We start from the raw sequence: 54,245 nt of genomic DNA, 5'->3' as shown, positions 1-54,245 counted from the left end.
TCATCACGGACGACCCGAAGGGGCAGCTGGGCGAGGCCGTGCTCGAGGCGTTCGGCCCGCGCCTGCCCTTCCTGCTCAAGGTGCTGGCGGCCGGGGCCCCGCTCTCGCTGCAGGCCCACCCCGACCTCGAGTACGCGAAGCAGGCGTACGCCCGGCAGGAGGCCGACCCCAGCCTGCCCAAGAACTACACCGACGCCAACCACAAGCCCGAGATGCTGGTGGCGCTGACGCCGTTCGAGGCGCTGTGCGGCTTCCGCGCGCCCGGCGTCGCGGCCGACGAGATCGAGGCGTTCGGGGTGGCCTCGCTCGCGCCCGTGGTCGCGGCGCTGCGTGGGGGAGACCTGCGCGCCGCCGTGCAGACCCTGCTCACCTGGCCCGCCGGCGACCGGGACGCGCTGATCACGGCGGTGGTGGCCGCCGCACCGGCCGAGGGGCTGGTGGCCGACTTGGCGGCGCACTACCCGGGCGATCCCGGTGTGCTGGTGGCGCTGCTGCTCAACCACGTGCGCCTGGCGCCGGGCGAGGCGATCTGGATGCCCGCGGGCAACCTGCACGCCTATCTCAAGGGGGCCGGCGTCGAGTTGATGGCGGCCAGCGACAACGTGCTGCGCGGCGGCCTGACCCCCAAGCGGGTCGACGTCGACGAGCTGCTCAAGGTGCTGCGCTTCGAGGTGCTGGACGACCCGATCCTGCGCAGCGAGCAGGTGGCCCCGGGCGTCTCGACGTGGGCGGTGCCGATTCCCGACTTCCGCCTGCTGCGGGTCGAACTGGACGGCACCCGCCCGCCGGTCGAGGTGCCCGCCACCGGCCCGCGCATCATCCTGGCCACCGCGGGCGACGTCTTCGTGGGCGAGAGCGTCGATGGCACCCCGGTCGAGCTGACCCCGGGTACGGCCGCCTACGCCTCGGCCGATGCCGGCGCGATCAAGGTTGCGGGCACCGGCGCGGTCTTCGTGGCCGCCGTCCCGGCCTGACTCGTTCACGCTCAGCGTGACGTTGACAACCCCTCAAAATAGGAAATTTCCGGATTTGCTTGACACGGCGTGTGCGGAGTGTGAATCTATAAACACGCAGCGTCATTGGTGATCGGGGGGTCCCACGGACGCGCGCGGTACCAAACCGGGGGGATGAACGGGGCGGTGGGTCCAGGCCCGCCGTCCCGTTCGCTATGTCCGGACGGTTTGGTCGGACATGGGCCGGGGCCCGTCCGCAGAGGTGCGGACGGGCCCCGTCTTCCGGGTCGCCGGTGTTTGCCGCCACCGACCGGCCCGTGGTCCATTTCCATTACGGCATGACCTCTGACCTGCATGCAAGTGCACAGGGTGGGGTGCAAGTTGCAGACAGCGACGGGTGCAACGTTATGGTGTTCCCGTGGCAAGGGCGACCTCAACCGCACGGCACGAGCTCGGTAACGAGTTGCGCCGTCTTCGTGCCGACCGCCGGGCGGCCGATGTAGCCACCGCGCTGGGCTGGTCCGAGTCCAAGCTGAGCCGCATCGAGACCGCGCACACCGGAATCACCGAGCCCGACCTCGACCGTCTTCTCACTTCCTACGGCGTACGGGTGGAAGACCGCGACCGCCTCCGTGAGCTGGCCCGTCGCGGCCGCGCCCGGGCCTGGTGGACGCCGTACCGGTCCTCGGTCCCCGACCCGTACGACGAATACGTCGCCCTCGAGGCCGAGGCCGTGCTCATCAGCGAGTGGGAACCCCAGGTCGTCCCCGGTCTGCTGCAGACCGACGAGTACGCCCGGGCCGTGATCGAGGTCGGGGCCGACGTCGGCGCGGCCGAGACCATCCAGCGCCGCCTCGCCCTGCGCATGGCCCGCCAGGCCGTTCTGACCCGCGATCCCACCCCGGTGCTGCGCATCGTCCTCGACGAGGCCGTGCTCCACCGCGAGGTCGGCGGGCCCGACGTGCTGCGCCGTCAGTTGGGCCGGCTGCGCGAGGCCAGCGAACGCCCCGGGGTCGAGCTTCTCGTGCTCCCGTTCACCGCCGGCGCCCACGCGGGCATGACCGAGCCGTTCATGGTTCTCGAGTTCGAGGCGGGCACCCGGGCCTCTGTCGTGCACAGCGAGGGCCTCACCGGTGGTCTCTTCCGGGTGACGCCGGCCGACGTCGACGTCTACCGCGACGCCCTCTCCGACCTGCGGGAACGCTCAATGTCGCCAGAGTTGAGCCGAACGGCCATCGCTGAAAGGGAGGAAGCACTCCGCCTTCTGACCGCATCGTGAGCTGAAATGGAGGCGCTTGTACCTCCTGGAAGGGGACCCACGATGCAGGACGCCACTCTCACCTGGCGTAAGAGCACTCGAAGCGGAGCCGCGGGCCACTGCGTCGAGATCGCGAACGTTCCGGCAGCCGTGCTGATGCGCGACTCGAAGGACGTCACCGGTCCGGTGCTCGCGTTCGGCGGCACGGACTGGGCCGGTTTCATCGCCGGCGTACGGGACGGGGAGTTCGACCGCCCCCGGGCCTGATCCTCGAAGGGCGGTCCGCTGCCGGGCCGCCCTTTTTCGTCCCTCCGAGCCCCCCGTTTTACGCAAGATCGCCCCCGGGGTACGTGGTGTTCGGGAGGACAGTGCAATATTGGACCGCATGAGAGCCCGGGTACTCGTCGTCGATGACGATCCAGCGCTGGCCGAGATGCTCGGCATCGTCCTGCGGAGCGAGGGTTTCCTGCCCTCGTTCGTGGCCGACGGGGAACGCGCTCTGGCCGCCTTCCGGGAAAGTCGTCCCGACATCGTGCTGCTCGACCTGATGCTGCCCGGCATGAGCGGCATCGACGTGGCCCGGGCGATCCGGGCCGAGTCGGGCATCCCGATCGTCATGCTGACGGCCAAGAGCGACACGGTCGACGTGGTGCTCGGCCTCGAGTCCGGCGCCGACGACTACGTGGTCAAGCCGTTCAAGCCCAAGGAACTGGTGGCCCGCATGCGGGCCCGCCTGCGCCGGGGCGAGGACGCGGCGCCCGAGATGCTGACCATCGGCCCGCCCGGCAACCAGATCACCATCGACGTGCCGGCCCACACCGTGTCCCGCGACGGTGAGGAAGTGAAGCTCACCCCGCTCGAGTTCGACCTGCTGGTGGCCCTGGCCCGCAAGCCGCGCCAGGTCTTCACCCGCGAGGTGCTGCTCGAGCAGGTGTGGGGTTACCGCCACGCCGCCGACACCCGGTTGGTCAACGTCCACGTGCAGCGGCTGCGCGCCAAGATCGAGCCCGACCCGGAACGGCCCGAGATCATCCTGACCGTCCGGGGGGTCGGGTACAAGGCCGGCACCGGATAGGCCCGGTGAGCGGCTAACCTTGCCGCGTGCGCGCTCCGGCCTGGCTCCCGCTTCCGGTCCGCCGCATCCTGCGAGTGGTGCGGCGGTACTGGCGTGTCCTCGTGCGCCGGTTCGCGGTGTGGGCGTCGCCGGCCCACCGCGCCTGGCGCCGCTCGCTGCAGCTGCGCGTCGTCACGCTCACCCTGGTCGCGTCCAGCCTGCTGGTGGCCGCGTTCGGCTGGTTCATCGCCGACCGCAGCGCCAAGATCCTGCTGAGCCGGGCCCAGGACGAGGTCCAGGTCTCGATGCGTAACAAGGTGGGCTACGCCGAGCAGCAGCTCACCGTCCACCCGCAGGCGCGTGATCCGCTGCTGCCGCGCACCTTCGCCACGATCGTCGGTCAGCTGGCCGACGGCGACCCGGCCGAGTCCGGCGGCTCGGTGGTGTCGATCCGGGCCGGGCAGTCCGCCGAGCTCGCCCCGGTCACCTCGCCCAACGTCGACACCGCCGAGCTGATCACCGCCGAGCTGGTCCACCGGGTCTCCGACGACGCCAAGGTGGCCAACCAGATCGTCACCGCCCGGGTCAACGGGCACACCACGAAATACCTGGTCACCGGCTCGCCCGTGCCGACCAGCTTCGGCCACGTCGAGCTCTACTACATGGTGCCGCTGACCACTGAGGACAGCGCGGCCAACCAGATCCGCACCACCGTGCTGGCCACCGGGCTGGCCCTGGTCATCATGCTCGGCGTGATCGCGGGCCTGGTCACCCGGCTGGTCGTGACCCCGGTCCGGGTCGCCGCCCGCACCGCCCAGCGGCTCAGCGCGGGTCTGCTCGACCAGCGCATGAAGGTCGACGGCGAGGACGACCTGGCCCTGCTCGCGGCGTCGTTCAACCAGATGGCGGCCAACCTGCAGCGCCAGATCGTGCGGCTCGAAGAGCTGTCGCGCCTGCAGCGCCGGTTCACTTCCGACGTCTCCCACGAATTGCGTACGCCGCTGACCACCGTCCGCATGGCGGCCGACCTCATCTTCGCCGAGCGCGACGAGTTCGACCCCGCCGTCGCCCGCAGCGCCGAACTGCTCCAGGCCGAGCTCGACCGGTTCGAGAGCCTGCTGACCGACCTGCTCGAGATCAGCCGCTTCGACGCCGGTTTCGCCGCCCTCGACGCCGAGCACACCGACCTGGTGCCGATCGTCGAGCGGGTCGCCGACCGGCTCACCGGCCTGGCCGAGCGGGTCGGGGTCGAGATCGAGCTGCGCCTGCCCGACACTCCGGTGATCGCCGAGGTCGATCCGCGCCGGGTCGAGCGGGTGCTGCGCAACCTGGTCGGCAACGCCGTCGAGCACGGCGAGGCCAAGCCGGTGCAGGTCACCCTGGCCAGCGACGACGCGGCGGTGGCGATCACCGTGCGCGACCACGGCATCGGCCTCAAGCCGGGCGAGGAACGCCTGGTCTTCAACCGGTTCTGGCGGGCCGACCCGTCCCGGGCCCGGCAGACCGGCGGCACCGGCCTCGGCCTGTCGATCAGCGCCGAGGACGCGCGCCTGCACGGCGGCTGGCTCGAGGCGTGGGGCGCGCCCGGCGAGGGCGCCCAGTTCCGGCTCACCCTGCCGGTGCGCTCGGGCGACCGGCTGCTGGCGGCGCCCCTGCCGTTGATCCCGCGCGACCGGGCCCCGGCGCTGCCGGCCCCCGGCCCGGCCCCGGCCGGCGACAAGGCAGAGGTGGTCTGATGCGACGCTTGCTCTGTACGGCCGTCGTGCTGGGCGCGATGCTGGCCGGCGGCTGCGGCATCCCGGCCGAGAGCGACGTGACGATCCTCGGCGAGGGCCCGCCCAGCGGCGTGTCGGTCGACGACGACGGCAGCCCGCCGGTGCAGTACGCCCGCACCGACACCAACGATCTGGAAGAGTTCGCCGACAACTACCTCGAGGCCGCGGCCGGCGACGCCGAGACGGCCCTCAACCGGGTCAAGGCGTTCCAGGCGCCCGATCTGGCCGCGCGCTTCCCGACCGGCAACGACATCAAGGTCATCCGCGAGACCGAACGCCCGCTCTACTCGCCGGGCGACTCCGAGATCACGTTCATCGTGCAGGTGGTCGGCACGCTGAAGGCCAACGGCGTGCTCCAGCCGGCCGACGGCGCGTCCTCGGGCACCCGCTACAAGCTGCGCATCGGCTCCGTGTCCGGGCAAGAGGGGCTGTTCGTGCTCGACGCCCCGCAGGCCATGCTGATGACCGATCAGACGCTCAACTCGTTCTATCAGCGCCGCACGATCTACTGGTGGAACAACGAGAACACCGGCCTCGTGCCCGACCTGCGCTACATGCCCCGCAGCGTGCCCACCGTGCAGCAGCCGACGACGATCCTGGGCTGGCTCACCGGCGCGCCCGCGCCCTGGCTCAGCGACGCCGTCAACAGCCTGCCCACGGGCACCCAGGCCGCCGACAACGTGCCCGCCATCACCAACGACACACTCGAGATCAGGCTCAACGACAAGGCCGTCCCGCCGGGCGCCGACCCGGGTGTGCTCGACCGGCTGCGCCGCCAGTTGCAGTGGTCCATGCAGCCGGTGCCGCGCGTGATCTCGATCGCCGTCGGCCACAACGAGCCGGTGCGGGTCGAGAACGGTGAGTTCTTCGACAGCAATCTGGCCTACAACCTCACCGACGACCCGGAACGGTTCGCGATCCTCGGCGGCGGCATCCGGCGGCTGAAGGGTTCGCCCCGGGCCGACGACGAGCTGCCGGTGATCAAACCGGCGGCCAACCGGAACATCGCCTCGGCGGCGATCAGCGCGTCCGCGACCCGGGCCTACGCCGCGGTGGTGACCGGCCCGGCCGGCCAGCGTCGGCTGCGGGTGGCCGACGCGCCGCTGGGCGAGCAGGCCGACCTGACCGAGGTCGTCGGTCTGGGCGGCTCGCTCGGCACCCCGGTCTGGGCCCAGCTGCCCAGCGGCGGTGAGGACACCCAGGCGATCGGGCTGATCACCCAGGGCGGCCAGGTCTACTCGTTCGCCGGGGCCGGCTCGCGGGCCCAGCGGGTGGAGTGGCAGGGCAATCCCGGCCCGGTCAGCGCGCTCGCGGTGGCGCCCGACGGGCACCGGGTGGCGGTGGTCAGCGAGGGCCGGCTCTACCGGGCCGCGCTCAGCACCAGCGGCGACGGCATCACCCTGGGCGTGCCCGAGCAGGTGCTGCCGCCCAGCCTGCAGGCCGTGACCGCGGTCGCCTGGAGCAGCGAGGACTACCTGGTGGTGGCGGGCGCCCGCCGCGACGGTCGCTACGCGGTGCTCGACGTGACGGTCGACGGCGGGTTGTCCACGGTTCGCCTCGACGACATCGGCGCCGAACGGGTGACTTTCCTGTCGGCCTACCCGTCCAACCCGGTGACCGGCACCGAGCGGTCGTCGTCGGAGTCGTACATGGCGGGTGGCGAAGCCTTTGACGTGCTCAGCGCGCCCGACAAGATCACCACGGAGCATCTGGCCGGCCCGCCGGTGCCGCCCGGCTCCGACGCCAAGCCCACCGCCCCGTTCTTCCTCGACTGAGCCGGAGCTCGCGCATGGCCGGCCTGCTGGGTGATCTCGCCGATCTGGTGCTGCCGGCCCCGTGCGCCGGCTGCGGGGCCGAGCGGGTGCCGCTGCGGTACGGCGTGTGCGCGGCCTGTGCCGCCGGTCTCGAGGCGTTGCGGCCGTTCCGGCGGCCACCCGAGCCGGTGTCGTTCGGGCTGCCCACTTGTGTGGCGGTGGGGGCGTACGAGGGCGCGTTGCGTGGCGCCCTGCTGGCCTACAAAGAAAAGGGCCGTCACCGGCTCGCCCGCCCGCTCGGCAGCCTGCTGGCCGTGGCGGTGGCCCGGATCGCCCCCCGCAGCGTGCCGGTGACCCTCGTGCCGGTGCCGTCGACGGCCGCCGCCTCTCGGGAGAGGCATGGCGATCACATGCTGCGTCTGGCCGCACACACCGTGCGGCGGTTACGCGGCGCCGGTTGGCAGGCTGAAATCAGCCCTCAGCTCGAAGCGTTACCACGTCCCGACTCTACGTCACTGAGCGTGGCCGGGCGGCGCGCCGCAGCTGAGGATTCGCTGCGAATTCGGCGGGCCCGAATCGGCGTTCGGCGGCGCGCCGAGCCCCGGAAAGGCACGCTGGTGGTAGTCGACGACATCGTCACCACCGGAGCCACGCTGGCCGCGGTGACCCGCCGGCTCGAGGAGGCAAAGATGCAGGTCGATGGGGTTGCGGTGTTGGCTGCGACACAGCTCCGCGGAACGTCTGGATCCGGTTTCGCCGGTTTCCCGCCTGACGGCACAGAAAAGGTGAACGTCGGACTTTCGGTATCCCGAACGAGGGGTGACGCGGGAGCATCGGCACGTTAGCGTCTTGGTGACGAGGGTATGAGTTCCGACTCGTCCCGCTCCATCCTTCAGGCGCAGCGCGTCCGCGAGCCGCCGCACCGGAAAGGAGTCGTCTCCTTCGCGATCGGTCACGCTCGGTGAGTTGACCCAGGGTCGATCACGGCGTCACCGCGCCAATCAGTGAGCAAGGACAAAACGGTGCCCCCGGCAACCCGGAAGCTCAGCCTTCAGTCCTTTTCGGGGCGGCGGGCGGGGCGGTTGGAGGGGCCCGTAAGCAGAAACGTTGGGGGAGGTCACGAGTGGACATTGTCGTCAAGGGCCGCAACGTAGAGGTTCCCGACCACTATCGGGAACACGTCGCCGACAAACTGAGCAAGGTCGAGCGTTACGACCAGAAGCTGATCCGGGCCGACGTCGAACTTTTCCACGAGCGCAATCCGCGCCAGTCCGACAACTGCCAGCGAGTCGAGATCACCGTCGTGACGAAGGGCCCGGTCATCCGGGCCGAGGCCTGCGCCAAAGACTTCTACGCAGCCCTGGACCTGGCCATCACCAAACTCGACGGCCGGCTACGGCGATCCGCCGACCGCCGCCGGGTGCACCGAGGGCGTCACGCGCCTCTCTCGGTGGCAGCGGCCACCGCCGGTCTGCCCACCGATCTGAGCCTGGCCCAAACGGCCGAACAGACCTCATCGGTCGCCACCGCCCTCGCGGAACACGACGAGGACCTGCCGTGGCGGATCGTGCGGGAGAAGGAACACCCCGCTGACCCCATGACCGTCGACGACGCACTCTTCCAGATGGAGCTCGTCGGCCACGACTTCTACCTGTTCCTCGACAAGGACAGCGGTCGGCCCAGCGTCGTCTACCGCCGGCGGGGCTACGACTACGGCATCCTGTCGCTCGGAACCACGGGCTAGCCACCCGAATCAGCCGAGGGCCTTCAGTCCAGGAGGTCCTCGGCGAGGAGGACGTACTGCACGTCGTCGACCCGCGTCCCGTCCGGGCCGGGCAGCCGCGCGCGCAGGTACGCCTCCCGGTGGAATCCCGCCTTCTCGAGCACCCGTTGCGAGCCCAGGTTGTCCGGCGCCGTGCCGGCGGCCAGCCGCACCACGTCGGTCTCGGCGAAGACCCACAACGACAGCAGCTGGGCGGCCCGGGTCGGAAAACCCCGTCCCCGGTACGCCGGCAGCATGCTGTAGCCGATCATCGCCTGCTGCGTGAACGGGTCGTCGTAGAAGAGCCCGATGTCGCCGACCGGCGCGCCGGTGGCCGCGTCCTCGATCACCAGGTCGGCCCGGGTTCCGCCCAGCCACTGCGTCTCGGCCCGCTCGCACCGCCGGCGGATCCGCTCGGCGCTCGGCCGTTCCGGCGGCACGCTGGTCGCGATCACGTCGGGCAGGATGAGCAGCTCGGTCAGGAACGCGTTGTCGCCCGGTCCGAGCGGCCGCAGGCGCACCACACCGTCGGACAGCTCGCCCCCGGGCAGGTCGGGCAGCAGCCGTGGTGCTGGCTCGTCCGGGTCGCCGGCCAGGCGGGCGAAGACCACCATGTCGTCGCGGGCGCCGTCGCGGCCGAGCTGGGCGCCGCGGCGCAACCCCTCGCGCTGGAAGGCGGCGGCCATGGCGACCCGCTGGCTGACCGGGTTGTCGAGGTGGGTGAGCAGCTCGAGGCGCTCCAGCCCGTGGCCCAGCGCGTGGGCGCTCAGGGCGCGCAGCGCCGCCGTGGCCACGCCCCGCCGGCGGGCCCACGGCCCGACCCAGTAGCCGACCTCGGCCTGGCGGCGGACCGGAACGACCTTGTCGAAGCCGATGCCGCCGAGCAGCTCGTCGGTCCCGGGGTCGGCGATGGCGTAGAGCGCGCCACCCTCGGCCGAGGTGGCCACGACGTGCTCGGCGATGTACCGCTCGGCGTGCGCGACGGTGTAGGGCGACGGCAGGGGCGGCAGGAAAGATCGGGAGATTTGATCATCGAACCCGGCGGCGAGCGCGTCGGCGTCGTCCGCGCGAAACGCCCGGAGGCGTACCCCAGTGCCGTTGATCTTTCCGATGGTCCCGCCCTCTCTCGTTGTCGCGGCCTATCCTGCCGGAACGGCTCCGCTCTGAGCGAACTTGATGCGAAGTTTCCCATCGTTTGTGCGGTTAACCCGAGGCTCGGGTCACAGCTCCGGCCGAGGGGTGCCTACGATGGTTCGGCAGACTGTCTAGGGGAGCGCTGACCCGTGTCGATTTTGGAAAAGGTCCTACGCGCCGGCGAAGGCCGCATGGTGCGCCGGCTCAAGGCGATCGCTGACGCGGTCAACTCGATCGAGGACGACTACGTCGACCTCACCGATGACGAGTTGCGCGAGTGCACCCAGCAGTTCCAGGAAAGGGTCGCCGACGGCGAATCGCTGGACTCGCTGTTGCCCGAGGCGTTCGCCGTCGCCCGCGAAGGGGCCAAGCGCGTGCTCGGCCAGCGGGCCTACAACGTGCAGCTGATGGGTGGCGCCGCCCTGCACTTCGGCAACATCCCCGAGATGAAGACCGGTGAGGGCAAGACCCTGACCGGCGTGTTCCCGGCCTACCTCAACGCGTTGAGCGGCAAGGGCGTGCACATCATCACGGTCAACGACTACCTGGCCCAGCGCGACGCCGAGTGGGTCGGCCGGGTGCACGTGTTCCTCGGGCTCACCGTCGGAGTGATCCTGCCGAACCGGCCCGCCGCCGATCACCGCGCGGCCTACATGTGCGACATCACGTACGGCACCAACAACGAGTTCGGCTTCGACTACCTGCGCGACAACATGGCGTGGTCGAAGGACGAGCTGGTGCAGCGCGGCCACAACTTCGCGATCGTCGACGAGGTCGACTCGATCCTGATCGACGAGGCCCGCACCCCGCTGATCATCTCCGGCCCGGCCGAGCACTCGGCCCGCTGGTACGGCGAGTTCGCCGCGATCGTCGGCCGCCTCCAGCGCGGCAAGGAGGGCGAGGCCGACTACGACGTCGACGAGGCCAAGCGCACCATCGCGATCACCGAGCGCGGCGTCGGCAAGGTCGAGGACAGGCTCGGCATCGACAACCTGTACGAGTCGGTGAACACCCCGCTCGTCGGTTACCTCAACAACGCGATCAAGGCCAAAGAGCTCTACAAGCGCGACAAGGACTACATCGTCGACGAGGGTGGCGAGGTTCTCATCGTCGACGAGTTCACCGGGCGCATCCTGCACGGCCGTCGCTACAACGAGGGCATGCACCAGGCCATCGAGGCCAAGGAGGGCGTCGAGGTCAAGCAGGAGAACCAGACGCTGGCCACCATCACGCTGCAGAACTACTTCCGGCTCTACGAGAAGCTCGGCGGCATGACCGGTACCGCGCAGACCGAGGCCGGCGAGTTCAACAGCGTGTACAAGGTCGGCGTCGTGTCCATCCCGACCCACCGGCCGATGGTCCGCGTCGACCACCCCGACGTCATCTACAAGACCGAGAAGGCCAAGTTCGAGGCCGTCATCGAGGACATCGCCGAGCGGCACGCCACCGGTCAGCCCGTCCTCGTCGGCACGGTCTCGGTCGAGAACTCCGAGATCCTCTCGACGCTGCTGCGCCGCCGCGGCATCCCGCACAGCGTGCTGAACGCGAAGTTCCACGCGCAGGAAGCCACGATCATCGCGCAGGCCGGCCGTAAGGGCGGCGTCACGGTGGCCACCAACATGGCCGGCCGTGGCACCGACATCCTGCTCGGCGGCAACCCCGAGTTCCTCGCGGCCAACGAGCTGCACCAACGCGGCCTCGACCCGGTCGAGAGCCCCGACGAGTACGCGAAGGCGCTCGAAGAGGTCCTCCCGGTGTGGAAGGAGGCCTGCGAGGAGGAGTCGGCCGACGTCCAGGCGGCCGGCGGTCTCTACGTGCTGGGCACCGAGCGGCACGACTCGCGGCGCATCGACAACCAGCTCCGCGGCCGTTCCGGCCGGCAGGGCGACCCGGGCGAGTCCCGGTTCTACCTGTCGCTGCAGGACGACCTGATGAAGCGGTTCCGCGCGGGCGCGGTCGAGGCCGTCATGGAGCGGTTCAACATCCCCGACGACGTGCCGATCGAGTCCAAGATGGTGACCCGGCAGATCCGGTCGGCCCAGACCCAGATCGAGGGCCAGAACGCCGAGATCCGCAAGAACGTCCTCAAGTACGACGAGGTGCTCAACAAGCAGCGCCAGGTCATCTACGCCGAGCGCAAGCGCGTGCTCGACGGCGAGGACATGCACGACCAGGTCGAGCACATGATCGACGACGTGATCGCCGACTTCGTGGTCGCCGCCACGGCCGACGGCTACGCCGAGGACTGGGACCTCGACCAGCTCTGGACCAACCTGAAGCGGCTCTACCCGGTCTCGGTGACGGTCGACGACCTGATCGAGGAGTCGGGCGGCGACCGCCAGGCCGTCGACCAGGAGTTCCTCACCGCGCAGCTGAAGGAAGACGCGCTGGCGGCCTACCGCGCCCGCGAGGAGGAGCTCGGGGCCGAGGCCCTGCGCGAGCTCGAGCGTCAGGTTCTGCTCAGCGTCATCGACCGCAAGTGGCGCGAGCACCTCTACGAGATGGACTACCTGCAGGAAGGCATCAGCCTGCGGGCGTACGCCCAGCGCGACCCGGTGGTGGAATACCAGCGCGAGGGCTTCGACATGTTCAACCAGATGATGGAGGGCATCAAGGAGGAGGCGGTCGGGTTCCTGTTCAACCTGGAGGTCCAGGTCGAGGAGCAGCCCACGGTGACCGTCGACCCGAGCAAGGCGGTGCCCCTGCCGGCCGGCGGCGTGATGACGCAGGACGGCGGCAACACGACCGAGTCCGACCGCGTCGAGGTGCGGGCCAAGGGTCTGGGCAGCGGCAACCGCCCGCAGAACCTGCAGTACACCGCGCCGGCGATCGACGGTGAGGCGGGCGAGGGCTCCCCTATCATCCAGCCCGCGCAACAGCAGCAGCAGGCGCCCGCGCTGGGCATCGGCGCCGGCGGCGCTCCGGTTCCGTCCGGCCCGGCCCCCACCGTCGGCCGCCGCCCGGGCCAGCCCGCCGCGGAGTCGAACGGGCCGTCCCGCAACGCCCCGTGCTACTGCGGCTCGGGCAAGAAGTACAAGCGCTGCCACGGAGCCCCCGGGGCAGTCTGAGCAACCCTTTCAACGGCGGCCCGCCGGCGGACACGTTCCGCCGGCGGGCCGCCGTTGTCTGTCGCCCGCCGGCCGTTGCCGCGGTCCGGCGTGGGCGGCCCGGGACGTCTGCCGCGGGCATGGTGCAGCAGGCGCCCCGGGGGTCCAGGGTCAGAGCAGGCGCAGCGCGGTTGCCTGCCATTCGGCCTCGTGCAGTTCGAGCCGCAGAGCCATGGCGCAGGTGCGCTCGGCGGTCAACAGGGCCACAGCCGCCTCCACAGCGCCCGGACGGGGCTCGCAGAGCCGGACGTGCAGCACCGCCACCGGGGTCGGCCGGTCACCGGCGCGCCGGCCGGCGGCCCGGCGTCGCGGTCGCTTCATCGTCTCGCGCAGTTCGCGCACCCGGTGGGCGGCCGCCGTGCCCTGGGCGACGACGCCGGCGGCCTGCATGGGGTGGGACAGACGGCGCAGGTGGGCGGCCGGGCGGTGACCGTCGATGACCTCGACACACGTGCGGACGAAGCGCTTGACGGCCAGCTTGGCATCGGGCGAGACGCCGGCCGCGGGGGAGTGCCGCGGTGCGTCCGCCGCCGGGCCGGGCGGCGCCGGACGCCGTGGGGACCAGTCGAGCGACAACTGGTGGGCTGTGGCCCAGAAGGACGGCTCGAGCTCGTCGTCGAAGGGTGGCTCGCAGCGCGGGGTGGGGCGCAGGCTGATCGTGGGCTGGGGCTGCTGCTCGGGCGTTCTGGGCCGGGTTGCCACCGACGTCCGTTGCATCACGGCACCACCTCATCCGGTTGACCTTGCGTTTGCTTTCGTTTGCTTGTGACAGCCAGTTTTCCGGTGACGAAAGCGAGCGTCAACGGGCGACGTGATCCAACTGAGTCAGGCGAGAAGACGGACAAATCGCGCGGCCGGCAGCGCGGTCCTACTCGTGGTCGGGCGTGACGAGCGGATTCTCGGCCACCCAGGCCGCGGTCTCGGCGTACTTCTGCTCGATGTACTGCTCGAGACGGACCCGCTCGACCCGCCACTGGCCGCGGCCGCCGATCTTGATCGCGGGCAGCTCACCGCTGCGGACCATGTGGTAGACCTGCGACTCCGAGACGTTGAGTTCGGTGGCCACGTCGGGCAGGGGCAGGAAGCGCGGTTCCGCCATGACACCTCCCGTAGGCTCGGAGTGCTTCAGTTTGCCACCGATCGGCGGCGACGGCGTCACTCGGGGGCCGAGATGGCCCGTCCGGTCAGCGGGCTCGAATAGACGACGCTGGTGGTGACCGCGCCCAGCCCGGCGATGCGCCCGGTGACCTCCTCGAGGTGGCGCATCGAGCGGGCCAGCACCTTCAGCACGAAACAGTCCTCGCCGGTCACGTGGTGGGCCTCGACGATCTCGGGCGTGCTGTCGAGCAGGGCGTGGAACGGCCGGTAGTTGCCCGTCGGGTACCGCAGCCGCACGAACGCCATCACCTGCAACCCGACCCGTTCCGGGTCGAGGCGGGCCCGGTAGCCGGCGATCACGCCCGCCTCCTCGAGCCGGCGGATGCGCTCGGCGACGGCGCTGGGCGACATCGCGACGGCGCGGGCGAGTTCGGCGAACGGCGAGCGGCCGTCCTTCTGCAGCTCGGTCAGCAGCCGCCAGTCCGTGCGGTCCAGCGCGATATCCGTGGTCATGGCGGCCAAGTAAACGCGTTTCCCCGGCCGTGCACCAGATGCGCCGGGGAACGACCATGTAACGGCTGCGTTGTCGCACCTAGCGTGGTGTGTCATGACGATCACCCCTGTGGGCCCGGACACCCGGGCCGCCGCCGCGTTCTTCTCGGCCCGCCTCGCCTTCCAGACCGATGTCGCCGACGTGCGGGCGGCGCTGTCGTCCGGCCGGCCCGGTTTTGTCCTGATCGACTCCCGCTCGGACGCGGCCTGGGCCCAGGGCCACATCCCCGGCGCTGTCCATCTGCCCACCGCTCGGATCCCAGCCCGGGCCCCCGAGCTGCTCGAGCCCGGAGTCCCCGTCGTGACCTACTGCTGGGGTCCCGGCTGCAACGGCGCCACGCGGGCGGCCCTGGCCCTGGCCGAGGCCGGCTACCCGGTCAAGGAGATGATCGGCGGCGTCGAGTACTGGATCCGCGAGGGTTTCCCGCTGCGCACCCCGGCCGGCGACGTCAGCGCCCCGGCCGACCCGCGCACCGCACCCGTGGCCGACGCCTGCGGCTGCTGACCCGGCGGGCCACGATCCGGGCACGACTGGTGGAATGGTTCTTCCCCGCGCCGCGGCGACGGTGTACTACGGGGACGGTCCAACCGCTGGAGGAGACGTGCCGATCACCGAGCTGGTCCGGGTCTACGTGCCGGCCACCGTGCCGATGCTCACGGCCCTGCGGGCCGACGGCCGCCTGGGTTCCGGCCCGCTGGAGGCGCACGCCGTGACGCCCGCGCTCCGCGAGTGGTACGCCGAGGGCGACGAGGAGGAGCTCGAGTACGTCGCCTTCACCCGGGCCGCCCAGGGCGCGCTGCACCTGCTGCGGCTCGACCCGCGGGCGCCGCGCCGCCGGGTCGTCATCTCGGCCGACGTGCCGTCCACGGCGCTGGTGCGCGAGGACGTCGAGCTCGGGTCGAGCACCGTGCGGCTGCCGCAGCCGGTGTCGCTCAAAGAGGTCGCGGCCATCCACGTCGACAGCGCCGACGCGGCCGACGCGGTGGCGGCGGCGGCCGAGGTGGTCGACGAGGCGGCCGCGGGTGACCCGGACGCCCAGTTCACCGTCGACAGCGCCGAGGACCACGAGCTCGAGTGGTACGCCGTGTCGGAGCTGGACGAGCTCCTCTAGGCCGTCGAGGCGGGAGTTTCCTCTTCCTCCTCGTCGGCCACCGGGGCGATGGTGCGGCCCACGGCCACTGTGGCCGTGATCGCGCCGACGAACAGGACGATCAGGGCGCTGTTGAGGCGGGCCCCGCTGAGCATCTGCTGCACCACGAGTTCCAGCTCGCTGACCTTACCGGCCAGGTCGAGCACGCGGCTGCCGGCCGTGCGGGCCAGGATCTCGGCGATCACGAGCAGCAGCCCGGCGCCGGCCCCGGCCAGGCCGTAGAGCGGCCACGGCACGTCCAGCCCGCCCGAGCGGCGACGGGCCCGGCGCAGCCCGAAATAGGCGACCAGGCCGGCCGCGAGGCCACTGAGGAACCCCTGGCCGTACGCGAGCCACTGCGACGCGTCAGCCCGGGACTGGGCCTCACTGGAGCTGAAGGCGTCGAGCAGGGGGCCCTGGAACAGGTTGAGCACCAGGCCGACGAGGAAGACGGCCACCGAGGCCCAGCCGACCACGGTCACCACGCGCGGGATGCGGAAGCCGGCCAGTGCGCCGCCGATGGTCGCCGCGGCCGCCACCGTGCCGCCGACCACTGCGTACAGCCAGCCCTCGGTGTTGATCGTGACGATGGTCAGCGCGCCCAGCACGCCGATGAGCAGGCCGCTGCCCGTGGCGACGGCGAACCGGGTGCTCGCGCCGAGTTCGCGGCGGCGGCTCAGCAGGCCGAGGATCGCCAGCGCCACCGTGGACCCGGTGACGAGGCTGGCCGAGATGGCGCCGGGCAGTGCGTACGCAGTGGAGGTGACCTCCATCTCGACGTCGACCCGGCCGGTGATGGTTGCGCGGGCCGACCACAACATGGCGGCCATCCACACCAGCGTGACGCCCGCCAGCACGAGCCCGTGGGACGGGGCGGCGGCCGCCGGTTGCGGGGCCGGTGCGACCTCCTGCTCTGTCATGCGGCTCAGGGTACGCGGCGTTCCTGCGGGGCCGGACGGCCGTCCACAGGGCACCGGGCGGGCCAAAACGGAGTCGATTGTCGGAATTAAGGGGAACGTTGCCGTTTCCGACTTGTGATCTGTCCGGTTTTCGGGGGGTTGATGCCCGGCATCGCCGTCTGACCGTTTGGCTAGAGCCATTTTAGCTGGTCAGGCCCGGGATTTTCGGCAGAACGCGCCGTCTCGACCCTCGTGGTCGGACAGTCTGTGCGGGACAGTCGCTTGTGGAGACGCAAACTGGACGGATCGGGCGAAATCCTGGACGTCAGCGCGACAAAGTGGCAGCTTAGAAGGCATGCCCGACTCTCAAATCAATCCCACGGCTGCCGCTCTGCTCGGCCTGCTCCACGAGGGGCCGATGACCGGCGGTCAGCTAATGGCGGCTGCCGAACGCCGCCTCGGGCCATACTGGTCGATGACGCGGAGCCAGGTCTACCGCGAATTGCCGGTTCTCGCCGAAATGGGCTACGTCCGTCTCGGCAAGCCCGGCCCCAGATCCAGCCAGCCCTACGCCATCACCGCCGCCGGCAAGCGAGCCTTCAGCCGGTGGCTAGCCGAGGCCCCGGGCCGGGACGCCTTGCGCAACCCGGTCGCGCTGCGGGTCGCCTTCGGCGATCAGCACAGCGGCAGTCAGCTGCAAACCCTCTACACAGGGGCCAGTGAGTATCACTCCGAGGCCATGGCGATGGCCAAGGAGCAGGCGAAGGAAGCGAAGAAGGCGGGCGACCAGTACGGCGCCGCGGCCCTCGAGTTCGCCGTCGCCTATCACAAGGCCGCACTGAGCTGGCTCAAGGTCGCTCCGACGAGCTGACGGACGTGCGCCCGCCCCGGCCCCACCCGGCCGGGGCGGCGTAGTCTTGAGTGTTGTGACCGCTGCCGACTATCCCGAGCAACTCAAGACCCTCGACGCCACCCTGCGCAATATCGAGAACGTCCTGGACGTCGACAAGCTGCGCCGGGACAAGGCCGATCTCGAAGAGCAGGCGTCCGCGCCCGACCTGTGGGACGACCAGGCGCGCGCCCAAGAGGTCAACAGCCGCCTCTCCTACATCTCCGGTGACATCGACCGCATCGAGCGACTGCGCTCGCGGCTCGACGACGCCGGCCTCCTGCTCGAAATGGCCGAGGCCGAGGGTGACCAGGCCTCGGTCGGCGAGGTCGGCGACGAGCTCGTCGCGCTGGCCAAGGCCGTCGAGGAGCTCGAGGTCCGCACCCTGCTCTCCGGCGAGTACGACTCCCGCGAGGCGCTGGTGGCGATCCGGGCCGGCGCCGGCGGCGTCGACGCGGCCGACTTCGCCGAGACGCTGATGCGCATGTACCTGCGCTGGGCCGAGCGCCACGGCTATCCGACCGAGGTCTACGACACCTCGTACGCGGAAGAGGCCGGGCTCAAGTCGGCCACCTTCGCGGTCAAGGTCCCGTACGCCTTCGGCACCCTCAGTGTCGAGTCGGGCACCCACCGCCTCGTGCGCATCAGCCCGTTCGACAACCAGGGCCGGCGCCAGACCAGCTTCGCCAGCGTCGAGGTGATGCCGGTGGTCGAGCAGACCGACCACATCGAGATCCCCGAGAACGAGTTGCGGGTCGACGTCTACCGTTCGTCGGGTCCTGGTGGACAGAGCGTTAACACCACCGACTCCGCTGTGCGCCTCACGCACATTCCGACCGGCATCGTCGTGACATGTCAGAACGAGAAATCGCAGCTTCAGAACAAGGCCTCGGCCATGCGCGTGCTCCAGGCGCGCCTGCTCGAGCGCAAGCGCCAGGAAGAGGAGGCCAAGCTGGCCGGCCTCAAGCAGGACACCACCGGTTCCTGGGGCGACCAGATGCGCTCGTACGTTCTGCACCCCTACCAAATGGTCAAGGATCTGCGCACTGAGCAGGAGACGGGCAACCCGTCCTCGGTCTTCGACGGCGACATCGACGAGTTCATCGAGGCCGGCATCCGCTGGCGCAAGCAGACCGAGAAGGCCGGCTGAGACCCGCTCCGCGACCGGAGCGGCACGGACGGCGACGGCGCCTGAACGTTCGGTCAGGCGCCGTCCGTACGGCCGAGATTTTCTTTACCGGTGGTGCAGATTCGCGGACCCGGCGGACTTGGCGTTTTCGTTACACCGCGTAGACTGCCTTCCCGTGATTCAGCTCGAGAACGTGACGAAGACGTACCCCAAGGCGTCTCGGCCGTCGCTGGACGATGTCAGCGTCGGTATCGAGAAGGGTGAGTTCGTCTTCTTCATCGGCCCCTCCGGTTCCGGCAAGTCGACGATCATCAAGCTTCTGCTGCATGAGGTCGCCCCGACCCAGGGCAAAGTCATGGTGAACGCCAAGGACGTGACCTCGATCCGGTCGTGGAAGATCCCCCACTTCCGTCGTTCCATCGGTTGCGTGTTCCAGGACTTCCGTCTGCTGCCCAACCGCACCGCGTACGAGAACGTGGCCTTCGCCCTGGAGGTCATCGGCAAGACCAAGGCCGTGTCCCGGCGGGTCGTGCCCGAGGTTCTCGAACTGGTCGGTCTCGGTGGCAAGGAACACCGCTACCCCCACGAGCTCTCCGGTGGTGAGCAGCAGCGTGTCGCGGTCGCCCGGGCGTTCGTGAACCGTCCGCTCATCCTGCTCGCCGACGAGCCCACCGGAAACCTCGACCCCGACACCTCCATCGAGATCATGCGACTGCTCGACCGGATCAACCGGACGGGCACGACGGTCGTGATGGTCACGCACGACTCCAACATCGTCAACCAGATGCGTCGCCGGGTCATCGAGATCGAAAGCGGCCGTATCGTTCGCGACCAGGCTCGCGGCGTCTACGGCTGAGCTCCGCCGCCCGTTTCCCCCTGAAGAAGTAATGCGCGGAGTCCCGGAAGGAACCCCCCGATGCGCTTGAAGTACGTCCTCAACGAGGTCCTGGTGGGCCTGTGGCGCAACGTCACCATGACGGTCGCCATGATCATCACCATGGCGGTCTCGCTGACCATGCTGGGCGCGAGTGTGCTGCTCTACATGCAGGTCGACCAGATGAAGAACTTCTACTACGGCGAGATCGAGGTCTCGATCTTCCTGCGTGCGGACGTCACCGACGCCCAGCGCTCGGCGATCGACTCCGCCATCAACGCCAACCCGCTGGTCGCCCAGAAGACCTACGAGACTCGTGAACAGGCCCTCGAGCGGTTCCAGCAGCTCTGGAAGGACTCGCCGGAGTTCGTCAAGTCGGTCGGCCCCAACAGCCTGCCCGAGTCGTTCCGGGTCAAGCTGAAGGACCCGGAGACCTACAAGACGTTCACCGACCAGATGACCGGGATGCAGGGCATTCAGGACATCATCGACCAGCGCGCGTTGCTCGACAAGGTGTTCAACATCTTCAACGCCATCCAGGTCGGGGCACTTGTGGTCGCGGGGGTGATGGCGTTGGCCGCGCTGCTCCTCGTGGGAAACACCATCCAGGTCGCCGCCTACAGCAAGCGCCGCGAGGTCGCGGTCATGAAGCTGGTGGGCGCGTCGAACTGGTTCATCCAGGCCCCGTTCGTGCTCGAGGCGGTGGTGGCCGGCATCATCGGCGCCGTCCTGGGCTTCATCTTCCTGTTCGTGAGCAAGATCGTGCTCCTGGACACGAAGTTGCAGGCGCTCACGAACATCCTGACGCCCATCGACAACGGCAACGTGTGGCTCATGCTGCCGCTGCTGGCCGGCGTCGGCGCCCTGGTCAGTGCGGCCACGGCGTGGATCACGCTCCGCTTCTACCTGAAGGTCTGACGCCCCTCAGCTGAATCCCCGTCCGACCTCCCCGCCCGCCGCCAAAACTCGAGCTGACGCCAATCTGATGGCCGCGCCTCCACGATCATGGGGACGCGGCCGTTGGGCGTTTTAGGAGGTAAGACGCCGAAGCTGGGGTTACGGTGCTCTTCGTGTGGTCCAAACGTCGACATCGCCGGAAATATGAGCTTCCAGCACTTTTCGCGGGTCTGTTGCTGCTCGCGCCGCACCCTGCCCAGGCCGCCCCCGGCAACGACGCCGACCGCGCCGGCAAGGCCGTCCAGCGGGCCGAGGCCGTTCTGGAACACGCCACCGACCTGGCCCGCACCGCCGCCCGCAAGCTCGAGACCGCGACCGCCGCGATGCCCGCGGCCCAGAAGAAGGTCGCCACCTCGCGCGGCACGGTGGCCGCCGCCCTCGCCGCGGCCAAGTCGGCCGGGCGCAAGGCGGCCACGGCCCGACAGGACTACCAGAAGGTCGCGGGTCGTTTCGTCGAGGCCCGGGAGCGGGTCGACGACGCCCGGGAACGGGTCGACGAGATCGCCACCGCCAGCTACATGGGCAGCAACTTCGCGCGGCTCAACGTCCTGGTCGACGCGACCGGCCCGGCCGACATGATGGCCCGGCTCAGCATCGTCGAACAGATCATGCACCGGCAGCAGGAGGACGTGGACACGCTGGTGGTGGCCCGGCGCGACGCCCGTACCGAACAAGATCGGGCGGGTTTGGCCAAGCGCGCCGCCGAACAGGCCGAGACCGAGGCCCGCGACCGCCTGACCGCCGCCCGCGCCGCGCAGGCCGCCGCCGAACGGGCCCGCCTGGCCCTCGAGAAGCTCACCCAGACCCGCTACGCCGCGCTCAAGGTGGCCAACGCCCAGCGCTCGGTGGTGCTGGCCCGCTACGAGGCGGCCAAGGCCGAGGAGGCGCGGATCGAGGCCGCGCTGCGCGGTTACTCGATCAAGTCGGGGGATGCCAAGTACGGCGGCGGGCGGCTGCTCATGCCGGTCACGGGCTGGAAGTCGAGCGACTACGGCGAGCGCTACGACCCGTACTACCGGGTGTGGCAACTGCACGCGGGCATGGACATCGCCGCCGGCGGGGGCTCACCGATCCGGGCCGCGGCGTTCGGGCGGGTGATCCGGGCCGGGTGGGCCGGCGGCTACGGCAACTACACCTGCCTCAGCCACGGCCGGATCAGCGGCGTCGGCTTCCAGACCTGCTACGGCCACCAATCGGCCATCCTGGTGCGGATCGGCGAGTACGTGCGCCGGGGCGAAGTGATCGGCCTGGTCGGCACCACGGGCGCCTCGACCGGCAACCACCTGCACTTCGAAACCCGCTTCGACGGCGCCCCGCGCGACCCGGCGAACTATCTGCCGCGCTGTCTGTGTTGAGACTTCAGTAGCATTGTGAAGTTCCATCACTCATCCACAGGGGGTCCGGCGACATGCCACGCGAACAAGGTCGCAAGGTCGTCGCCTCGAATCGCAAGGCCTACCACGACTACGCGATCAGCGACACGTACGAGGCGGGCCTCGTGCTCACCGGCACCGAGGTCAAGTCGCTGCGAGCCGGGCGGGCCTCGCTGACCGACGCGTTCGGCCACGAGCACAACGGCGAGATCTACCTGCACGGCTTCCACATCCCCGAATACACCCAGGGCACGTGGACCAACCACGAGCCGCGACGGGTCCGCAAGCTGCTGCTGCACCGCGACGAGATCCTCAAGATGCGCAACAAGCTGCGCGACGACGGTGTCACGCTCGTGCCGCTGCAGGTCTACTTCAACAACGGGTACGCCAAGGTCGAGATCGGCGTGGCCAAGGGCAAGAAGAGCTACGACAAGCGGCAGGACCTGGCCAACCGGGACGCGCAGAAGGAAATCAACCGCGCCATGGGCAGGCGTGCCAAAGGCATGGACTAGCAGGTACTCTTCCCCGCCGGCACTTTTGATCATCGCCGGTGCCGGTCAGGGGAAGGGATCGCAGGGTGGCTGCCAAGCACTCCGTGCGCGTGTTCGGAACAGCCCGCTTCATCCTGAGTTTCGCGGTGGCGATCCTCGTGCTGCTGGTCGTCTGGATCGCCGTGCGGGCCGTCGGGCCGGCCGAAGCGTCCAGGCCGCCCACGATCGTGCTGCCGTCGGTGGCCCGCGTGACGATCGATCCGCCGCCGCCCACCCCTTCGGTCAAACCCTCGGTTTCCCGTACGCCGTCCAAGTCGCCGTCGCCGTCCAAGCCGACTCCGTCCGAGCGCCCGACGACGGCCCGCGCCACCACGGCCGTACCGGAAAAGACCCGGACCACGACGAAGCCGCCGCCCCCGCCTACGGAGGTCGAGGCGACACTGGCCGTCACGGCGAGCTGGGAGGGCGGCTACGTCGCGATGGCCCGGGTGACCAATGAGGGCGAGCGCCCGGTCCGCTGGAAGGTCACGGTCAGCCACGCCGACCTGCGCGACCTGGAGCTGCGCAACGTCTGGAACGCCACCGGGAATCTCAGCGGCGACAGCATCGTTTTTACCGGCGGTCCCCTCGACCCGGGTCGCACCGCCGATTTCGGCTACCAGACGTCGAAGGACGGCCGCGGCGACGCCCGCCCGGCGGGCTGTAATGCGGTGGGCGGCACCTGCAGGATCAGGTAGGATGGCACAGTTGTTCCGGTAGTGGTTTTTCCCAGGGGGTGACTGGTTTCGACTTCGAATGTGGAGACAGGGGAAGCGAGCCGAGGAAGCCGACGTCGTCTCGAGAATCGGTCGTCGGAAAAAAATAAGCGCCGATACTAAGCGCAACGATTTCGCTCTCGCCGCCTGAGGCGAGTAGCTAAATCTGTCGGACCGGGAGTACCTCCGTCCCGGATTTCCGGCATCAGCTAGGAGGTTGGCCAACAGGTCCCGGTCGCGGGGACCTCACGGCGAGACTAATCAGCGACTGGGCCCGTCACAGGAACTCGCTCACGTGATTCCAGGGGCCGAGTAGAGGCATAGTGAGCTGCGCTCGGAGAAGCCCTGACAAAACAACGAAGGACCCGGGTTCGATTCCCGGCACCTCCACGGCATGGCGGCCCCCTGCTCGCGAAAAGCGCGAGCTGGGGGCCGTTTCGGTTATACCTGCTCAGGGGGCCGAGCCCCCTGAAACCCCACGGTGTCTACCGGTTGCGGTCGGTGGGTGGTGAGGGCTGGGTTCAAGTCCCCAGACAGGACCTCCGCCTTGGCGGACCCGGCTCGCGGAGAGCGCAAGCCGAGCACCGTTCCGTGTGACTGTTCAGGGGGTGAGCCCTCTGAAACCCCACTGTGTCTATGGTTGCGGGGGTGGGTGTTTGCGCGGGTTCAAGTACGCGGGTAGCAGCTCCCCGGCTGGCGGCCGAGCGTCAAATGTGCATGGAGTTAAGGTCGACCGCGCACGATAACCGCAGCGGTTAGCATGGTCAGGCCAGCGATCAAGCAGACTGCCGCTAATGCTGCCAATGCGATCGGTTTGTCGACGCCGCCGAACGAGACTGCGGTGAGGACGCCGCCGACCGAGGTCGCGAATCCGCCGCCCGTCACGAGGGCCGCGCGGGCAACGACGGAGCGGTGATCGGCGTCCTTGTGGTGCGGCGGTTCAGGGCTGGCTGCAGTGGCCATATCGGACTCTCCTCGAAAACCGGACTCGCGAAGCTTGATGCGGCAGACCACTGGTGGGCCGGCTGTCCGCCGTGTCGTCGTTGATACTGCCTAACCCCGGCATCGATTACGGAGAGTCGCTTACCCCGCGGGGTCACCCTGAACGGTTGCGCTGCATTAAGCGTCATGCCGACCGAGCTGGCCTCTAAGCCAACATTTGTGCAGTGCGTCACATTGATTTTGGAGAGTGCTCGTCAGCAGCGGAATGTTACGGGCTGTATAGAGAAACTCGTGGAGTCGCCCCCGGCGTAGATCGGCTTGTCCAGTCGCCTCAGGCACTCAGGACATCGACGTCGTACTTCTGTACCTGTGGGTCGCGAGACACGAGAGTCAGGCCTTCGAGTTGAGCTTGGGCTACGAGGATTCGGTCGAATGGGTCGCGGTGGTGCATGGGCAGTCGCCCCGCTCTGATCCCGTGGTCGGCGGTGATGTCTAGAAGCCGGAAGCCGCTGTTGCGTATCCGCTCGGGAAGGTCAGCCGGTTCGAGCTTGCCGAGCGCCTGCTTGATCGCGACCTCCCAGACTGTTGCCGAACTGACGTAGACGTCGGCCTCTTGATCGAGGCGGTCCTTGATGTCGTCGGCCAGCGTTGGGTCGTCGGTCAGCCACCACAGCACTATGTGGGTGTCCAGAAGAAGGCTCACTGTGTCATCCCGAAGTCATCGGCAATGCTCTCGTTCACTTCGGGGGAGTCCCAATCGTCGGCGGCGACGAGCCTGCCCTGCAGGGAACCTCGTCCGGACCGGACAGTGCCTGGGCGAATTGACTGCAATGATCGGCGAGCTCCGGAGCCGGTGTCGAGCTGCCAGAAGGTCCAGCCGTTGCGGTTGTCATTGATGCCGGGGTTGTAATGCCTGACCACGGCGCGTGCGGCTCCGGTCGGGGTTTTGAACGATTGGCCGGCGAGTGGTCCGTCAATGATTTCCACACGGGCGGGCTCGACGAATCGGGCGTGTACCCGGTGGCCCTCGTAGTCCGCGTAGACGGACACGTCCTGATTGCCGGTGCGAGTTCGTTCCTCGCTTGCGACGGTGCTAGCGGCGATCAGCCGTCGAATGATCGCATTCTCGGAAAGATTTGCCATATGGGCCGCGAAAGCCACGGCCTGTTTCGTGTCCTCGTCGACTTCGATCGTTGCCATGCCCTATCACCTCGACTACGAGAGTAGCGCGCGAAAAGTAAGCAAAGCAAGCAGATAGAGCAAACACAGCAGACCTACCCTGCGGCGCTCAGGTGAGCATCGTCGTGGGGATGATCACAGCAGCCCGTGGGACGTGATGAACCTGCGACTACGCGAGCTGGGCGCGCGACCGTTGTATCTGGCCCCCGGAGTTCAAGTAGGCGGCAAGCACCTCCACGGCATGGCGGCCCCCTGCTCGCGAAAAGCGAGCCGGGGGCCGTTTCGGTATGTCTGGTCAGGGGGCCGTGCCCCCTGAAACCCCACGGTGTCTGTTGGTTGCGCTTGAGGCTGGGTGGGCGCCCTGAATACCACGTTCCTACAGTTGTGGTGGCTTTGATTACGTTAGGTGTACCACCTGTCGTACGGGTGGCTGCCGGCGCGGAAGCCCAGCGCTTCGACCAAGTCGACCGCTTCAGCGAAGCCGTTGCCGACGAAGGTCGGGTTGTGAGCGTCGCTGCCGAAGGTGATCACCTTGCCGCCCACCTCGCGCCACCACCGGACTATCTCGGGGAACGGCTTGTGGTTTGTGTTGACCTCCAAAGCCCGGTCGGTGGCCGCGAGCGCAGTCAACGCGTACCGGAACTCCTCCTCGAAGTCCGCAGGGTCGAAGGGGCCGGCGGACGCCGGCCAGTATCGGCTGACGAAGTCGATGTGGGCGAGGGCTTCAAAGTCGGCGAAGCCGGCCACCAGCCGTGGTATCTCGTTCAGGTAGTCGCGGACCACTTCACTGGCCGGGCGCTGCGCGAAATGCTCCCCTGGCTCATTGAGTCCGGCGCCCAGCGGCAAAGTGTGAAGGGAGGCGAGCACTCGGTCGAACCGGCCCCCTTCGAGGATCCGGGCGAACTGGTCGCGGTGCCAGTGCGGCTCGCCGGCCTCGACCCCGGTGAGGATCAGCAGGTCGGGGAACCTGTCGCGGCAGTACTGAATGCGGGACAAATAGCCGTCGACGTCGAGTGGTGGCGGGGTCAATGTCCCGTCCTCGCTGATCAAGTCGGTCACCTTCGCCGGGGCATCCGGCGCCGGTTCCACGTTGGTCCAGACGGTGAAGTCCAGGTGTTCGGTGAACGCGACGGCTGGTAGGCCCAACCTCAGTGCCCGGGCGCAGGTGGCCTCCATGTCGCCGGGTTCGCAGTCCCAGGACCATTCGGTGTGCACATGTCCATCGGTGGGCAGCATGAGACCATTCGATCCTACGGAGGCCTTCCTGCCGTAGCACCGATCACATCTGACGCGTGCCGCTGCGGGCGATGGGCCACCCCGGAAATCCCGCACGCCGACGGGGGCCCGTCGATCAATCACTTCGCGACCGGAGGCTGGGCGTGAACACCGATGTTCTGGTTCGTCATGCCCGCTCCGTGCCGCCGACTGCGGACGGTCCGGAGAGATCATCCGGCCGCCGGCCAATGGAGGGTCTCCGGCAAGCGCTTGTTCTGGTCACACGATTGACTGAGCCGAGTCCAGGACACGTCGTGCTCGTCGCCGGCCACGGCATGGTCACAAGCCCGGCGCTACTCGGCTTCGGCTCACGAGTGGGCTGGCGGTTCTGGCCGGGCAGCCTATGCCTCCCATCTATTATGTTCGATTCGCCGACCCGTCGGCCGACCTCGGGGTCGCCCGGTCTCGATCTGCGACGAACAGCTTGAAGGGAAGTGGCCGATGGAGCTGCGACCGTGTTGCGGTGTCGTCGTCCAAGACGAGCAAGGCCGCGTGCTCCTGATACGCCGCAACGGTGAAGGCACCTGGGGACTGCCGGGCGGCGGGGTGGAGGCCGGTGAGACGTGGGAGCAGGCGGCCCGGCGCGAATGCCGGGAGGAAACCGGCTGGAACATCGACGTGCACGGCCTCCTCGGCATCTACAGCGACCCCGACACGCAGATACACCGCTATCCGGACGGCAGGATTGTTCACTGTGTCGGTGTTGTCTTCCGCGGTTCGCCACTGAGCCGCACCGCCACACCGGACGGCGAAGCCGCAGAACTCGGTTGGTTCGCGCTCGATCAGCTTCCGCATCCGCTGTTCGCGCTCGACGAGCCCGTCCTGCTCCACGCGGCAACGCCGGAAGCCGCACCATTCATCGATTGAGCACGGCTCGCAGCTGTTGTATCCGACTGCTCGGGTTCAGGTAGCCGGCAAGCAGCTCCACGGCGCCTGATCAGAGCTGCGATTCGCCAGAGCTTGGCTAGTGTCGGTCGGTGTGCTTCGCCATGAGCAGCTTGACCCACATGCGGCTGAAGGAACTGCTGGCTGTGCTGCCGTTGGCGCTGACGGCTGTTGCTCTGGATCCACGGCGGCGGCTTCCGGCTCGGCGGCGCCGACGAGACCGACCCGCGAGCGCTCGCCGCCGAGAACGACCTCGTCGTGGTGTCGATCAACTACCGGCTCGCGGCCCTGGGCTTTCTCTCGGCGCCTAGCCTCGACGGCGCCGGCTCCTTCGGGCTGCTCGACCAGCAGGCCGCCCTGCGCTGGGTGCACGACAACATCGCCGAGTTCGGCGGCGACCCTGACCGCGTCACCCTCTACGGCATTTCGGCCGGCGGCGACAGCGTCTGCTCCCACCTGGCGTCGCCGGCGTCGAAGGTCTGTTCCACCGGGCGATCCTCGGCAGTTCCGCCTGCCACGGCACCAACGCGCTCGACGTGCTGGTGCCCGGCGTCGGGCCGGCCGGCGACACGTGGAAGAAACGCCCGGTGGCCGACGGGATCGGCGCCGCGTTCGGCAAGCAGCACGGCTGTGACGACCCGGCCACGCTGATGGACTGCCTGCGGGAATTGCCGGTCGAGACCGTCGCCGCGCCCGGCCTGCACTACTTCAGCCCGACGGTCGGCACGCCCACGCTGCCCGTTCGTCCGTCCGAGCGCCTCGACCCCGGGATCCCGCTTCTGATGGGCGTCGTCGCCGACGAGGGCGCTTCCCTGGTCGCCGGCGTCCACGCGCAGAAACCCCTCGACCAGCAGGCATTCTCCGGTCTGCTCCGCAAGCTGGCCGGCCCCAAGGTCGACGAGGCCCTCGCGGCCTACCCGGTGACCGGCCCGAACGCGAACCGCGCCTTCGCCGACGTTTACGGCGACCGCGCATTCGCCTGCCCAAGCCTCGAGACCTACCGCAGATTGGGCGACCGGGTGTGGGCCTATGAGTTCACTGAGCCCGGCGCCCCGCCGCTGCAGTGGACGCCGCCCGCCGAAATGAGGGGAACCGCGAGCCACGGCTCCGACATGTCATTCCTGTTCACATTGACCAAGGACAATCCGACGCTGACGCCGCCGCAGCATGAGTTGGCGGCCAGTATGCGCTCCTCGTGGGCGGCGTTCGCCTCCGACGGCCGCGCGGACTGACCGAGTTTCAGCGAGGGCGGAGCGGTCATGAACCTGCGCGCTCCTGCCCCGGCTGTCGAGACTGAGGCCGCGATCAGCAACCGCCATCATTGCGATGTGTGGGGCTGATCCTCGAGGCATCTCCGATCCTGAGCACGTTCGAGGTGTCGAGCGCGGTGGGGGCCGAGCCTCCTGGAACCCCACGCTGCGGTGGGGTCGGCTTGCGCTTGCCTCACTGGGCGTCTTCTGTGGGGGCGTAGAACGCGGTGGTGGCCTTGACTGCGGCTGCGACGTCGGTGGGGGTGCCGCCGGCGGCCAGGTGGGCCTCGCCCCAGGCGGCGGCGCTGCGCCGGCTGAATTCGCGTCCGGCAGGTGATGTCCCGAACTTCTCGTGGTCGAGGACCTCGCCGTCGCTCAGGAAGCTGGTGAGGGTGAGGAGATGCAGGTCCCAGCCGACGCCACCCGCACCGGGACCGTAGGTCGGGAACATCGGCTCTCCGACGGCCGCGGCGTGGACCAGTTCGAACTCGGTGTCTCCGGCCGAACCCGGGGACAGGCGCACCTCGACCTCGCTCGTGCCCGGCCATTCGTCCGCGCCGGGGCCGAACATCCAGGACACCCGCAGCAGGCGCGGCGGCTCGCACCGGAGGATCTCGCCGTGCTCGCCGCCGTCCAGCTGGAAGGTCCCGCCGAGGCGCAGGTCGCCGGTGACCGGCTTCATCCAGCGGCTCAGTCGCTCGGGGCTGGTGATGGCGTCCCACACATCATCGACGTGCGCGTCGTAGCGACGCCTCAGCTCCATCGTGTAGGCCTCACCGGCGGGCAGGGTTGCCGTGCCCATCTTCCGGCGTGTCGCGGACAGTTCGTCGAGGACGTCTTTCATCGTCATGCTCCGTTCGGTGGGGATCTCTCGTGCCTACGCTTCTTCGTCGGCGGCTTTCCGGGTGATGCGCCGGCCGCGGGCGAGTTCGGTCTCCAACGCGTCGAGTCGCTGGTTCCAGAACCTGCGGAACCGGTCCAACCACGCGTCAACCTCGCTCAAAGGCCCGGCCTCCACGGCGTAGAACCGACGAGCTCCCTCGGCCCGGACCGACGTGAACCCGTGCTCACGCAGAACGCGCAGATGCTGGGAGACAGTCGCCTGCGCCAGGGCGAACTCGACCCGGATCACGTCCGTGATCGCGCCCGAGGTCTGCTCACCATCGGCGAGCAGCTCCAGAATGCGCCGACGCACCGGGTCGCCGAGCACATCGAACGCATTCACGAGACGAAATCTTACCAGCTCTCACTTATATAAGTAAGAAGCGGGATTGTTGAACCGGTTTTCGCGCAGCCGGCAGCTAGCAGGTCCCCGGCTTGGCGGCCCGGGCTCGTACGGATCCTTCGGTGCGGTTGTCGCGCCGCTCGACCCGACGCGGCTCCGCACGCGACTGACCCGAAATCGGCCCAGCACCCTGCTTCCCGTGGGGTGGTTCTGTCGCCCTCTGAACTGGGAGGATGCCTGCGTGTTGACTGAGGCGCAGCTGAGGCGGTTGCGGCGTAGCGCTGTGCTGCACGGAGTTACGGCCGTGGCCTTCGCGATGCTTGTTGTGATGGGTGTGGGCGTCGCAGTGCAGGGGTCGTACGGGCTGGGGTTCGCCTTTGTTGTTGCCGGGCTTGCTGGTGGGGTGGGGGCTGCTGTCATCGCTGTGAGCGTGTGGCGGGCGCGGCTTGCGGGGCACCGGGTGGTTCGGATCTCGATGGGTGTCGCCGCTGTGGTTGTGCTGCTGGCGGGAGTGGTGCTGGCGCCCGGGGGAATCGACCGGGGCTTCGTCATGGTGGTTTCGGCTCTGCTGGCACTCTTGCTGGCTATGTTCGCGCTGCTCGCGGGCGATCGGGCTCGTTGAGCGGACGTCGGCGCGCTGGTGGGTGGGGCACAATGCCGCGGTGCGAAGGATCTCTGCGGAATTTGTTCGTCGGGTGGACGGGCTGGTGCCCGGACAAGAGTTGAGGCCGATCGGGTTGGGAATCACGGACCGCTATCAGTTGGACGGCGGGACTGTTCTGGGGCTGGACGAGCAGTTGCGGGTGGTTCGGCGGCGCGATGTCGAGGTGACGGAGGGCGCCAGCCTGCTGGCCGCTACCCAGGATCTGGAGTTCGTCGCGCTGTCTTATCTCGACCGGCTCGTGGTGCACTCGGCCGACCGGACTCTCGAGGTGGGCATCGAGTCGGCGGAGACCGGGGTGTTCCTGGGGGACGGGCGGCTGGTGGTCTCGGCGTCGGTCATCGGGGACCACGAGTACGACGGCGAGGGGGATTACCTCGTTCAGCTCGTAGATGTCACCAGCGGCGACATCCTGGACACTGTTGTGCTGGACGTGGCCGATGCCGCGGTGTCAGCGGTGCAGCATCCGCACGACGGGTCGGTTCTGATCGATGCGGGGATGGGGCAGGACGGTAGCGCCAGTTTTGTGGTGCGGGTGTCGGGGGACCGGCTGGACGTCGCGCCGCTGCCGGAAGACGTGTGCGTGACCGGGTTCGATCCGCCGGGGCGACGGCTGCTGCTGACGCCACACCCTGCCAACGACGATGTGGCGACGGTGGTGGAGTGGCCCAGCCTGCGGACGATCGGCGAGCTGCGCGGCGAGTCGCTGGGGTTCGAGGACGAGGCGATCAAGATATACGGGTGCTTCGTCGGCGACGACCGCATCGTGTTGCAGGTTGGTGAGGGCCAGACGGACGGCGTACTGCTGTGCACGGGAGACCTGACTCCGGTGGCGTGGCTCGATCTGGATCCGGATGGCGAGTCCGAGCTGGACTCCATCCTGGGCGTGGGCCCGGGGATGTTCGTGGCCGAGGTGTGGCGCGGCCGTGAGAAGTCGTTGGAAATCTGGCGCGTGCCGCGCGAGATTTCCTGACTTCGCATGTAACCGGATCGGTGGCTGCGGTGTGTTCAGTGGTGTGCAAGCCAATGACAGTGCCGACTTCGACGCCTTCTACGCGGCCACGGTCCGGCGGGTGGTGCTCTATCTCTACGCCGCGTGCGGGGACCGGGCCGAGGCGCAGGACGTCGCCCAGGAGGCCTTTGCGCGCGCTTGGCAGCACTGGGGCCGGGTCAGCGCGTACGAGGAACCTGAGGCCTGGGTCCGCCGAGTCGCCTGGCGTCTGATGGTCAACCGGTGGCGCAGCCTGCGTCGCCGGCTCAGCGCCCGCGCGCGGATGGGCTCGCCGGACGAGACGGCCGGCCCTTCGCCGGACCGCGTGGCTGTCGTCGCCGCGCTGCAACAGCTGCCGAAACCGCAGCGGCAGGTCATCGCCTTGCACTACCTGCTGGACATGCCGGTCCACGACATCGCCGCGAGCATCGGCGCCCCCGAGGGCACGGTCAAGGTGCGGCTGTCCAGGGCCCGGGCCTCTCTCGCCCGGCTGCTCGACGACCACGATCAGGAGATCAGCGATGCCCCGACCCGTACCTGAGCGCCTGCGCGACCTGGAAGCCGAGATCCACGACCTGCGCGTGCTGCCGGCCGCCTCCGTCCGCGCCCGCGGCCGCCGGCGAGGCCGCCGCCAACTGGCCGCCGTGGCCGTGGCCGGCGCTGTCGTCGCCACCACTGCCGGCGTGGCGTTCGCCTGGCCGCGTTCTTCGCCGTCACCCGCGCCGGTGGCTGCCGCGCCCCGGCTCACCTGCGTCCTCGACCTTCCGGGCAGCCCGGCCGAAGTGCAATTGCGGGTGTACGACGGGGGAGTGCCCACTGACCGGCTGGCCGCGACGGTCGACGGCCTGCGCGCCCGCACGTTCACCGTGCTGGACGGCCCGGCAGAGTCGATCGATATGACCACGCTGCGCTACGGCCCGGCCTCGATCGGCGCGGCGGCGCTGGTGCGGGCCGAACTGCACGGTGACGTCGCCCTGCGCTACGACCCCACCCGCGCGGGCGAGACCATCGACGTGGTGCTCGGCCCGGCGTTCGACCGCCTCTCCACGCCCACCGAAACCAATGCGAATCTGGTCGCGGGCGGCCCGCCCCTGGCGCCGGAGGGTTGCTGAGCCGCGGTGGAATCTGCATCAACCAACTGGTTGATTCGGCGATCAGCAATAACGTCGTCTCGGGGCTGTGACGTGGCATTTCGCGTCGGGAACGGCTTTTCCGGTTGCTTTACGGAACGGTGGCGCGCCGCCATGATGGATGAATGCCGCGCCTCAAGAACATCCTGTCGTTCCGCTCCAGCAATTCCATTCTGAGCATCTATTCGAAAGACTCGATCCTGTCGGTCGGCTCGTACGGCTCGATCCTCTCGGTCGCGTCCGTCGGCTCGATTCTGTCGATCCTCTCGGTGGCCTCGGTCGGCTCCGTGCTCTCGATCGGCGCCTTCGGCTCGCTGCTGGCCATCGGCGCCTTCGCAGCCCTCCTGGCCACCGGCTCGTACCTGCTGGCCGGCATCGCCTCCATCGCGGTGCTGGCCGGCCTGCTCCTGCTCGCCAGGATCATCCGCGGGCCGGCGACTCCGTAAATCCGAGAGCTCCGCCATAGTGCAATCACGGATTTGGCGCCACGGACCGCAATGTGGGGCATATAGGGCCGGGTGGTGCTCACCCCGAGCGCTCCGGGCGCTCTTGCTTCGCATTGCGACGATCCAAGTACTGAGTGCGGTTGCGGGTCGATCCATCCGGGGAGCGGAGCATGTCATCGACAGAACTGGCCACATTCGGAGTAGGTGTTGCGCTGCTGGCAAGCATCTTCGCAGCTTGGCAGTGATCTATCAGTACGCGAGCAGCACCGCCACGATGCGATCACATTCCGCTGGCGGCGCACGGTGTTCTCCGCCAGGCGCAACCACGCACCGAGCGCAACCGACCGTAACGTGGGGTTTCAGGGGGCTCGGCCCCCTGAGCAAACAAAACGAGGCGACCCGGTTCGCGCTTTCCGCGAACACAGACCGCCTCGACTTGTGGAGCTGAGGGGACTCGAACCCCTGACCCCCACACTGCCAGTGTGGTGCGCTACCAGCTGCGCCACAGCCCCTTGCCGTTCCCGGTTGTCCCGGGCACGGAAGAAATACTACACACCTGTCGGCGGGGTCTGCCGGGACCCCCTCAGTTCAGGGCCGGATCTGGGGGGAAGTGGGCCACCGCGGCCAGGATGTCGCCCTGGCGGCGCAGGACCATGGCCCAGAGGTCGTCGGGGCGGGTCATGAACGGGTCGCCGGGGAGGGCGTCCAGCAGGAACCAGGAGCCGGAAGCGATTTCTTCCTCCAGTTGGCCTGCTGACCAGCCCGAATAGCCCGCGAAGACGCGGATGCCGGCCAGGCTCTCGCGCAGGCGGTCGGGGTCGGCCGACAGGTCGACCGTGCCCAGAGCGCCGGAGACCTGGTGGAAGCCGGAGATCCGCTTCTTCACCTCGGGACGGGTGCGGGCCAGGCAGATCGCCGACTCGGGCTGGACGGGGCCGCCCTCGAAGAGCACCGCGGGGTCGCCGGCCAGTTCGCCCCAGCCACCCAGCACGTCGGCCACCGGTACCTCGGTCGCGCGGTTGAGCACCACGCCCAGGGCGCCGCCGGTCTCGTGGGCGACGAGCAGCACGACCGTACGGTCGAAGTTCGGGTCCTTGAGCGTAGGCGTCGCCACCAGCAACCGGCCGGTCATGGACTCCATCGACCGGCCTCCGATCCGCTGCCCCTCGCTATACATAAGCAGTCCCCACCAACGCCATGCATCGCACATTAGCCCGAGATTCCGGCCGCCGATAAGGTCTGGACATGAACCCAGCGGCGGAGATCGGCGTCATCGGTGGATCGGGGCTCTACAAGCTCCTGGACGGTGCGGTCGAGCACGAGGTGTCCACGCCCTACGGTGCGCCCTCCGACGCCATCACCGTCGCCCAGGTGGGTGACCGCCGGGTTGCTTTCCTGCCGCGGCACGGCAGGGATCACCGCTACCCGCCGCACAAGATTCCTTACCGGGCCAACTTGTGGGCGCTGCGCGCTTTGGGCGTACGCCAGGTCGTGGCGCCCTGTGCGGTCGGTGGCTTGCGGCCCGAGCTCGGTCCGGGCACGTTCGTGGTGCCTGACCAGCTGATCGACCGGACGAGCGGGCGGGCGCAGACCTACTACGACACGGGCGCCGTGCATGTGAACTTCGCCGACCCGTACTGCCCGGAGGGCCGGCGCGCGGTGCTGGGGGCGGCGGAGCCGGTGGGGCCGGTCGACGGCGGCACGATGGTGGTGGTCGAGGGGCCGCGGTTCTCGACGCGGGCCGAGTCGCGCTGGTTCACGGCGATCGGCGGCGCGGTCATCAACATGACCGGTCATCCCGAGGCGGTGCTGGCCCGTGAGCTGGGGCTCTGCTACACGTCGATCGCGCTGGTCACCGATCTGGACGCCGGGGTCGAGGGCGAGCACGGGGTTACCCACGAGGAGGTGTTCCGCGTGTTCGCGGACAACACCGAGCGCCTGCGGGGCGTACTGCTGGAGGCGGTTACCCGGCTGCCGGCCGAGCGCACCTGCCCGTGCGTGGGGGCGCTGGACGGCCTGAAGCTGCCGATCGAGCTGCCGTAAATCGCTGGGAGGAACGCCATGCACGATCCGGACGGCTACTTCTCCAAGCGATTGGCCAGCACGTACGACGACGCGACCGGTGACGAGTTCGATCCGGCGGTGATCGCCGCGACCGCCGACGTGCTCGCCGAGCTGGCCGGGCCGGGTGGGCGGGCGCTCGAGTTCGCGATCGGCACCGGGCGTGTCGCCGTCCCGCTGGCCGAGCGGGGTGTGACGGTGCACGGCATCGACATGTCCGAGGCGATGCTCAGCCGGCTGCGAGCCAAGAACGAGCGCATTGCCGTGACGAGGGGCGATTTTTCCTCCGTACGGGCCGGGGCTGTTGACTTCGACCTGGTCTATCTGGTTTTCAACACGGTGATGAACGTGACCACGCAGGATGCGCAGGTCGAATGTTTCCGTAACGCGGCCGCTCACCTGCGTCCGGGCGGGCGCTTCCTGGTCGAGGTGATGATGCCCGAGCTGCGAAAACTGCCGGCCGGGCAGACGGTCGTGCCGTTCACGGTGACGCCGGCGCGGTGGGGGTTCGACAGTTACGACGTGGCCACGCAGGCCATGGCCTCGAACTACGTGACGCTGCACGAGGACGGGCGGGGCGAGTTCTGGTCGGTGCCGTTCCGCTATCTGTGGCCGAGCGAGATGGATCTGATGGCGCGGATCGCGGGGCTCGAGGCGGAATTCCGGTGGGATTCGTGGGCGCGGACGCCGTTCACGAGCGAGAGCAGCAAGATCATCGCGACCTGGGTCAAAAGGTGAGCTCGGCCAGGTAGTCGTCGAGGCCGGCGGTCATCTCGGCCGGGGTCAGGTGGCCGGCCAGCACGTGCACGCTGAGCCCGTCGACCAGGGCGTGCAGGCGCCGGGCGCCGGTCTCGTCGCCGCTGCTGAGATTCAGGCACAACTCGTACATGCGGGTGAACTGCAGTTTGTGTACGCGGGCCAGCTCCGGATCGCCCAGGCCGAGCGCGAGGAACGAGAACGCGATGGTCGCCTCGGCCCGGCGGGGCTCGTCGACGGGCATGGTCTCGAGCAGGATGGACCGGATGTCGGCCCGCGGGTCGGCCTGCCGCGGGCGGGCCGTGATGCGCTCGGTGACTTGATCGATGACCTGTTCGCAGGCGAAGGCCAGCAGCTCGCCGCGGGTGGCGAAGTAGTGCCGTAGCGCGCCGGACGACCAGCCCGACTCGGCGGCCACCGACCGGATCGACACCTCGGCCACCCCGGCGCGGGCGATGACGCGCCCGACCGCGGCCGCCAGTTCCTGGCGCCGGGCCGCGTGGTCCACGATTTTTGGCACCCCTCATTGTCGCACGACTGTGTTACAAAGGTTATGACACGACCGTGCGAAAACGGGGGATGCACATGATCGTCGCGATTGTGGCCTGCGAGATCGGCTTCTGGGTGCTGCTCGTGGCCGGGCTGGCCGCGCGCTATCTGCTCAAGGCTCGGACGCTCAGCACGGTGCTGCTGCTGTCGGTGCCGCTGGTCGACGTGGCGCTGCTGGCCTTCTCGGTCATCGATTTGCGATCGGGTGGCGAGGCGTCGCTCGGGCACGCGCTGGCCGCGGTCTATCTGGGCGTGTCGGTGGCCTTCGGTCATCGCATGCTGGGCTGGGCCGATCAGCGGTTCGCGCACCGGTTCGCGGGCGGCCCGCCGCCCACTCCGCTGCCCGCGAAGGGTACCCACGAACGGGCTTCGCATGAGCGCCGCATGTGGCTCCGGCACCTCATGGCGTACGGAATCGCGGGGTTGATCCTGGTGCTCTTCGCCGCGCTCGTCGGCGACGCCGAACGCACCATGTCGCTGTGGGCCACCTTCCGCCTGTGGACCCTAGTGGTCGTGATCGACGGCATCGTGGCGTTCAGTTACCGGGCTCGGCGGCCCATCTCGTCGGCGAACGAGCGCTGAGCCGTCTGCATGATCGCCAATTCCGCCGGGTCGTCGAAGGCGCCCAGGTCGGGCTCGGCGACGGGGGTCTGCACCCACCAGATGTTGCCGTCCGGGTCGCGCAGGCGGCCGCCCCGATCCCCGACGATGCGCGAGGTGAAGATCTCGGTGACCACGGTGGCGCCGGCCTCGACCGCGCGGGCGAACACAGCGTCCACGTCCTCGACATAGACGCTCAGTAGCGCCGGCATGTCGGGCCAGTGCGGATCGGCGTCGAACGCCATCACGGTCGAGTCGCCGATCCGCACCTCGGCGTGACCGACCGTGCCGTCCGGGTTGAGGACCTTCCGGGCCGGCTCGGTCGCGAAAGCCGCTTCGACAAAGGCGAGAAAACGTTCGGCGCCCTTGGCTGCTACATAAGGAGTCACCGAGTGCTTACCGTTCGGGTTTTTCATACGTCCATCATCACTGTGATAGCGGTCATTTTCTGACCGGGTCCAGCGCGCTGTTGCCTTCGCGGGCGCGGTACGCCAGGGTGTTCCGAGCAACTGACGAAAGGGATGCTCGTGAATCGGCTCTGGAGCCGCGTGGGTGTGCGCGTTCTGTCGGTCGGCGTGCTGGTCGCGGGATTGATCGCCGGGATCTATCTGGGTCAGGGCCGCCAGACCGAGCCGGCCGGGGTCGCGCTGGCCGGCGCCGAGCAGGCCGACCTGGACATTCAGTTGCTCAAGCAGCACGAGGCCCGGCACGCCGCGGCCCGCGCCTGGAAGCGTGAGGCCGAGGGCGCTGCCGCGGCCAAGGCGGCGACGGCCGCCAAAGCCGCCGCCGGCCGCGCGCACAAACTCGAGACGAAGGTGGCCGCCGACAAGAAGGCGGCCACCGAACGCAAGAAGCAGGAAACGTCCGGCCCGGTCAAGTTCAACGGCCCGATTCCCTCGTCCTGCAACGAATACTCGGGCAGTCGCGAGATCGGCTGCGCGCTGATGCTGGACAAGGGCTTCCCGATCGCCGAGTTCCCCTGCCTCGACAAACTGTGGAAACACGAGAGTGGTTGGAACTACAAGGCCGAGAACCGCAGCTCCGGCGCGTACGGCATTCCGCAGGCCCTGCCGGGCCGGAAGATGGCCTCGGCCGGCGCCGACTGGAAGACCAATCCCGCCACCCAGATCAAATGGGGTCTGGGCTACGTGAAGGGCCGCTACGACACGCCGTGCGGCGCCTGGAACTACTTCCAGAACAACGGTCACTACTGACGGTGGGCCCGTCGCGCTGAACGCGCCCGCAGGGCGAGCACGAGGCCGGCGACGGCGACCAGTGCCGCCAGCGTTTCCGCGACGGCCGAGAGGGCTTTGCCGGGGGCGCTCCACGTGTTCTCGTACAGGTTCGGCAGCGGGCCCAATTGGCCCACATCGACGTACGTGTAGAGCGTCACCGCCACGGCTGCGCTGCCCGCCACCAGCAGCGCCACGACCCAGGTGAGCACGCGCGGCCAGGCCAGCAGCGCCAGCGCGACCACGATCGCGACGATTCCCTGAATGCGGAACAGCGTGCCCTCGCTCATCACCGACGAGCGGAACTGGTCGTACGGGGCGGCGTCGTGCAGATGCACATAGGCATCGACGCCCAGCAGTGCCGCGGTCACCACGGCCAGCACCCGTTGAGTCACTGAGACGTCGCGTCCCATCGCATGCGAACCCACCGGCATCACGTGATCGGTCATCGGTCCACTCCCGTTCGAAGGACTTCCTCACCGCCCACGGTCGTCCTTCCGGCCCGGGCCGGCATTCCTGCCAACTGCAAAACCCCGATGGCGGCCAGCCGGTACGCCGTGGGGCTTCAGCCGGATGATGAGGAATGTTGCCGTGGCCGCCGTCTGTCGGGCCCCGGCCCGGGCACAAAGATCAAGTAGGTTCGGCTCGTGATCGTCATTCTGGATCTGAAGTTCACGGCGTGGGCCGGCTCGCAGGAGCGCGGCTGGTCCGGGCCGGGCGAGTTCCGCGAGGTCGTGCAGATCGGGGCGCTGCGCGTCGACTCGGCCCACCTGCTCGTCACGGGCGAGTTCAACCAGCTCGTGCGGCCGCGGCACAACCCGGGCCTGTCGGACTACTTCCAGGAGCTGACCGGTATCAGTCAGGCCGCCGTCGACGAGCACGGGGTGCCGTTCGCCGATGCGCTCGACGCGTTCCTCGATTTCTGCGCCGGGCACTACGTTCTTTCGTACGGCAACGACATGGTCATCCTCGGCGAGAACCTCGTGTTGCAGGTGCCTGAGGGCCGCACCCCGAAGCGCGGACTGCCGCCGTTCGTCAACATCCGCACGTACTTCAACACAGTGCTGCCGGCGACCGAGGGGCTGTCGTCGGGGCGGCTCGCGTACGCGCTGGGCCGGGCCGACCGCATCGACCGCGAGCACGACGCCCTCGCCGACTGCTACTCGATTCTCGAGGCCCTGCGCCACCTGCGCGAGCAGGGGCATCCGCTAATCGCGGTCTAGTCGCTCCTCGATCGCCCGGGCCAGCTGGTCCACGTCGTGCTGCGGCGTGTTCATGTCGCGCAGCACATCGAGGAGGCCGGCCATCGTGTTGCGGATCTTCTCGTACAGATCGAGGTCGTCGCGAAGGCCGTGCAGGTTCTCCTGCCCGACGCGGCGCATCGCCTGATCGAGATCGGACTTCTGGCGCTCCCAGTACTCGACGTGGGCCAGCCGGTCGAGCGGCTTGTAGATGCCCGCGTCCGGCCGCACAGCGCGGCGAAGACCGTCCGACAGGCCGGCGGCGGAGACGAGCGCCTTCAGAGTGGCCAGATCGAGCGAGGACGACCGGCCGTCGTCGACTGCTTGAAGGTTGTCCCGCTGCCTCTCGTTCAGGTTCGAGCGGGTCCTTCCTCGACCACCAGGCTGCCACCGGTCGACCATATCGACACGACGGCGCGGGCGGTGTCTCAGCGGCCGGCCGAGAGCAGGAGCCAGTTCACCCGGCGCATCATCTCGTGGGAGGTGAAGGGCTTGGGCAGGTAGTCGTCGGCGCCGGCGGCCAGGCCCAGCTCGCGGTCCTGGTCGGCGCAGTTGCCGCTGATCATCAGGACCGGGATCTCGGCCGTGCAGGGGGTCGCGTGCAGTCGGTTGCAGACGGTCAGGCCGTCGATCTGCGGCATCGTGACGTCGAGGATGATCACGCGCGGGCGGCGCTCGATGGCCAGGCTCAGGGCCGACTGGCCGTTGTCGGCGGTCAGCGTGCGGTAGCCGGCCACCTGCAGGCGGTACTCGATGACGTCGCGGACCTCGTCGTCGTCGTCCGCGATGAGGATGCTCGGGGACAGTGGCGCGGTGATCGGGGCCGAGGACATCGCCCGGGTGAAAGCATCGGCTTCCTGGGGCGGGGCGAAGAGCGTGGCGGTCATTATCTGTCTACCTCCTGATGCGGGAAACGGCTGCGGGGGGCCGGTCGGTTCAGTGGGCACGGAGACGCTCGCGGCTGCGAAGCACTTCAGCGGGCGGCGAGCAGGTCGCGCATCTCGGCCACGAGACGGCGGGGAGACAGCGGTTTGGCCAGGTAGCGGTCGGCGCCCGCGTTCAGCCCGGCGTCGGCGTCGTAGGCGTGGGTGTTGGCCGACATCACGACGATCGCCATGGCGCGCCCGGCCGGGTCGAGCCGGGCCCGGCGGCACAGCTCGAGGCCGTTGACCGCCGGCATCTGGATGTCGGTGATCAGGCCGGCCGGCTGGGCCACGGTGAGGATGCGGGCCGCGGTGTGGCCGTCCTTGGCGGCGACGGTCCGGAAGCCGGCGGACTCCAGCGTCACGGTCAGCAGGTCGCGGATGTCGCTGTCGTCCTCGGCCACGAGGATCAGGTCGGTGCTCATGCGGTGTCCCTTCCGTCGGACACCTCGCCCATCGGCGGGACGGGGCGGGGCGAGAGGAAGGTCACGGTTGCGGGCCGGTTGCGATTCGCACGCCCATCTCGCGTACGCGGAGCGAGCCCGGACAGACGGCGGCGCCGGCTACTCCGCGTACGCGAAGCGGGCCGGCGCCGGGGGAAGGGTTACTTGTCGAGGAAGAGTTCGCCCTCGACCTGACTGCGGTAGTCGACGTAGATCTGGCGGTAGCGGGCGAGCGCGCCCTTGCGGTCACCCTCGACGAGCAGCCGCAGGATCGCGTCGTGCCCCTCGATCCAGGTTTTCCACAGATCGCTCTCGGCCGTCATGGCCAGTATGCGCATGGTGCGCGCCACGACCAGGTCCACCATGGACTGCAGCTCACGGTTGCCGCTGGCCAGGATGATGATCGAGCTGAAGTCGGCGCCGGCCGCCCCGGCCGCCAGCACGTTGCCCGCGGCCAGGGCCTCGACGAACTCGGACTGGCGCTGGCGCAGCAGGTCGATGTGCGTCTCGGTGAGGTTGTCGACGCCCCACTCGAAGCCGGCGCAGGCCAGCACGCTCATCACGTCGATCAGCTCGAGCGCGTTCTTCTGGGTGACCTTGGTGACGTGCCGGGTGCGGTTGGGCGCGATGTCGATCAGGCCCTCGACGCTGAGCTGAGCGATGGCTTCGCGTACGGGAGTGATGCTGACACCGAGGCGGGCAGCGAGTTCGGCGTCCTTGATGAGCGTGCCCGGGGACAGCTCGCCGGTGACGATCTCGTTGCGCAGCTGGCGGACGACCGCTGCGGTACGGGTCGGTGGGACCGCGTATGACATACGGGCAGAGTACTCAGGGTGACAATGGAGTGCGCTCCCCGGCCACCGGGTTCACCCGGTGGCCGTCGTCACGTCGTGATGCACATGTCCGTCCGGTCGGCCTTGGCGCTGTCCGCGAGGTCGTTCTTGGTGCAGAAGGCGGTCAAGGTCAGGTTGGCCACGACCTTCTCGTCCGCGTCCTCGTCGGAGACGGTGACCGCGTTCAGCAGCACGGCCCGGTTCTGCGTCTGCTGCAGCCGCACGATGAACTTGCTGACGTCGGTGATGGTGCCCTTGACGTTCATCGAGAGCGGCATCTCGAGCGCGGTGGCAGTCTTGTCCGAAGCGACCGCGCCGCCCACGCTGAGATCGCTGACCTCGACCGCGGTGGCGGCGCCGGCGTCCTGGAGCGAACGCAGGAAGACCGGCATGCCGTACGTCTCGGGCAGGTTCGTCACGAGCGTGTCGAGCTGAGCCTGATAGGTGGCCTTCTTCTCGTTCTGCTCCTTGAGCGCGGCCACCTCCTTGCGCAGCGACGTCAGCTGGATGGTGGTGTCGTCGGCCTCGGCCTGCACCTCGTCGGCCTCGGCGTACTTGGGCGAGACGGCGAGCAGCCAGGCCGCGGCGACGAGGATGACGATGGCCACCATGCCGCCGATGAGCCAGATCCGGTCGGTGCGGCGGGCCTCCATCAGTTGCCCCCGGTCTTGCAGGCGGTGGTGAACCGTCCGCACAGGGCGGCCGAGGTGACCTTGACGGTCAGCGAGTACGTGACCTTGGTGGTGTCCTCCTGGGCGGTGGTCACCAGGTAGGGGTCGGTGAAGCCGGGCATGGTGGCCAGCCGGTCCAGATACTCGGCCACGTGCTTCTTGTCGGGGGCCGTGCCGGTGATCGAGAAGGTCGCGACGGCCGCGCTCGTGGCGCCGGTGGCCGGCGTGGTGGCGGCCCCGTCGGCCATAGTGCCGGAGAGGCCGTCGATCACGACGTCGGTGGCCTTGGCGTCCGAGCGCAGCCGGTCCATGGTCGTGGCCCACGGCAGGTCGGTCGCCAGCAGCGACTTGAGATCGTTCTGGACCGTCTTGACGTCGTTGATCGTGGCGGTCACCCCGGAGTACTTCTTCTTCTCGTTCTGCACCCGCCGCACCTGGTCGGTGGCCATGGTCAGGTTGTCGTGGGCCGTGTCGACCTGGTGCACCGCGTAGGCGTACCAGCCGCCCAGCCCGGCGATGACCGCGACCACGGCACCGATCAGCGCGAACCGGGTGCGGCGGGCGCTGCGCCCGGCCCGGATCTCCTCCGGCAGCAGGTTGGCCCGGATCGTCAGGATCCGCGCCGCCTGCGCAGGGGAGACCGCCGGGTCGACCGGCATCAGGGCGGTTTGAGTGGTGGTCATCAGGCTGCCGCTCCCAGGGTCAGGCCGATCGACACCGCGGCCGAGGGCACGAAACTGTCGAAGCCGCGCTCGCGGCCCTTGCGCGTGTCCCTCAGGCGGCTGGCGCTGTCGGCGTACATGACGGTGATCCGCAGTTGGTTCTGCAGGTGCTCGGCCAGGCCGGGCATGAGCGCGCTGCCGCCGCACAGGGCGAGCCGGGTCACCTGCAGGTGCCGCTCGCTCGAGGCGAGGTAGGTGAACGAGCTGCGCAGCTCGCTGACCAGCGGGCGGACCGCCTCCTCGGCGGCGTCCACGCCGTCCGGCCGGCCGTCGCCGTGCAGGCCGTACCGGCACTTGAGCTCCTCGGCCTCAGGCTGGGGGATGCCGAGGCGGGTGGCGATGCTGTCGGTGATCTCCTGACCGCCGCGCGGGACGGTCCGCACGATCAGCGGCTCGCCGTCGGCGTGCACGACCAGGCTGGTCACGTCGAGGCCGATGTCGACGATGGCCTCGATCTGGGTGTCCAGCCGGGAGGCAGCCCGCAGCAGGGCGAACGACGCCAGGTCGACCCCCTTGACGTGCAGGCCGGCCTTCTCGACGGCGCCGACCGCGCCCAGTACGGCCTCTTTGGGCATGGCGATGAGCAGCCCGCGCACGGTCGGGTTGTCGCCCGGCTCCTCGAGCGGATAGAAGTCGAGCAGCGAGCGCTCGACGGCCAGCGGCAGCGCATCCTTGACCTGGAACGGCAGGGCCTGGCGCATCTCTTTGGCGGGCAGGTTGGACACCGCCATCTCGCGCACCACGAGCTGCGGGTTGGTCACGCCGAGGTTGACGTTCTTGGTGCCGAACTTGCAGGCCGCCCAGAGCTGCTTCAGGGCCGAGGTGACCATCACCGGGTCCTGGACCACCCCGCCGGTGACAGCGCCGGGCGGCAGCGGCACCTGACCGAAGTTGGACAACGTGTAGTCGTCCTTGCCCCGGCGGACCTCGACGGCCCGGATGGAGGACGTGCCGATGTCCAGCCCGATCGGGATGACGCCAGCCATCGGTCTCCTTCCTTTACTTGCTTAGACGGTGGGGACGAGTAGTGAGGCGTACCACTGCGCGATGGGCGCTCCGGCGAACACCGCGAGGAAGGCGCCGGCGAGCATGTACGGGCCGAAGGGGATGCGGCTCTTGCGGTTGGCCCGGCGCAGCAGCATCAGCACGGCCGCGACCAGCCCGCCGAGCAGGAACGCGGCGAACGCGCCGATGGCCACCGAGCTCCAGCCGAGCCAGCCCAGATAGAAGCCGAGCAGGGGAGCCAGCTTGAGGTCGCCGCCGCCCATCCCGCGCGGCATGGCGGCCAGGATGAAGTACCCGACGTAGAGCACGACCGCCGCCAGCAGGGCCCGGCCGGCCGTCGAGAAGCTGCGCTCGGCGATCACGGCCGGCGCGATCAGGACCAGGGCCACCGCGTACGACGGCAGGACGATCTTGTCGGGCAGGCGCATCACATCGAGGTCGATCACCGCGAGCGCCACTGAGATCGCCGCCAGGTACAGATAGGCGGGCAGTTCCCAGGAGAGCCCGAACCGGGCCGCCACCGCGACGAACAGCACCGCGGTGCCGGCCTCGACGAGCGGGTAGCGGGGGCTGATCGGCGCCTCGCAGGCGGCACAGCGGCCGCGCAGCAGCAGCCACCCGAAGACCGGGACGTTGTGCTTGTTGCGGACCTCGGTGCCGCAGGCCGGGCAGTGCGAGCGCGGGTGGATCAGCGACTCGTTGCGCGGCACGCGGTAGATCACCACGTTCAGGAAAGAGCCCACCGCCAGGCCGAGCAGGGCGACCACGACGAGCAGCGGGAGCTGCGACATCGGGACTACCTCCTCGGCGCCGGCGGTGGGTTCTTCGACCGTCAGATCATCAGGCGGTGCAGTCGGCGATCTTGCCGTTGTCGAGCGTCTTGACCGAGCCACCGATGGCGCTGTCGTACACGTAGAGCTTGCCGCTGCCGTTCTCGTTCTTGGCGCAGATCTTGTAGGTCGAGACCGAGGTGGCCGGCGTGCCGACCGAGGCGCCGATGATGTAGGTCATCGTGGTCTTGTCGGACAGCGTGATCCAGCCGGCCGGGGCAGCGGCGCCGGCGGCGGGCGCGGCGGTCGAGCCGGTCGCGACGTTGAAGCTCGCCTTGACCTCGGCCCGGTTCGTGAGCGGGTACGAGTTGCTGTTGTCCGTGTAGTACTGCTCGATTGTGCTCACCGCGCCGCGAACGTCGGACTGGGCCGACTTGTCCGCGGCTCCCTTGCGGTAGTTGAGATAGACCGGCACGGCGATCGCGACCAGCACGCCGATGATGACCACCACGACCAGAAGCTCGATGAGGGTGAAGCCTTCGTCGTCCTTCTTGTTGCGGAGCCGCGTGATGATGTCGTGCATTGGGGGTGCCTCCATGGCGTCTGGGGTGTGGCGGTTGGGTTTTGCCGGGCGGGGGGCCCGTTCGGCCGGCGGGAGTCCGGCCCTTTCAGTTGCTTTGAATGTTCTGGTAAATGGTGAACATCGGTAGGTAGAGACAGATCACCATTCCGCCCACTACGGCGCCCATGACGAGCACCATGATCGGTTCGATCGAGGCGGTCAGGGATTCGGCAGCACTGTCGACTTCCCTGTCGTAAAAATCGGCAACCTTGTCCAGCATCTGACTGATTTGGCCGGATTCTTCACCGACTTCGATCATCTGCGTGACCATGGCCGGGAAGATCGGGTGGTTGCGCAGGGCCGACGACATCGTCTGGCCGTCGCGGACGGCGGCCTGCACGTCCTTCATCGCGACGTTGATGATCTCGTTGCCCGTGGTCTCGCCGACCACGGTGAGCGCCTGCATCACCGGCACACCCACGTTGAGCAGCAGCCCCAGGTTGCGGGAGAAGCGGCTCATCGCGAGCTTGCGGAACAGTGAGCCGAAGACCGGCATCTTGACCTTGATGCGGTCGACCTTGAGCCGGAAGTCCTCACTGGCCCGCATCTGCCGCTTGTAAAAGATCGAGCCGGTGATGCCGACGGTGAGAATCAGCGGGCCGATCCACCACATGTTGTGGCTCGCGTCGACCAGGAACTGGGTGATCGCCGGCAGCTCGCCGCCGAGGTTGGCGAACATCGCCTCGAAGATCGGCACGATGAAGATGAGCACCGCGGCGATCAGGACGAAGGTGAACGACAGCACGATCGCCGGATAGGTCATCGCGCTCTTGATCTTGCCGCGGAGCGCGGTATCCTTCTCCAGGCTGTCCGCGATCTGCTCGAGAGCGCGGTCGATCATACCGCCGGTCTCCCCGGCCCGGACCATGGCGATCATGAGGCGCGGGAAGATCCGGTCGTGCTTGGCCATGGAGCCCGACAGCGAGGCGCCGGCAGCCACATCCGTACGCAATTCGCCCAGAGCCTTCTTCAGCGGCGGCGAACTGCTCTGCTCCTCCAGAATCGCCAGCGACCGCAGCAGCGACATGCCGGAGGCGGTCATCGTGGCGAACTGGCGGGAGAAGACGGCGAGATCCTTGAGCTTGACCCGGTTGCCCAGGCCCGGGATCTTGATCTCCATGTCGAGACCCTTGCCGGTCTCGGTCAGCTCCAGCGGGGTCTCGCCCCGCTGTTTGAGCAGGTTGCCGGCCGCGGCCTCGTTCGGCGCCTCGACGGTGCCCTTGGCCCGGTGGCCGGCGGCGTCGATGCTGCTGTAGCGATAGACCTTGGTGGCCGGCATGGGGTCAGCTCCGTCCCACGAGTCGCATGAGTTCCTCCCGCGAGTGGCAGAGCTCCAGGGCGGCCGGCATGGTCACGACCTGCTCGCGCACCTTCTCGGCCAGGTGCTGGTCGAACGCGAGCATGCCGTCGCCCGCGCCGGCCTGCATGAACGAGGGGATCTGGTGCGACTTGCCCTCGCGGATCAGGCTGCGGATAGCCGGTGTCGCGGTCAGGATCTCGGCGATCACGACCCGGCCCTTGTTGTCGGCCCGCGGGGCCAGAGCCTGGGTGATCACACCCTGCAGCGAGGCGGCCAGCTGAGCCCGGATCTGCAATTGCTGGTGCGGCGGGAAGATGTCGATGACGCGGTCGATGGTCTGGGTGGCGCTCTGCGTGTGCAGGGTCGCCAGCACCAGGTGGCCGGTCTCGGCCGCGGTCAGCGCGGTGGCCGTGGTCTCGAGGTCACGCAGCTCGCCGACCAGGATGATGTCCGGGTCCTGACGCAGCGCGTGCTTGAGGGCCGAGGCGAAGGTCTCGGTGTCCGCGCCGACCTCGCGCTGGTTGACCACGCTGCGCTTGTGCGGGTGCAGGAACTCGATCGGGTCCTCGATCGTCACGATGTGGTCGGCCCGGCTGCGGTTGGCCAGGTCGAGGATCGAGGCCAGGGTGGTGGTCTTGCCGGAACCGGTCGGGCCGGTCACCAGGACGAGGCCCCGGGGCAGATGGGCGAAGCGGGCCACCGAGTCGGGCATGCCCAGCTCGTCCAGCGGCTTGATCTCGTGCGGGATGGCCCGGAAGACGGCGCCGCACGAGTTGCGCTGCACGTACAAGTTGCCGCGGAACCGCGAGACGCCGACGATGCTGTGCGCGAAGTCGAGCTCCTGCACGTTCTGGAACGTCGCCCACTGGTCGGCCGAGATCGCGGCCCGGCACAGCAGCGCGGTGTCCGACGAGTTCAGGTTGCCGTAGCCGTCGAGCGGGCGCAGGGAGCCGTTGACCCGCATCATCGGCGGCGTGCCGACGGTCAGGTGCAGGTCGGAACCCCGCGACTCGACCAGCGTGACGAGCATCTGGTTGAGCACGGCCAGGTCCCCCGGCGCGGGCGGGGCCGGCTGGGGCGCCGCCTGCTGGGGCACCATCGTGTCGGTCTGGTACATCTCCACCGGCTTCTCTCGTCGGTACGGACGCTCTTGTATTCGGCACTCCGGCGGGCCGGTTTAGGGTCAGTTCTGGCGTTTTCGGGCGGTGCTCAGGCGTACGGGATAAGGTTTGTGGCGCTCAAATGGCGACGCGGGACACTTCACGTACGGAGGTCAGCCCGCCCGACGCTTTGGCCAGGCCGTCGGCCCGCAGCTCGTACATGCCCTGGTAGAGCGCGACCTCGAGAATCTCGTTGGACGAGGCCCGGCGGATGGTCAGCGCCTCGATCTCAGGGCTGATCGGCATGACCTCGTGCAGCGCGATCCGGCCCCGGTACCCCGTGTTGGCGCAGTTGCGGCAGCCCACCGGCCGGTACAGCACCTCGGGCACGGCCAGGTCCTCGAACGGCCAGCGCGCGCCTACGAGCTCCTCCTCGCTCGGCTTGTAGGCCTCCTTGCACCAGTCGCACAGCCGGCGCGCGAGCCGCTGGGCCAGCACGCAGTCGAGCGACGACCCGACCAGGAACGGCTCGATGCCCATCTCGGTGAGACGGGTGACCGCGCCCGGCGCGTCGTTGGTGTGCAGCGTCGACAGCACGAGGTGACCGGTCAGCGACGCCTCGACCGCGATCTGGGCCGTGTTGCCGTCCCGGATCTCACCGATCAGCACGACGTCCGGGTCCGAGCGCAGGATGGCCGGCAGCACGGCGGCGAAGGTCAGCCCGGCCTTGGCGTTGACCTGCACCTGGTTGACGCCGCGGAGCCGGTACTCGACCGGGTCCTCGACGGTGATCACGTTGACCTCGGGCTTGCTGATCCGCCCCAGCGTGGCGTACAGGGTGGTCGATTTGCCGGAACCGGTCGGGCCGGTCACCAGCACCATGCCGTGCGGCTTGGTGAACGACGCGGCGAAACGGTCCAGGTTGTGCTGGGTGAACCCCAGCTTGTTCATGTCGAGGTCGATGCCGCCGGTGTCGAGCACGCGGAGCACGATCTTCTCGCCCCACACCGTGGGCAGGGTGGCGGTACGCAGGTCGACCGTGCGGTCGCGGATGAGCGCGGTGATGCGGCCGTTCTGCGGCACCCGCTTCTCGGTGATGTCGACGCCCGACATGATCTTGATGCGGGAGGTCAGCGCGGCCATGACGCCCTTCGGCACCAGGTCGACCTCGTGCAGCACGCCGTCGATGCGGTAGCGCACCCGCATGTCGTCCTCGGTCGGCTCGAGGTGCAGGTCGGAGGCGCGGTTCATGACGGCCTGCTCGATCAGGCTGTTGACGTAGCGCACGATCGGGGCGTCGTCCGCGCTGGTGGCCTGCGCGGACATGCCGGTCTGGGCCTCGGCGTCGTTGTCGACCAGGTCGCCGAGGTCGCTGGACTCGCGCTGGAGCCGCTCGATGATCCGCCGGACCTCGCTGCGGGCGACCACGACGGGGCGGACGATCATGCCGGTGGCCGCGCGGACGTCGTCCAGTGCGACCACGTCGCCCGGGTCGGTGACGCCGACGACCAGCTCGCCGTCGGCCATCGAGAGGCCGAGCACGCGGTGCCGCAGCACGACCGGCAGCGGGATCTTCTTCAGCGCGGCTGGGTCGGGCTGAAAGCTGACCAGGTCGACCGTCTTGATGCCGAACGCCTGGGCCGCCGCCGCGGTCAGCTGCTCCTCGGTGACGACCTGATCGTTGATGAGGACCGCGCGCACGGACCGGCCACTGCGCTGCGCTTCCTCCGCGGCCTTGTCCACGGCCAGCGGATCGATCCCGATCTGCTTGAGCGCGTCCAGCAGCGGGCGGAAGGTCTGGTCCATGACGTCCTTAGTTCGGCGACGAGTGCTCGCCTTACTGATCGGACATCGCGGGTCAAACTTGAAGATTCGCCGGTTGCCGGAAGGTTCGCCGGTATGCCGTCGGCGCGACGCCGATCGCCGTCTGCAGGTGTTGCCGCAGGGCGGTCGCGCTGCCCAGGCCCGAGCGGCGGGCCACCGTCTCGACCCCCAGATCGGTCGACTCGAGCAGAACTTGAGCGTGCGCGATGCGCTGTCGCAACAGCCACTGGCGGGGGCTCGTGCCGGTCTCCTCCCGGAAGCGCCGGGTGTAGGTGCGCACGCTCATCCGCGCGTGCTCGGCCATCGCCTCCAGGGTCACCGGCTCGGCCAGCCGGTCGAGCGTCCAGGCCCGGGTCGGCGCGGTGCCGGTGCCGTCCGAGTGCGGGACCGGGCGCTCGATGAACTGCGCCTGTCCGCCGTCGCGCCAGGGCGGCAGCACGCAGCGGCGGGCCGCGCGGTTGGCGACCTCGGCGCCGTGGTCGTTGCGCACGATGTGCAGGCAGAGGTCGGCCCCGGCGCCCACCCCGGCCGAGGTGAGGATGTCGCCGTCGTCGACGAAGAGCACATCGAGGTTCCAGCGGACCTGCGGGTAGAGGCCGCCGATCCGCTTGCCCCAGAGCCAGTGGGTGGCCGCGGGGCGTTCGTCGAGCAGGCCGGCCGCTGCCAGCACCGAGGCGCCGGTGCAGATCGAGACGATCCTGGTCTTTCTGGCTGCGGCTTTTCGAAGAGCTTCCCGTACGTCGTCTTGTAGCGTCCCGTCGGTGACGGTGCTGCCCGCGTCCACGCCGGGAACGACGATCGTGTCGGCCGTCTCGAGGATGCTCAGGTCGTGATCGGGGACGACCGTGAAGCCGGCCGTCGTGCGCACCGGCCCGGTGCCGCAGACCCGGATGTCGTACAGCCGGTTGCGGTCGGCGTCGCGGGCCGCGCCGAAGACCTGGGTGGCCGTGCCGAGATCGAACGGGACCACCCCGTCCAGGGCGAGGACGGCAATCACATGAGACATGGCCCAATTCTTGCGCATGATGGCCTTCCGGCCACTCGTCGTTTCTTCCCGGACTTCGCAGAATCTGTACCGTGAGCAAACTGCGCATCCACCCGGCCTGGCTGGTGGCCGTCGTCGCCTTCGTTGCCCTGGTTGGCGCGGCCGGGTTCCGGGCCACCCCGTCCGTCATGATCCGGCCGCTGCACGACGAGTTCGGCTGGTCCCTGGGCACGATCTCGGCCGCGGTCTCGGTCAACCTGCTGCTCTACGGCCTGACCGCCCCGTTCGCGGCCGCCCTGATGGAACGCTTCGGCATCCGCCGGGTCATCATGGCCGCGCTGCTGCTCGTCGCGGCCGGCTCCGGCCTCACCGTGTTCATGCAGGCCAGCTGGCAGCTCATCCTGCTCTGGGGCGTGCTGGTCGGCCTGGGCACAGGCTCGATGGCGCTCGGCTTCGTCGCCACCATCACCGGCCGCTGGTTCGTCAAACACCGCGGCCTCGTCACCGGCGTGCTCACCGCCGGCGGCGCGGCCGGCAACCTGGTCTTTCTGCCCGTGCTGGCCACGCTGACCGAACACTCCGGTTGGCGGCCGGCCGCGCTGACTGTCACCGGTGCCGCTCTGCTGGTCGTGCCGCTGGTCTGGTGGCGGCTGCGCGACCACCCGGCCGAACTGGGGCTGGGCGCCTACGGCGGCGTCTACGAGGAGCCCAAGCCGATCGCCCCGGCCGGCGCCGCCCGCACCGCGTTGCGCGCCCTGGCGTCGGCGGCCCGCACCCGGCCGTTCTGGCTGCTCGCGGGCGGGTTCGCGATCTGCGGAGCGACCACCAACGGCCTGGTCGGCACCCACTTCATCCCGGCCGCCCACGACCACGGCATGGCCGAGACGACGGCGGCCGGCCTGCTCGCGCTGGTCGGTCTGTTCGACATCGTCGGCACCATCGCCTCGGGCTGGCTGACCGACCGGGTCGACAGCCGCATCCTGCTGGGCGCGTACTACTTCCTGCGCGGCTTGTCGCTGCTGGTGCTGCCGTCGCTGTTCGCGGCGGCGGCCCACCCCAGCATGCTGGTGTTCATCCTGTTCTACGGCCTGGACTGGGTGGCCACGGTGCCGCCCACGGTCACCCTGTGCCGCGAGCACTTCGGCGAGAGCGGCGCCGTCGTCTTCGGCTGGGTCTTCGCCTCGCACCAGTTCGGCGCCGCCGCCGCGGCGACGGCCGCCGGCCTGGTGCGCGACCAGCTCGGCGCTTACACGTGGGCGTGGTACGGGGCGGGGGCGCTCGCGATCTTTGCCAGCGTGTTGAGCCTGATGCTCTTCGCCGGCAAGAAGCTCAAGCCGATCGCTCCGGGTATCGGATTGGCCGTGCAACCGGCCAAGGCGTAAGTCACTTGGGCCGGTTCATTCGCGCTGGTGGAAGAGGTTACGGCGAGGTTGTTGGTCCGGGTCGACGCTCGGCGGCGGCAGGAACTCGGGCAGTCGGTCGGGGCCGAGCCGAACGCGCCAGCCGGCGAGCGGGTGGTGGATCAGGCGGTGATGATGGCGGCAGAGCAGGACGAGGTTGTCCAGGCATGTAGCTCCACCGGCGGTCCAGGCGATCATGTGATGGGCGTCGGTCCACCGGGCCGGGCGGTCGCAGTCGGGGAAGGCGCAGCCGCCGTCACGGACGGCCAGCGCGCGGCGCAGGGCCGACGTGGCTAGGCGGTGGGTGCGGCCCAGGTCGAGCACCTGACCGGCAGTGCCGAGCACGACCGGCAGGATCCGGGCGTCGCAGGCCAGCCGGCGCACCGCCTCGGCGGGCAGCCGAGCTCCGCTGTCGGTCGTGGCCGCACCCAGCGTCTGGGTGAGCGGGTTGTAGGCGACGGTGACCGCCAGCTGGGCGGGTTCACCGCCGGCCTGTGGCAGCTCCGCGGTGCGCATCGCGAGCCGGCACACCTCGACCAGCGCGTCGGCGCGTCGCTGGGCCGGTCGTCGCTCGTCCTCGGCGATCGGGTTGCACAGCGGGTGCAACGCCGCCTGAACCAGGGCAGCGTCCTCGACGCCGACCATCCCTGACAGCCGCACCGTTCCCGCGACCGGAGCCGACAGGGTGAACCCGCGAGCCCGATGGGCGCGTTCCTCCTGCCGGGCGAGAGTCATTTCCTCGGCGCGCTCGGCCAGGTGCGGGGCGACGTGGCTGAGGACGCGTTCGCCGACGCTGCGCAGTTGGTAGGCGGGCAGCCGGTCGGCCATCCCGATCAGCGTGGCTTCGGCCTCACGGACGATCTCGGCCGCGGCCGTAGCGGCGGCGGCCGGGTCCTGGTCGGCGGGGTCCTGCAGGTCAGCGGCGCGCAGCTCGGCCAGGCCCGTCGCGACGTTGTCGGTGGCGGCGGCGATCGCGGTTGCTTGACGTCCGTCGAGGTGGCCGTCGATCAGGGCCTGCTCGAGCACGGGGTGCCGGGCCAGGGCGTCGGCCCGGTCGGCCAGTTCGCGGGCCGGGCCCGGATCGATGGGAACCAGGGAGCGCAGCCAGGCGGTGGTGCCCCGTTCGCCCTGCCGCGTGGGCAGACCGCGCACGGTGGCCTGGTGGGTCAGGCGGGCCTGCAAAGTGGCCACGGCTTGTTCGGCCCGGTAGGCCACCTGCAGGCAGGAGACGAGCTCATCGTCGGCGAGCGTCCACACGGCGGTCGCGGCGAGGTTCGCCGCGTCCCGGCCGAGCTGTTGCACGTCTCCCAACACGCCAAGCATTTTGGTGCACGCGTACGACCGGAACGGAGACCTGTGGATAAAGGGTGATTCCCTGTGGATAACTGGCGTCAGCGGATCTGGAGGCCGGCCGACTGGCGGCTGAGCAGACCGGTCAGTTCGGCGGCCGGCATGGGCCGGGCGAAGTGGTAGCCCTGGGCCTCGGCGCAGGCCAGTTCGCGCAGCAGGGCGGCCTGCACCTCGTCCTCGACGCCCTCGGCCACGGGGGCCAGGTTGAAGGTGCGGGCGATCTGCAGTACGGCCTCGGCCACCGAGCCATTGGCCGTGGTCTCGCGCATGGCCGCCACGAAGGACTTGTCGATCTTGACCACGTCCACGGGCAGGGCGCCCAGGTGACTCAGGGACGAGAAGCCCGTGCCGAAGTCGTCGAGGGCGATGCGTACGCCGAGGGTCTTCAGCGACCCCAGCACGCGCGCCGACTCGGTCAGGTCGGTCAGGGCCATCGATTCGGTCAGCTCCAGCACCAGCGAATTCGGGGGCAGGCCGGTGTCGGCCAGCACCGCGCCGACCTCGTCGGTCAGTTCGGGGCTGGAGAGCTGGGTCGCCGACAGGTTGACGTTGACCTTGAAGCCGGGGTTGTCCTGCTGCCACACGACGGCCTGGGCGCACGCCTCGCGCAGCACCCACAGGCCCAGGCCGGGCATGAGGCCCAGTGTCTCGGCCAGCTCGATGAAGTCGCCGGGCCCGAGCAGGCCGCGTACGGGGTGCCGCCAGCGCACCAGCGCCTCGACGCCCACCGCCAGCTCGCCGTTGAGGTCGACGATCGGCTGGTAGTGCACCTCGAACTGCATCTCGGCCAGGGCGCGGCGCAGGTCGGACTCGTCGCGCCGGCGTTGGGCGGCCTCGGCGAAGCGCACCGGGTCGAAGCGGCGCACGACGCCCTTGCCGTCGTCCTTGGCGTGGTAGAGCGCCTCGTCGGCCTCGCGCAGCAGGGTGTCG

At 69.2% G+C, this 54,245-nt stretch carries 62 protein-coding genes, 1 tRNA gene and 1 other RNA gene (2 of these 64 cut by a window edge); 33 read left to right on the top strand and 31 right to left on the bottom strand.

The window, feature by feature from the left end; translation table 11 throughout:
* The 8 genes from manA to hpf form a co-directional block, all read left to right on the top strand.
* Window positions 1-974 carry the 3' portion of a mannose-6-phosphate isomerase, class I gene (manA, locus tag M1L60_RS20490; RefSeq protein WP_253239053.1) on the top strand. It extends 184 nt beyond the left edge of the window, so only the last 974 of its 1,158 coding nucleotides appear in the window; its start codon lies beyond the left edge, outside the window; the stop codon is at window positions 972-974.
* A 397-nt stretch (window positions 975-1,371) separates the two neighbouring features.
* Window positions 1,372-2,232, top strand: coding sequence for a DUF5753 domain-containing protein (locus M1L60_RS20485; protein ID WP_253239052.1), 861 nt, complete (start codon window positions 1,372-1,374; stop codon window positions 2,230-2,232).
* A gap of 42 nt (window positions 2,233-2,274) precedes the next feature.
* Window positions 2,275-2,478 (top strand): DUF397 domain-containing protein, encoded by a 204-nt coding sequence (locus M1L60_RS20480; protein ID WP_253239051.1) that lies wholly within the window; start codon window positions 2,275-2,277, stop codon window positions 2,476-2,478.
* A 118-nt stretch (window positions 2,479-2,596) separates the two neighbouring features.
* Window positions 2,597-3,286 (top strand): MtrAB system response regulator MtrA, encoded by a 690-nt coding sequence (mtrA, locus tag M1L60_RS20475; RefSeq protein ID WP_089293161.1) that lies wholly within the window; start codon window positions 2,597-2,599, stop codon window positions 3,284-3,286.
* Window positions 3,287-3,360: 74 nt separating this feature from the next.
* Window positions 3,361-5,001 carry an MtrAB system histidine kinase MtrB gene (mtrB, locus tag M1L60_RS20470; RefSeq protein ID WP_253239084.1) on the top strand — a complete coding sequence of 547 codons (1,641 nt, stop codon included), beginning with the start codon at window positions 3,361-3,363 and terminating at the stop codon, window positions 4,999-5,001.
* Window positions 5,001-6,815: an LpqB family beta-propeller domain-containing protein gene (locus M1L60_RS20465; protein WP_253239050.1), complete on the top strand. Its 1,815-nt coding sequence runs from the start codon at window positions 5,001-5,003 to the stop codon at window positions 6,813-6,815. The genes mtrB and M1L60_RS20465 overlap by 1 nt, the downstream gene beginning before the upstream one ends.
* A 14-nt stretch (window positions 6,816-6,829) precedes the next feature.
* Window positions 6,830-7,639 (top strand): ComF family protein, encoded by an 810-nt coding sequence (locus tag M1L60_RS20460; RefSeq protein WP_253239049.1) that lies wholly within the window; start codon window positions 6,830-6,832, stop codon window positions 7,637-7,639.
* Window positions 7,640-7,917: 278 nt separating this feature from the next.
* Window positions 7,918-8,538, top strand: a complete 621-nt coding sequence (gene hpf, locus M1L60_RS20455) for a ribosome hibernation-promoting factor, HPF/YfiA family (RefSeq protein WP_253239048.1) — start codon at window positions 7,918-7,920, stop codon at window positions 8,536-8,538.
* A gap of 23 nt (window positions 8,539-8,561) precedes the next feature.
* Here the strand turns inward: hpf and M1L60_RS20450 are convergent, their stop codons facing one another.
* Entirely contained in the window at window positions 8,562-9,668 is a 1,107-nt protein-coding gene (locus tag M1L60_RS20450; protein ID WP_253239083.1) for a GNAT family N-acetyltransferase, read from the bottom strand.
* Between the two features lie 171 nt (window positions 9,669-9,839).
* On the opposite strand from M1L60_RS20450, the gene secA reads away from it, so the two are divergent.
* Window positions 9,840-12,758 carry a preprotein translocase subunit SecA gene (gene secA, locus M1L60_RS20445; protein WP_253239047.1) on the top strand — a complete coding sequence of 973 codons (2,919 nt, stop codon included), beginning with the start codon at window positions 9,840-9,842 and terminating at the stop codon, window positions 12,756-12,758.
* Between the two features lie 150 nt (window positions 12,759-12,908).
* Here secA and M1L60_RS20440 read toward each other — a convergent pair whose 3' ends face one another.
* The 3 genes from M1L60_RS20440 to M1L60_RS20430 all read right to left on the bottom strand — a co-directional run bounded on the left by M1L60_RS20440 (window position 12,909) and on the right by M1L60_RS20430 (window position 14,408).
* Entirely contained in the window at window positions 12,909-13,514 is a 606-nt protein-coding gene (locus tag M1L60_RS20440) for an Rv3235 family protein (protein WP_253239082.1), read from the bottom strand.
* A gap of 151 nt (window positions 13,515-13,665) precedes the next feature.
* The gene (locus M1L60_RS20435) at window positions 13,666-13,896 is read right to left on the bottom strand and encodes a helix-turn-helix transcriptional regulator (RefSeq protein WP_253239046.1); all 231 of its coding nucleotides are present in this window, start codon (window positions 13,894-13,896) and stop codon (window positions 13,666-13,668) included.
* 56 nt (window positions 13,897-13,952) lie between these two features.
* The gene (locus tag M1L60_RS20430; protein WP_253239045.1) at window positions 13,953-14,408 is read right to left on the bottom strand and encodes an Lrp/AsnC family transcriptional regulator; all 456 of its coding nucleotides are present in this window, start codon (window positions 14,406-14,408) and stop codon (window positions 13,953-13,955) included.
* 94 nt (window positions 14,409-14,502) lie between these two features.
* On the opposite strand from M1L60_RS20430, the gene M1L60_RS20425 reads away from it, so the two are divergent.
* Both M1L60_RS20425 and M1L60_RS20420 read left to right on the top strand, forming a co-directional pair.
* A complete protein-coding gene (locus M1L60_RS20425) occupies window positions 14,503-14,952 on the top strand; it encodes a rhodanese-like domain-containing protein (RefSeq protein WP_253239044.1) in 450 nt (149 codons plus the stop codon).
* Between the two features lie 145 nt (window positions 14,953-15,097).
* Window positions 15,098-15,559 carry a DUF6912 family protein gene (locus M1L60_RS20420; protein WP_253239081.1) on the top strand — a complete coding sequence of 154 codons (462 nt, stop codon included), beginning with the start codon at window positions 15,098-15,100 and terminating at the stop codon, window positions 15,557-15,559.
* On the opposite strand, the gene M1L60_RS20415 is transcribed toward M1L60_RS20420, so the two are convergent.
* Window positions 15,556-16,497, bottom strand: a complete 942-nt coding sequence (locus M1L60_RS20415) for a hypothetical protein (RefSeq protein ID WP_253239043.1) — start codon at window positions 16,495-16,497, stop codon at window positions 15,556-15,558. The genes M1L60_RS20420 and M1L60_RS20415 overlap by 4 nt on opposite strands.
* A 334-nt stretch (window positions 16,498-16,831) precedes the next feature.
* Here M1L60_RS20415 and M1L60_RS20410 point away from each other — a divergent pair, with 334 nt between their 5' ends.
* The 8 genes from M1L60_RS20410 to ssrA all read left to right on the top strand — a co-directional run bounded on the left by M1L60_RS20410 (window position 16,832) and on the right by ssrA (window position 23,337).
* Window positions 16,832-17,347, top strand: coding sequence for a PadR family transcriptional regulator (locus tag M1L60_RS20410; RefSeq protein WP_253239042.1), 516 nt, complete (start codon window positions 16,832-16,834; stop codon window positions 17,345-17,347).
* 55 nt (window positions 17,348-17,402) lie between these two features.
* Entirely contained in the window at window positions 17,403-18,515 is a 1,113-nt protein-coding gene (gene prfB, locus M1L60_RS20405; protein ID WP_253239041.1) for a peptide chain release factor 2, read from the top strand.
* A gap of 154 nt (window positions 18,516-18,669) precedes the next feature.
* Window positions 18,670-19,350: a cell division ATP-binding protein FtsE gene (gene ftsE, locus M1L60_RS20400; RefSeq protein ID WP_097319361.1), complete on the top strand. Its 681-nt coding sequence runs from the start codon at window positions 18,670-18,672 to the stop codon at window positions 19,348-19,350.
* Between the two features lie 60 nt (window positions 19,351-19,410).
* Window positions 19,411-20,286 (top strand): permease-like cell division protein FtsX, encoded by an 876-nt coding sequence (gene ftsX / locus M1L60_RS20395; protein ID WP_253239040.1) that lies wholly within the window; start codon window positions 19,411-19,413, stop codon window positions 20,284-20,286.
* Window positions 20,287-20,438: 152 nt separating this feature from the next.
* The gene (locus M1L60_RS20390) at window positions 20,439-21,680 is read left to right on the top strand and encodes a peptidoglycan DD-metalloendopeptidase family protein (protein ID WP_253239039.1); all 1,242 of its coding nucleotides are present in this window, start codon (window positions 20,439-20,441) and stop codon (window positions 21,678-21,680) included.
* Window positions 21,681-21,733: 53 nt separating this feature from the next.
* The gene (smpB, locus tag M1L60_RS20385) at window positions 21,734-22,210 is read left to right on the top strand and encodes an SsrA-binding protein SmpB (protein ID WP_253239038.1); all 477 of its coding nucleotides are present in this window, start codon (window positions 21,734-21,736) and stop codon (window positions 22,208-22,210) included.
* A 65-nt stretch (window positions 22,211-22,275) separates the two neighbouring features.
* On the top strand, window positions 22,276-22,926 hold the full coding sequence (locus M1L60_RS47885) for a cellulose binding domain-containing protein (protein ID WP_253239037.1): 651 nt from the start codon (window positions 22,276-22,278) through the stop codon (window positions 22,924-22,926).
* Window positions 22,927-22,960: 34 nt separating this feature from the next.
* Window positions 22,961-23,337, top strand: a transfer-messenger RNA (tmRNA) gene (gene ssrA, locus M1L60_RS20375).
* 330 nt (window positions 23,338-23,667) lie between these two features.
* On the opposite strand, the gene M1L60_RS20370 is transcribed toward ssrA, so the two are convergent.
* From M1L60_RS20370 to M1L60_RS20355, 4 genes are all read right to left on the bottom strand, one after another.
* Window positions 23,668-23,907 carry a hypothetical protein gene (locus tag M1L60_RS20370; protein WP_253239036.1) on the bottom strand — a complete coding sequence of 80 codons (240 nt, stop codon included), beginning with the start codon at window positions 23,905-23,907 and terminating at the stop codon, window positions 23,668-23,670.
* A gap of 310 nt (window positions 23,908-24,217) precedes the next feature.
* Window positions 24,218-24,589, bottom strand: a complete 372-nt coding sequence (locus tag M1L60_RS20365; protein WP_253239035.1) for a type II toxin-antitoxin system VapC family toxin — start codon at window positions 24,587-24,589, stop codon at window positions 24,218-24,220.
* A complete protein-coding gene (locus tag M1L60_RS20360; RefSeq protein WP_253239034.1) occupies window positions 24,586-25,086 on the bottom strand; it encodes a hypothetical protein in 501 nt (166 codons plus the stop codon). The genes M1L60_RS20365 and M1L60_RS20360 overlap by 4 nt, the downstream gene beginning before the upstream one ends.
* A 381-nt stretch (window positions 25,087-25,467) precedes the next feature.
* A complete protein-coding gene (locus tag M1L60_RS20355; RefSeq protein WP_253239033.1) occupies window positions 25,468-26,424 on the bottom strand; it encodes a PHP domain-containing protein in 957 nt (318 codons plus the stop codon).
* Between the two features lie 357 nt (window positions 26,425-26,781).
* Here M1L60_RS20355 and M1L60_RS20350 point away from each other — a divergent pair, with 357 nt between their 5' ends.
* The 3 genes from M1L60_RS20350 to M1L60_RS20340 all read left to right on the top strand — a co-directional run bounded on the left by M1L60_RS20350 (window position 26,782) and on the right by M1L60_RS20340 (window position 28,457).
* Complete coding sequence (locus M1L60_RS20350; protein WP_253239032.1) at window positions 26,782-27,207, top strand: NUDIX domain-containing protein; 426 nt, start codon at window positions 26,782-26,784, stop codon at window positions 27,205-27,207.
* Between the two features lie 189 nt (window positions 27,208-27,396).
* Window positions 27,397-27,876 (top strand): carboxylesterase family protein, encoded by a 480-nt coding sequence (locus M1L60_RS20345; protein ID WP_253239031.1) that lies wholly within the window; start codon window positions 27,397-27,399, stop codon window positions 27,874-27,876.
* Window positions 27,813-28,457: an alpha/beta hydrolase family protein gene (locus M1L60_RS20340; protein WP_253239030.1), complete on the top strand. Its 645-nt coding sequence runs from the start codon at window positions 27,813-27,815 to the stop codon at window positions 28,455-28,457. The genes M1L60_RS20345 and M1L60_RS20340 overlap by 64 nt, the downstream gene beginning before the upstream one ends.
* Before the next feature lie 211 nt (window positions 28,458-28,668).
* Here M1L60_RS20340 and M1L60_RS20335 read toward each other — a convergent pair whose 3' ends face one another.
* Together M1L60_RS20335 and M1L60_RS20330 are read right to left on the bottom strand one after the other, a co-directional pair.
* Entirely contained in the window at window positions 28,669-29,325 is a 657-nt protein-coding gene (locus M1L60_RS20335; RefSeq protein ID WP_253239029.1) for an SRPBCC family protein, read from the bottom strand.
* Between the two features lie 27 nt (window positions 29,326-29,352).
* Window positions 29,353-29,700 (bottom strand): ArsR/SmtB family transcription factor, encoded by a 348-nt coding sequence (locus tag M1L60_RS20330; protein ID WP_253239028.1) that lies wholly within the window; start codon window positions 29,698-29,700, stop codon window positions 29,353-29,355.
* Between the two features lie 304 nt (window positions 29,701-30,004).
* Between M1L60_RS20330 and M1L60_RS20325 the strand changes: the two genes are divergently transcribed.
* From M1L60_RS20325 to M1L60_RS20305, 5 genes are all read left to right on the top strand, one after another.
* Window positions 30,005-30,322 (top strand): hypothetical protein, encoded by a 318-nt coding sequence (locus M1L60_RS20325; protein ID WP_253239027.1) that lies wholly within the window; start codon window positions 30,005-30,007, stop codon window positions 30,320-30,322.
* A 73-nt stretch (window positions 30,323-30,395) separates the two neighbouring features.
* Window positions 30,396-31,334, top strand: a complete 939-nt coding sequence (locus M1L60_RS20320) for a hypothetical protein (protein WP_253239026.1) — start codon at window positions 30,396-30,398, stop codon at window positions 31,332-31,334.
* Window positions 31,335-31,377: 43 nt separating this feature from the next.
* Window positions 31,378-31,893: an RNA polymerase sigma factor gene (locus tag M1L60_RS20315; protein ID WP_253239025.1), complete on the top strand. Its 516-nt coding sequence runs from the start codon at window positions 31,378-31,380 to the stop codon at window positions 31,891-31,893.
* The gene (locus M1L60_RS20310) at window positions 31,874-32,464 is read left to right on the top strand and encodes a LytR C-terminal domain-containing protein (RefSeq protein ID WP_253239024.1); all 591 of its coding nucleotides are present in this window, start codon (window positions 31,874-31,876) and stop codon (window positions 32,462-32,464) included. Before M1L60_RS20315 ends, M1L60_RS20310 begins: the two co-directional genes overlap by 20 nt.
* A 143-nt stretch (window positions 32,465-32,607) precedes the next feature.
* A complete protein-coding gene (locus tag M1L60_RS20305; RefSeq protein WP_253239023.1) occupies window positions 32,608-32,928 on the top strand; it encodes a hypothetical protein in 321 nt (106 codons plus the stop codon).
* Window positions 32,929-33,367: 439 nt separating this feature from the next.
* On the opposite strand, the gene M1L60_RS20300 is transcribed toward M1L60_RS20305, so the two are convergent.
* Together M1L60_RS20300 and M1L60_RS20295 are read right to left on the bottom strand one after the other, a co-directional pair.
* Window positions 33,368-33,440: transfer RNA gene (locus tag M1L60_RS20300), tRNA-Ala, on the bottom strand.
* A 71-nt stretch (window positions 33,441-33,511) separates the two neighbouring features.
* Window positions 33,512-34,105 (bottom strand): YqgE/AlgH family protein, encoded by a 594-nt coding sequence (locus M1L60_RS20295; RefSeq protein ID WP_253239022.1) that lies wholly within the window; start codon window positions 34,103-34,105, stop codon window positions 33,512-33,514.
* A 68-nt stretch (window positions 34,106-34,173) separates the two neighbouring features.
* Between M1L60_RS20295 and M1L60_RS20290 the strand changes: the two genes are divergently transcribed.
* Together M1L60_RS20290 and M1L60_RS20285 are read left to right on the top strand one after the other, a co-directional pair.
* Window positions 34,174-34,971: an S-methyl-5'-thioadenosine phosphorylase gene (locus M1L60_RS20290; RefSeq protein ID WP_253239021.1), complete on the top strand. Its 798-nt coding sequence runs from the start codon at window positions 34,174-34,176 to the stop codon at window positions 34,969-34,971.
* Between the two features lie 18 nt (window positions 34,972-34,989).
* Window positions 34,990-35,727, top strand: coding sequence for a class I SAM-dependent DNA methyltransferase (locus M1L60_RS20285; RefSeq protein WP_253239020.1), 738 nt, complete (start codon window positions 34,990-34,992; stop codon window positions 35,725-35,727).
* Here M1L60_RS20285 and M1L60_RS20280 read toward each other — a convergent pair.
* Window positions 35,717-36,265, bottom strand: coding sequence for a TetR/AcrR family transcriptional regulator (locus tag M1L60_RS20280; protein ID WP_253239019.1), 549 nt, complete (start codon window positions 36,263-36,265; stop codon window positions 35,717-35,719). The genes M1L60_RS20285 and M1L60_RS20280 overlap by 11 nt on opposite strands.
* A 65-nt stretch (window positions 36,266-36,330) precedes the next feature.
* Here M1L60_RS20280 and M1L60_RS20275 point away from each other — a divergent pair, with 65 nt between their 5' ends.
* Window positions 36,331-36,876, top strand: a complete 546-nt coding sequence (locus M1L60_RS20275) for a hypothetical protein (protein WP_253239018.1) — start codon at window positions 36,331-36,333, stop codon at window positions 36,874-36,876.
* Here M1L60_RS20275 and M1L60_RS20270 read toward each other — a convergent pair.
* Window positions 36,834-37,310, bottom strand: coding sequence for a VOC family protein (locus M1L60_RS20270; RefSeq protein WP_253239017.1), 477 nt, complete (start codon window positions 37,308-37,310; stop codon window positions 36,834-36,836). The genes M1L60_RS20275 and M1L60_RS20270 overlap by 43 nt on opposite strands.
* A gap of 111 nt (window positions 37,311-37,421) precedes the next feature.
* Between M1L60_RS20270 and M1L60_RS20265 the strand changes: the two genes are divergently transcribed.
* Window positions 37,422-38,108 (top strand): aggregation-promoting factor C-terminal-like domain-containing protein, encoded by a 687-nt coding sequence (locus tag M1L60_RS20265; protein WP_253239016.1) that lies wholly within the window; start codon window positions 37,422-37,424, stop codon window positions 38,106-38,108.
* Here the strand turns inward: M1L60_RS20265 and M1L60_RS20260 are convergent.
* Window positions 38,102-38,575: a hypothetical protein gene (locus tag M1L60_RS20260; protein ID WP_253239015.1), complete on the bottom strand. Its 474-nt coding sequence runs from the start codon at window positions 38,573-38,575 to the stop codon at window positions 38,102-38,104. The genes M1L60_RS20265 and M1L60_RS20260 overlap by 7 nt on opposite strands.
* Window positions 38,576-38,773: 198 nt before the next feature.
* Between M1L60_RS20260 and M1L60_RS20255 the strand changes: the two genes are divergently transcribed.
* On the top strand, window positions 38,774-39,349 hold the full coding sequence (locus M1L60_RS20255; protein ID WP_253239014.1) for a 3'-5' exonuclease: 576 nt from the start codon (window positions 38,774-38,776) through the stop codon (window positions 39,347-39,349).
* Here M1L60_RS20255 and M1L60_RS20250 read toward each other — a convergent pair.
* The 13 genes from M1L60_RS20250 to M1L60_RS20190 all read right to left on the bottom strand — a co-directional run bounded on the left by M1L60_RS20250 (window position 39,335) and on the right by M1L60_RS20190 (window position 50,586).
* Window positions 39,335-39,769, bottom strand: a complete 435-nt coding sequence (locus M1L60_RS20250; protein ID WP_253239013.1) for a hypothetical protein — start codon at window positions 39,767-39,769, stop codon at window positions 39,335-39,337. The genes M1L60_RS20255 and M1L60_RS20250 overlap by 15 nt on opposite strands.
* Window positions 39,770-39,795: 26 nt before the next feature.
* On the bottom strand, window positions 39,796-40,254 hold the full coding sequence (locus tag M1L60_RS20245) for a response regulator (protein ID WP_253239012.1): 459 nt from the start codon (window positions 40,252-40,254) through the stop codon (window positions 39,796-39,798).
* An 86-nt stretch (window positions 40,255-40,340) separates the two neighbouring features.
* On the bottom strand, window positions 40,341-40,715 hold the full coding sequence (locus tag M1L60_RS20240) for a response regulator (protein ID WP_253239011.1): 375 nt from the start codon (window positions 40,713-40,715) through the stop codon (window positions 40,341-40,343).
* 179 nt (window positions 40,716-40,894) lie between these two features.
* Window positions 40,895-41,548 (bottom strand): GntR family transcriptional regulator, encoded by a 654-nt coding sequence (locus tag M1L60_RS20235; protein WP_253239010.1) that lies wholly within the window; start codon window positions 41,546-41,548, stop codon window positions 40,895-40,897.
* 68 nt (window positions 41,549-41,616) lie between these two features.
* Window positions 41,617-42,219, bottom strand: coding sequence for a type 4a pilus biogenesis protein PilO (locus M1L60_RS20230; RefSeq protein ID WP_253239009.1), 603 nt, complete (start codon window positions 42,217-42,219; stop codon window positions 41,617-41,619).
* Window positions 42,219-42,920 carry a PilN domain-containing protein gene (locus M1L60_RS20225; protein WP_253239008.1) on the bottom strand — a complete coding sequence of 234 codons (702 nt, stop codon included), beginning with the start codon at window positions 42,918-42,920 and terminating at the stop codon, window positions 42,219-42,221. The genes M1L60_RS20230 and M1L60_RS20225 overlap by 1 nt, the downstream gene beginning before the upstream one ends.
* Entirely contained in the window at window positions 42,920-43,945 is a 1,026-nt protein-coding gene (gene pilM, locus M1L60_RS20220) for a type IV pilus assembly protein PilM (protein ID WP_253239007.1), read from the bottom strand. Before pilM ends, M1L60_RS20225 begins: the two co-directional genes overlap by 1 nt.
* A gap of 21 nt (window positions 43,946-43,966) precedes the next feature.
* Entirely contained in the window at window positions 43,967-44,755 is a 789-nt protein-coding gene (locus tag M1L60_RS20215; protein ID WP_253239006.1) for a prepilin peptidase, read from the bottom strand.
* Between the two features lie 49 nt (window positions 44,756-44,804).
* Window positions 44,805-45,317 (bottom strand): type II secretion system protein, encoded by a 513-nt coding sequence (locus M1L60_RS20210; protein WP_253239005.1) that lies wholly within the window; start codon window positions 45,315-45,317, stop codon window positions 44,805-44,807.
* A gap of 85 nt (window positions 45,318-45,402) precedes the next feature.
* On the bottom strand, window positions 45,403-46,635 hold the full coding sequence (locus tag M1L60_RS20205; protein WP_253239004.1) for a type II secretion system F family protein: 1,233 nt from the start codon (window positions 46,633-46,635) through the stop codon (window positions 45,403-45,405).
* A 4-nt stretch (window positions 46,636-46,639) separates the two neighbouring features.
* Entirely contained in the window at window positions 46,640-47,773 is a 1,134-nt protein-coding gene (locus M1L60_RS20200; RefSeq protein ID WP_253239080.1) for a type IV pilus twitching motility protein PilT, read from the bottom strand.
* Window positions 47,774-47,894: 121 nt separating this feature from the next.
* Window positions 47,895-49,562 carry a GspE/PulE family protein gene (locus M1L60_RS20195; RefSeq protein ID WP_253239003.1) on the bottom strand — a complete coding sequence of 556 codons (1,668 nt, stop codon included), beginning with the start codon at window positions 49,560-49,562 and terminating at the stop codon, window positions 47,895-47,897.
* Window positions 49,563-49,614: 52 nt separating this feature from the next.
* Window positions 49,615-50,586 carry a GlxA family transcriptional regulator gene (locus M1L60_RS20190; protein WP_253239002.1) on the bottom strand — a complete coding sequence of 324 codons (972 nt, stop codon included), beginning with the start codon at window positions 50,584-50,586 and terminating at the stop codon, window positions 49,615-49,617.
* A gap of 71 nt (window positions 50,587-50,657) precedes the next feature.
* Between M1L60_RS20190 and M1L60_RS20185 the strand changes: the two genes are divergently transcribed.
* Entirely contained in the window at window positions 50,658-51,947 is a 1,290-nt protein-coding gene (locus tag M1L60_RS20185; protein WP_253239001.1) for an MFS transporter, read from the top strand.
* A gap of 15 nt (window positions 51,948-51,962) precedes the next feature.
* Here M1L60_RS20185 and M1L60_RS20180 read toward each other — a convergent pair whose 3' ends face one another.
* Both M1L60_RS20180 and M1L60_RS20175 read right to left on the bottom strand, forming a co-directional pair.
* Window positions 51,963-53,288 (bottom strand): HNH endonuclease signature motif containing protein, encoded by a 1,326-nt coding sequence (locus tag M1L60_RS20180; RefSeq protein ID WP_256516726.1) that lies wholly within the window; start codon window positions 53,286-53,288, stop codon window positions 51,963-51,965.
* A 68-nt stretch (window positions 53,289-53,356) separates the two neighbouring features.
* Window positions 53,357-54,245: the 3' portion of a putative bifunctional diguanylate cyclase/phosphodiesterase gene (locus M1L60_RS20175; RefSeq protein WP_253238999.1), read on the bottom strand. 782 nt of this gene lie beyond the right edge of the window; 889 of the gene's 1,671 nt are visible here — the last part of the coding sequence; its start codon lies off the right edge, out of view — the gene reads right to left on this strand; its stop codon occupies window positions 53,357-53,359.

This window comes from Paractinoplanes aksuensis, from assembly GCF_024137025.1.
Classification (GTDB): Bacteria; Actinomycetota; Actinomycetes; order Mycobacteriales; family Micromonosporaceae; genus Actinoplanes; species Actinoplanes aksuensis.
The sequence above is the reverse complement of the archived record's forward strand: the minus strand, read 5'-3'. Positions and strand labels throughout refer to the sequence as shown.

Coding starts and splice junctions, on each gene's coding strand:
- M1L60_RS20480 (WP_253239051.1), top strand. CDS start 2,275: ATGCAGGACGCCACTCTCACCTGGCGTAAGAGCACTCGAAGCGGAGCC.
- mtrA (WP_089293161.1), top strand. CDS start 2,597: ATGAGAGCCCGGGTACTCGTCGTCGATGACGATCCAGCGCTGGCCGAG.
- M1L60_RS20465 (WP_253239050.1), top strand. CDS start 5,001: ATGCGACGCTTGCTCTGTACGGCCGTCGTGCTGGGCGCGATGCTGGCC.
- M1L60_RS20460 (WP_253239049.1), top strand. CDS start 6,830: ATGGCCGGCCTGCTGGGTGATCTCGCCGATCTGGTGCTGCCGGCCCCG.
- M1L60_RS20440 (WP_253239082.1), bottom strand. CDS start 13,514: ATGCAACGGACGTCGGTGGCAACCCGGCCCAGAACGCCCGAGCAGCAG.
- M1L60_RS20435 (WP_253239046.1), bottom strand. CDS start 13,896: ATGGCGGAACCGCGCTTCCTGCCCCTGCCCGACGTGGCCACCGAACTC.
- M1L60_RS20430 (WP_253239045.1), bottom strand. CDS start 14,408: ATGACCACGGATATCGCGCTGGACCGCACGGACTGGCGGCTGCTGACC.
- M1L60_RS20425 (WP_253239044.1), top strand. CDS start 14,503: ATGACGATCACCCCTGTGGGCCCGGACACCCGGGCCGCCGCCGCGTTC.
- M1L60_RS20420 (WP_253239081.1), top strand. CDS start 15,098: ATGCTCACGGCCCTGCGGGCCGACGGCCGCCTGGGTTCCGGCCCGCTG.
- M1L60_RS20415 (WP_253239043.1), bottom strand. CDS start 16,497: ATGACAGAGCAGGAGGTCGCACCGGCCCCGCAACCGGCGGCCGCCGCC.
- M1L60_RS20410 (WP_253239042.1), top strand. CDS start 16,832: ATGCCCGACTCTCAAATCAATCCCACGGCTGCCGCTCTGCTCGGCCTG.
- ftsX (WP_253239040.1), top strand. CDS start 19,411: ATGCGCTTGAAGTACGTCCTCAACGAGGTCCTGGTGGGCCTGTGGCGC.
- smpB (WP_253239038.1), top strand. CDS start 21,734: ATGCCACGCGAACAAGGTCGCAAGGTCGTCGCCTCGAATCGCAAGGCC.
- M1L60_RS20370 (WP_253239036.1), bottom strand. CDS start 23,907: ATGGCCACTGCAGCCAGCCCTGAACCGCCGCACCACAAGGACGCCGAT.
- M1L60_RS20360 (WP_253239034.1), bottom strand. CDS start 25,086: ATGGCAACGATCGAAGTCGACGAGGACACGAAACAGGCCGTGGCTTTC.
- M1L60_RS20350 (WP_253239032.1), top strand. CDS start 26,782: ATGGAGCTGCGACCGTGTTGCGGTGTCGTCGTCCAAGACGAGCAAGGC.
- M1L60_RS20335 (WP_253239029.1), bottom strand. CDS start 29,325: ATGACGATGAAAGACGTCCTCGACGAACTGTCCGCGACACGCCGGAAG.
- M1L60_RS20310 (WP_253239024.1), top strand. CDS start 31,874: ATGCCCCGACCCGTACCTGAGCGCCTGCGCGACCTGGAAGCCGAGATC.
- M1L60_RS20305 (WP_253239023.1), top strand. CDS start 32,608: ATGCCGCGCCTCAAGAACATCCTGTCGTTCCGCTCCAGCAATTCCATT.
- M1L60_RS20295 (WP_253239022.1), bottom strand. CDS start 34,105: ATGTATAGCGAGGGGCAGCGGATCGGAGGCCGGTCGATGGAGTCCATG.
- M1L60_RS20290 (WP_253239021.1), top strand. CDS start 34,174: ATGAACCCAGCGGCGGAGATCGGCGTCATCGGTGGATCGGGGCTCTAC.
- M1L60_RS20285 (WP_253239020.1), top strand. CDS start 34,990: ATGCACGATCCGGACGGCTACTTCTCCAAGCGATTGGCCAGCACGTAC.
- M1L60_RS20275 (WP_253239018.1), top strand. CDS start 36,331: ATGATCGTCGCGATTGTGGCCTGCGAGATCGGCTTCTGGGTGCTGCTC.
- M1L60_RS20270 (WP_253239017.1), bottom strand. CDS start 37,310: ATGAAAAACCCGAACGGTAAGCACTCGGTGACTCCTTATGTAGCAGCC.
- M1L60_RS20260 (WP_253239015.1), bottom strand. CDS start 38,575: ATGACCGATCACGTGATGCCGGTGGGTTCGCATGCGATGGGACGCGAC.
- M1L60_RS20250 (WP_253239013.1), bottom strand. CDS start 39,769: ATGGTCGACCGGTGGCAGCCTGGTGGTCGAGGAAGGACCCGCTCGAAC.
- M1L60_RS20245 (WP_253239012.1), bottom strand. CDS start 40,254: ATGACCGCCACGCTCTTCGCCCCGCCCCAGGAAGCCGATGCTTTCACC.
- M1L60_RS20240 (WP_253239011.1), bottom strand. CDS start 40,715: ATGAGCACCGACCTGATCCTCGTGGCCGAGGACGACAGCGACATCCGC.
- M1L60_RS20235 (WP_253239010.1), bottom strand. CDS start 41,548: ATGTCATACGCGGTCCCACCGACCCGTACCGCAGCGGTCGTCCGCCAG.
- M1L60_RS20230 (WP_253239009.1), bottom strand. CDS start 42,219: ATGGAGGCCCGCCGCACCGACCGGATCTGGCTCATCGGCGGCATGGTG.
- M1L60_RS20225 (WP_253239008.1), bottom strand. CDS start 42,920: ATGACCACCACTCAAACCGCCCTGATGCCGGTCGACCCGGCGGTCTCC.
- pilM (WP_253239007.1), bottom strand. CDS start 43,945: ATGGCTGGCGTCATCCCGATCGGGCTGGACATCGGCACGTCCTCCATC.
- M1L60_RS20215 (WP_253239006.1), bottom strand. CDS start 44,755: ATGTCGCAGCTCCCGCTGCTCGTCGTGGTCGCCCTGCTCGGCCTGGCG.
- M1L60_RS20210 (WP_253239005.1), bottom strand. CDS start 45,317: ATGCACGACATCATCACGCGGCTCCGCAACAAGAAGGACGACGAAGGC.
- M1L60_RS20205 (WP_253239004.1), bottom strand. CDS start 46,635: ATGCCGGCCACCAAGGTCTATCGCTACAGCAGCATCGACGCCGCCGGC.
- M1L60_RS20200 (WP_253239080.1), bottom strand. CDS start 47,773: ATGTACCAGACCGACACGATGGTGCCCCAGCAGGCGGCGCCCCAGCCG.
- M1L60_RS20195 (WP_253239003.1), bottom strand. CDS start 49,562: ATGGACCAGACCTTCCGCCCGCTGCTGGACGCGCTCAAGCAGATCGGG.
- M1L60_RS20190 (WP_253239002.1), bottom strand. CDS start 50,586: ATGTCTCATGTGATTGCCGTCCTCGCCCTGGACGGGGTGGTCCCGTTC.
- M1L60_RS20180 (WP_256516726.1), bottom strand. CDS start 53,288: ATGCTTGGCGTGTTGGGAGACGTGCAACAGCTCGGCCGGGACGCGGCG.